At 72.1% G+C, this 55782-nt stretch carries 57 protein-coding genes and 1 tRNA gene (2 of these 58 cut by a window edge); 32 read left to right on the top strand and 26 right to left on the bottom strand.

The features are described 5' to 3' along the window. Both AC5677_RS22965 and AC5677_RS22960 read right to left on the bottom strand, forming a co-directional pair. A protein-coding gene (locus AC5677_RS22965; protein WP_497189797.1) for an aminopeptidase P family protein crosses the window boundary here: on the bottom strand, nt 1-30 show its start. Its footprint begins 1074 nt before the window's first position; the window shows 30 of its 1104 coding nt (coding positions 1-30); it begins with the start codon at nt 28-30; the stop codon falls past the left edge of the window. Between the two features lie 673 nt (nt 31-703). Beyond that, nucleotides 704-2080, bottom strand: coding sequence for an NsdA family TPR-like regulatory protein (locus AC5677_RS22960; RefSeq protein ID WP_497189796.1), 1377 nt, complete (start codon nt 2078-2080; stop codon nt 704-706). Nucleotides 2081-2584: 504 nt separating this feature from the next. On the opposite strand from AC5677_RS22960, the gene AC5677_RS22955 reads away from it, so the two are divergent. The 8 genes from AC5677_RS22955 to AC5677_RS22920 all read left to right on the top strand — a co-directional run bounded on the left by AC5677_RS22955 (nt 2585) and on the right by AC5677_RS22920 (nt 11892). Further along, a complete protein-coding gene (locus tag AC5677_RS22955) occupies nt 2585-3994 on the top strand; it encodes an NsdA family TPR-like regulatory protein (RefSeq protein ID WP_497189795.1) in 1410 nt (469 codons plus the stop codon). 308 nt (nt 3995-4302) lie between these two features. Then, on the top strand, nt 4303-5358 hold the full coding sequence (locus AC5677_RS22950) for an ACP S-malonyltransferase (RefSeq protein ID WP_497189794.1): 1056 nt from the start codon (nt 4303-4305) through the stop codon (nt 5356-5358). Next, a complete protein-coding gene (locus tag AC5677_RS22945) occupies nt 5355-7247 on the top strand; it encodes an acyl-CoA dehydrogenase family protein (protein WP_497189793.1) in 1893 nt (630 codons plus the stop codon). Before AC5677_RS22950 ends, AC5677_RS22945 begins: the two co-directional genes overlap by 4 nt. Further along, on the top strand, nt 7244-8377 hold the full coding sequence (locus AC5677_RS22940; RefSeq protein ID WP_497189792.1) for a 3-oxoacyl-ACP synthase III family protein: 1134 nt from the start codon (nt 7244-7246) through the stop codon (nt 8375-8377). Before AC5677_RS22945 ends, AC5677_RS22940 begins: the two co-directional genes overlap by 4 nt. Further along, nucleotides 8374-9270 (top strand): SDR family NAD(P)-dependent oxidoreductase, encoded by an 897-nt coding sequence (locus AC5677_RS22935; protein WP_497189791.1) that lies wholly within the window; start codon nt 8374-8376, stop codon nt 9268-9270. The genes AC5677_RS22940 and AC5677_RS22935 overlap by 4 nt, the downstream gene beginning before the upstream one ends. 38 nt (nt 9271-9308) lie before the next feature. Beyond that, nucleotides 9309-10409, top strand: a complete 1101-nt coding sequence (locus tag AC5677_RS22930; protein ID WP_497189790.1) for a beta-ketoacyl-ACP synthase III — start codon at nt 9309-9311, stop codon at nt 10407-10409. Beyond that, nucleotides 10382-10651 (top strand): acyl carrier protein, encoded by a 270-nt coding sequence (locus AC5677_RS22925; protein WP_497189789.1) that lies wholly within the window; start codon nt 10382-10384, stop codon nt 10649-10651. The genes AC5677_RS22930 and AC5677_RS22925 overlap by 28 nt, the downstream gene beginning before the upstream one ends. Continuing rightward, complete coding sequence (locus AC5677_RS22920) at nt 10648-11892, top strand: beta-ketoacyl-[acyl-carrier-protein] synthase family protein (RefSeq protein WP_497189788.1); 1245 nt, start codon at nt 10648-10650, stop codon at nt 11890-11892. Before AC5677_RS22925 ends, AC5677_RS22920 begins: the two co-directional genes overlap by 4 nt. Before the next feature lie 94 nt (nt 11893-11986). Here the strand turns inward: AC5677_RS22920 and AC5677_RS22915 are convergent, their stop codons facing one another. Beyond that, complete coding sequence (locus AC5677_RS22915) at nt 11987-12592, bottom strand: hypothetical protein (protein WP_497189787.1); 606 nt, start codon at nt 12590-12592, stop codon at nt 11987-11989. A 3-nt stretch (nt 12593-12595) separates the two neighbouring features. After that, nucleotides 12596-12736, bottom strand: a complete 141-nt coding sequence (locus tag AC5677_RS22910) for a hypothetical protein (protein ID WP_497189786.1) — start codon at nt 12734-12736, stop codon at nt 12596-12598. A gap of 316 nt (nt 12737-13052) precedes the next feature. Between AC5677_RS22910 and AC5677_RS22905 the strand changes: the two genes are divergently transcribed. The 4 genes from AC5677_RS22905 to AC5677_RS22890 all read left to right on the top strand — a co-directional run bounded on the left by AC5677_RS22905 (nt 13053) and on the right by AC5677_RS22890 (nt 17045). After that, nucleotides 13053-13568 (top strand): toxin-antitoxin system HicB family antitoxin, encoded by a 516-nt coding sequence (locus AC5677_RS22905; protein ID WP_497189785.1) that lies wholly within the window; start codon nt 13053-13055, stop codon nt 13566-13568. A gap of 88 nt (nt 13569-13656) precedes the next feature. Further along, the gene (locus AC5677_RS22900; RefSeq protein WP_497189784.1) at nt 13657-14502 is read left to right on the top strand and encodes a DUF4097 family beta strand repeat-containing protein; all 846 of its coding nucleotides are present in this window, start codon (nt 13657-13659) and stop codon (nt 14500-14502) included. A 729-nt stretch (nt 14503-15231) separates the two neighbouring features. Further along, nucleotides 15232-16230 carry an ATP-binding cassette domain-containing protein gene (locus AC5677_RS22895; protein ID WP_497189783.1) on the top strand — a complete coding sequence of 333 codons (999 nt, stop codon included), beginning with the start codon at nt 15232-15234 and terminating at the stop codon, nt 16228-16230. Continuing rightward, complete coding sequence (locus AC5677_RS22890) at nt 16227-17045, top strand: ABC transporter permease (RefSeq protein ID WP_497189782.1); 819 nt, start codon at nt 16227-16229, stop codon at nt 17043-17045. The genes AC5677_RS22895 and AC5677_RS22890 overlap by 4 nt, the downstream gene beginning before the upstream one ends. Nucleotides 17046-17312: 267 nt before the next feature. Here the strand turns inward: AC5677_RS22890 and AC5677_RS22885 are convergent. Next, nucleotides 17313-17386 (bottom strand) — tRNA-Thr (locus AC5677_RS22885). Between the two features lie 205 nt (nt 17387-17591). On the opposite strand from AC5677_RS22885, the gene AC5677_RS22880 reads away from it, so the two are divergent. The 3 genes from AC5677_RS22880 to AC5677_RS22870 all read left to right on the top strand — a co-directional run bounded on the left by AC5677_RS22880 (nt 17592) and on the right by AC5677_RS22870 (nt 20272). Then, nucleotides 17592-18728, top strand: coding sequence for an ABC transporter ATP-binding protein (locus AC5677_RS22880; protein ID WP_497189781.1), 1137 nt, complete (start codon nt 17592-17594; stop codon nt 18726-18728). Nucleotides 18729-19087: 359 nt separating this feature from the next. After that, on the top strand, nt 19088-19513 hold the full coding sequence (locus AC5677_RS22875; protein WP_497189780.1) for a hypothetical protein: 426 nt from the start codon (nt 19088-19090) through the stop codon (nt 19511-19513). 30 nt (nt 19514-19543) lie between these two features. Further along, complete coding sequence (locus AC5677_RS22870; RefSeq protein ID WP_497189779.1) at nt 19544-20272, top strand: nucleotidyltransferase family protein; 729 nt, start codon at nt 19544-19546, stop codon at nt 20270-20272. A gap of 192 nt (nt 20273-20464) precedes the next feature. Here the strand turns inward: AC5677_RS22870 and AC5677_RS22865 are convergent, their stop codons facing one another. The 7 genes from AC5677_RS22865 to AC5677_RS22835 all read right to left on the bottom strand — a co-directional run bounded on the left by AC5677_RS22865 (nt 20465) and on the right by AC5677_RS22835 (nt 27642). Then, nucleotides 20465-22102 carry a DoxX family protein gene (locus AC5677_RS22865; RefSeq protein WP_497189778.1) on the bottom strand — a complete coding sequence of 546 codons (1638 nt, stop codon included), beginning with the start codon at nt 22100-22102 and terminating at the stop codon, nt 20465-20467. A 159-nt stretch (nt 22103-22261) separates the two neighbouring features. Further along, entirely contained in the window at nt 22262-23212 is a 951-nt protein-coding gene (gene rlmB, locus AC5677_RS22860; RefSeq protein ID WP_497189777.1) for a 23S rRNA (guanosine(2251)-2'-O)-methyltransferase RlmB, read from the bottom strand. A gap of 175 nt (nt 23213-23387) precedes the next feature. Continuing rightward, nucleotides 23388-24779, bottom strand: a complete 1392-nt coding sequence (gene cysS / locus AC5677_RS22855; protein WP_497189776.1) for a cysteine--tRNA ligase — start codon at nt 24777-24779, stop codon at nt 23388-23390. A 144-nt stretch (nt 24780-24923) separates the two neighbouring features. Beyond that, nucleotides 24924-25328 carry a PPOX class F420-dependent oxidoreductase gene (locus AC5677_RS22850; protein WP_497189775.1) on the bottom strand — a complete coding sequence of 135 codons (405 nt, stop codon included), beginning with the start codon at nt 25326-25328 and terminating at the stop codon, nt 24924-24926. Between the two features lie 154 nt (nt 25329-25482). Beyond that, on the bottom strand, nt 25483-26004 hold the full coding sequence (gene ispF / locus AC5677_RS22845; RefSeq protein ID WP_497189774.1) for a 2-C-methyl-D-erythritol 2,4-cyclodiphosphate synthase: 522 nt from the start codon (nt 26002-26004) through the stop codon (nt 25483-25485). Continuing rightward, nucleotides 25991-26737: a 2-C-methyl-D-erythritol 4-phosphate cytidylyltransferase gene (gene ispD, locus AC5677_RS22840; RefSeq protein WP_497189773.1), complete on the bottom strand. Its 747-nt coding sequence runs from the start codon at nt 26735-26737 to the stop codon at nt 25991-25993. The genes ispF and ispD overlap by 14 nt, the downstream gene beginning before the upstream one ends. Before the next feature lie 422 nt (nt 26738-27159). Continuing rightward, nucleotides 27160-27642, bottom strand: a complete 483-nt coding sequence (locus AC5677_RS22835) for a CarD family transcriptional regulator (RefSeq protein WP_003953493.1) — start codon at nt 27640-27642, stop codon at nt 27160-27162. Nucleotides 27643-28558: 916 nt separating this feature from the next. On the opposite strand from AC5677_RS22835, the gene AC5677_RS22830 reads away from it, so the two are divergent. Further along, the gene (locus tag AC5677_RS22830; RefSeq protein WP_497189772.1) at nt 28559-29212 is read left to right on the top strand and encodes a DUF461 domain-containing protein; all 654 of its coding nucleotides are present in this window, start codon (nt 28559-28561) and stop codon (nt 29210-29212) included. Nucleotides 29213-29328: 116 nt separating this feature from the next. On the opposite strand, the gene phoP is transcribed toward AC5677_RS22830, so the two are convergent. After that, the gene (gene phoP / locus AC5677_RS22825) at nt 29329-30000 is read right to left on the bottom strand and encodes a two-component system response regulator PhoP (protein WP_465270440.1); all 672 of its coding nucleotides are present in this window, start codon (nt 29998-30000) and stop codon (nt 29329-29331) included. A gap of 5 nt (nt 30001-30005) precedes the next feature. Continuing rightward, nucleotides 30006-31328 carry a two-component system sensor histidine kinase PhoR gene (phoR, locus tag AC5677_RS22820; RefSeq protein WP_497189771.1) on the bottom strand — a complete coding sequence of 441 codons (1323 nt, stop codon included), beginning with the start codon at nt 31326-31328 and terminating at the stop codon, nt 30006-30008. Nucleotides 31329-31803: 475 nt separating this feature from the next. On the opposite strand from phoR, the gene phoU reads away from it, so the two are divergent. Beyond that, nucleotides 31804-32481, top strand: a complete 678-nt coding sequence (gene phoU, locus AC5677_RS22815; protein ID WP_403511131.1) for a phosphate signaling complex protein PhoU — start codon at nt 31804-31806, stop codon at nt 32479-32481. A 120-nt stretch (nt 32482-32601) separates the two neighbouring features. Then, a complete protein-coding gene (locus tag AC5677_RS22810; protein WP_497196947.1) occupies nt 32602-32766 on the top strand; it encodes a hypothetical protein in 165 nt (54 codons plus the stop codon). Here AC5677_RS22810 and AC5677_RS22805 read toward each other — a convergent pair. Further along, nucleotides 32763-32909 carry a hypothetical protein gene (locus AC5677_RS22805; RefSeq protein WP_497189770.1) on the bottom strand — a complete coding sequence of 49 codons (147 nt, stop codon included), beginning with the start codon at nt 32907-32909 and terminating at the stop codon, nt 32763-32765. The genes AC5677_RS22810 and AC5677_RS22805 overlap by 4 nt on opposite strands. A 123-nt stretch (nt 32910-33032) precedes the next feature. Between AC5677_RS22805 and AC5677_RS22800 the strand changes: the two genes are divergently transcribed. Then, entirely contained in the window at nt 33033-33269 is a 237-nt protein-coding gene (locus AC5677_RS22800; RefSeq protein ID WP_497189769.1) for a hypothetical protein, read from the top strand. A gap of 19 nt (nt 33270-33288) precedes the next feature. On the opposite strand, the gene AC5677_RS22795 is transcribed toward AC5677_RS22800, so the two are convergent. Further along, nucleotides 33289-34050 (bottom strand): phosphoglyceromutase, encoded by a 762-nt coding sequence (locus tag AC5677_RS22795; protein ID WP_497189768.1) that lies wholly within the window; start codon nt 34048-34050, stop codon nt 33289-33291. A 246-nt stretch (nt 34051-34296) separates the two neighbouring features. On the opposite strand from AC5677_RS22795, the gene AC5677_RS22790 reads away from it, so the two are divergent. Continuing rightward, nucleotides 34297-35640: an MDR family MFS transporter gene (locus AC5677_RS22790; RefSeq protein WP_497189767.1), complete on the top strand. Its 1344-nt coding sequence runs from the start codon at nt 34297-34299 to the stop codon at nt 35638-35640. A 93-nt stretch (nt 35641-35733) separates the two neighbouring features. Here the strand turns inward: AC5677_RS22790 and AC5677_RS22785 are convergent, their stop codons facing one another. After that, nucleotides 35734-36264: an ester cyclase gene (locus AC5677_RS22785; RefSeq protein WP_497189766.1), complete on the bottom strand. Its 531-nt coding sequence runs from the start codon at nt 36262-36264 to the stop codon at nt 35734-35736. Nucleotides 36265-36362: 98 nt separating this feature from the next. Here AC5677_RS22785 and AC5677_RS22780 point away from each other — a divergent pair, with 98 nt between their 5' ends. Continuing rightward, nucleotides 36363-37109 (top strand): TetR/AcrR family transcriptional regulator C-terminal domain-containing protein, encoded by a 747-nt coding sequence (locus AC5677_RS22780; RefSeq protein WP_497189765.1) that lies wholly within the window; start codon nt 36363-36365, stop codon nt 37107-37109. Here AC5677_RS22780 and AC5677_RS22775 read toward each other — a convergent pair. The 3 genes from AC5677_RS22775 to AC5677_RS22765 form a co-directional block, all read right to left on the bottom strand. Beyond that, on the bottom strand, nt 37082-37309 hold the full coding sequence (locus AC5677_RS22775; RefSeq protein ID WP_497189764.1) for a hypothetical protein: 228 nt from the start codon (nt 37307-37309) through the stop codon (nt 37082-37084). The genes AC5677_RS22780 and AC5677_RS22775 overlap by 28 nt on opposite strands. A 424-nt stretch (nt 37310-37733) precedes the next feature. After that, nucleotides 37734-38222 carry a type III secretion system chaperone family protein gene (locus AC5677_RS22770; RefSeq protein ID WP_497196722.1) on the bottom strand — a complete coding sequence of 163 codons (489 nt, stop codon included), beginning with the start codon at nt 38220-38222 and terminating at the stop codon, nt 37734-37736. A gap of 114 nt (nt 38223-38336) precedes the next feature. After that, entirely contained in the window at nt 38337-39788 is a 1452-nt protein-coding gene (locus tag AC5677_RS22765) for a glycosyltransferase (protein ID WP_497189763.1), read from the bottom strand. A 156-nt stretch (nt 39789-39944) separates the two neighbouring features. Between AC5677_RS22765 and AC5677_RS22760 the strand changes: the two genes are divergently transcribed. Then, on the top strand, nt 39945-40790 hold the full coding sequence (locus AC5677_RS22760) for a class I SAM-dependent methyltransferase (RefSeq protein WP_497189762.1): 846 nt from the start codon (nt 39945-39947) through the stop codon (nt 40788-40790). Between the two features lie 37 nt (nt 40791-40827). Here the strand turns inward: AC5677_RS22760 and AC5677_RS22755 are convergent, their stop codons facing one another. Continuing rightward, the gene (locus tag AC5677_RS22755; RefSeq protein ID WP_497189761.1) at nt 40828-41715 is read right to left on the bottom strand and encodes a helix-turn-helix transcriptional regulator; all 888 of its coding nucleotides are present in this window, start codon (nt 41713-41715) and stop codon (nt 40828-40830) included. Between the two features lie 219 nt (nt 41716-41934). On the opposite strand from AC5677_RS22755, the gene AC5677_RS22750 reads away from it, so the two are divergent. Beyond that, entirely contained in the window at nt 41935-42942 is a 1008-nt protein-coding gene (locus AC5677_RS22750) for an aldo/keto reductase (protein ID WP_497189760.1), read from the top strand. Here AC5677_RS22750 and AC5677_RS22745 read toward each other — a convergent pair. Continuing rightward, nucleotides 42878-43528: an exonuclease gene (locus AC5677_RS22745; RefSeq protein ID WP_497189759.1), complete on the bottom strand. Its 651-nt coding sequence runs from the start codon at nt 43526-43528 to the stop codon at nt 42878-42880. The genes AC5677_RS22750 and AC5677_RS22745 overlap by 65 nt on opposite strands. 382 nt (nt 43529-43910) lie before the next feature. On the opposite strand from AC5677_RS22745, the gene AC5677_RS22740 reads away from it, so the two are divergent. Continuing rightward, nucleotides 43911-44147: a hypothetical protein gene (locus AC5677_RS22740; RefSeq protein WP_497189758.1), complete on the top strand. Its 237-nt coding sequence runs from the start codon at nt 43911-43913 to the stop codon at nt 44145-44147. Nucleotides 44148-44346: 199 nt separating this feature from the next. Here AC5677_RS22740 and AC5677_RS22735 read toward each other — a convergent pair whose 3' ends face one another. Next, a complete protein-coding gene (locus AC5677_RS22735; protein WP_497189757.1) occupies nt 44347-44778 on the bottom strand; it encodes a winged helix-turn-helix transcriptional regulator in 432 nt (143 codons plus the stop codon). A 70-nt stretch (nt 44779-44848) separates the two neighbouring features. Here AC5677_RS22735 and AC5677_RS22730 point away from each other — a divergent pair, with 70 nt between their 5' ends. From AC5677_RS22730 to AC5677_RS22715, 4 genes are all read left to right on the top strand, one after another. Continuing rightward, the gene (locus AC5677_RS22730) at nt 44849-45673 is read left to right on the top strand and encodes an NAD(P)H-binding protein (RefSeq protein WP_497189756.1); all 825 of its coding nucleotides are present in this window, start codon (nt 44849-44851) and stop codon (nt 45671-45673) included. 124 nt (nt 45674-45797) lie between these two features. Beyond that, nucleotides 45798-46856, top strand: coding sequence for a phospholipid scramblase-related protein (locus AC5677_RS22725; RefSeq protein WP_497189755.1), 1059 nt, complete (start codon nt 45798-45800; stop codon nt 46854-46856). 100 nt (nt 46857-46956) lie between these two features. After that, the gene (locus tag AC5677_RS22720; protein WP_497189754.1) at nt 46957-47421 is read left to right on the top strand and encodes a MarR family winged helix-turn-helix transcriptional regulator; all 465 of its coding nucleotides are present in this window, start codon (nt 46957-46959) and stop codon (nt 47419-47421) included. Then, nucleotides 47418-47825 carry an SRPBCC family protein gene (locus tag AC5677_RS22715; protein WP_497189753.1) on the top strand — a complete coding sequence of 136 codons (408 nt, stop codon included), beginning with the start codon at nt 47418-47420 and terminating at the stop codon, nt 47823-47825. The genes AC5677_RS22720 and AC5677_RS22715 overlap by 4 nt, the downstream gene beginning before the upstream one ends. Before the next feature lie 42 nt (nt 47826-47867). Here AC5677_RS22715 and AC5677_RS22710 read toward each other — a convergent pair whose 3' ends face one another. The 3 genes from AC5677_RS22710 to AC5677_RS22700 are packed head-to-tail and all read right to left on the bottom strand — an operon-like array spanning nt 47868 to nt 51751. Further along, nucleotides 47868-48296, bottom strand: coding sequence for an NUDIX hydrolase (locus AC5677_RS22710; protein WP_497189752.1), 429 nt, complete (start codon nt 48294-48296; stop codon nt 47868-47870). Continuing rightward, nucleotides 48286-49491 carry a CHAD domain-containing protein gene (locus AC5677_RS22705; protein ID WP_497189751.1) on the bottom strand — a complete coding sequence of 402 codons (1206 nt, stop codon included), beginning with the start codon at nt 49489-49491 and terminating at the stop codon, nt 48286-48288. Before AC5677_RS22705 ends, AC5677_RS22710 begins: the two co-directional genes overlap by 11 nt. Further along, nucleotides 49454-51751, bottom strand: coding sequence for an RNA degradosome polyphosphate kinase (locus AC5677_RS22700; RefSeq protein ID WP_497189750.1), 2298 nt, complete (start codon nt 51749-51751; stop codon nt 49454-49456). The genes AC5677_RS22705 and AC5677_RS22700 overlap by 38 nt, the downstream gene beginning before the upstream one ends. Before the next feature lie 432 nt (nt 51752-52183). Here AC5677_RS22700 and AC5677_RS22695 point away from each other — a divergent pair, with 432 nt between their 5' ends. From AC5677_RS22695 to AC5677_RS22680, 4 genes are all read left to right on the top strand, one after another. After that, on the top strand, nt 52184-52348 hold the full coding sequence (locus tag AC5677_RS22695) for a hypothetical protein (RefSeq protein ID WP_497189749.1): 165 nt from the start codon (nt 52184-52186) through the stop codon (nt 52346-52348). 132 nt (nt 52349-52480) lie between these two features. Further along, nucleotides 52481-54496, top strand: coding sequence for an ABC transporter ATP-binding protein (locus AC5677_RS22690; RefSeq protein ID WP_497189748.1), 2016 nt, complete (start codon nt 52481-52483; stop codon nt 54494-54496). A 60-nt stretch (nt 54497-54556) separates the two neighbouring features. Continuing rightward, nucleotides 54557-55528: an AraC-like ligand-binding domain-containing protein gene (locus AC5677_RS22685; RefSeq protein WP_497189747.1), complete on the top strand. Its 972-nt coding sequence runs from the start codon at nt 54557-54559 to the stop codon at nt 55526-55528. 195 nt (nt 55529-55723) lie between these two features. Continuing rightward, nucleotides 55724-55782, top strand: partial view of a GNAT family N-acetyltransferase gene (locus AC5677_RS22680; RefSeq protein WP_497189746.1) — the beginning only. 568 nt of this gene lie beyond the right edge of the window; only the first 59 of its 627 coding nucleotides appear in the window; its start codon is at nt 55724-55726; its stop codon lies off the right edge, out of view.

Below are 55782 nucleotides of genomic sequence, written 5' to 3'. Positions count from 1 at the left end.
CATGCGCTCGTCGTGATCATCCCGTGTCATAGAAGTCACCATGCGGGCGAATTTACGCCGGTGAGCCCCCCTCGGCGCGCCCAAATCCCCGTCCGTCCCCGCCCCTTCCTCCGCCATCACCCGAGCGCCGACGATGCGTCCGGTCGCCCGGCCGGCGCCACCCGGAAGGCCGCTTCGGTCATGTCCCGCTCCCCGGCCAGGAAGGGCCCGCCGTCGATCCGGACGGCCGGTACGGACGGCAGCCCGAGCCCGCGGACCCGCGCGACCCCGGAGCGCTGCCGCTCCCCGGCCTGTTCCCGCCCCCGGCGTCCGCCGTCACCGCCACCCCCACCTCATCGGCCGGCCGGCCGCCGCTCGGCCCCCTCACCCTGGATTGCGACGTGCTCACCGCGCCCGGCACGGGCCTCCGCCTCGTCCTCCTCACCGCCGGGTCCGGCACCCCGGCCGCCGAGAAGCCGGCGCGACCGGCGACGACGGGCGAGCGCGGGTTCAGCGGCGGTTCGCGGGGGTGCGGGGGCCAGACAGGTGGACCTGGGGTTGAGCAACGGTCACGGGCATATACATCCGGTTATGACGGATCCTTTCGACGTCGCGATGATCACGTGGGGTCTGATGCGCAGGGGCACTGCGGAGCCGCGGCCGGAGGGCGACGGACGAAGCGCGGACGGGCGGGGCGCGGGCGGGCGGGGTGACGGCGGGCGGCTCAGCGGCGGAGCGGGGGCTCGTCGGGGCCGCGCGCCGGTGCCGGAACGGCGCGCAGACGGGCCAGGAAATCCCGGACGCCCGGGTGGGCGCGGTACGGGCTGAGGGCGCCGACGATCCGGGCGAGCGCTCCGTGCGCGGAGCCGGCCGCCAGCTGCCCTTGGTGGTCGAGGAAGCGGTGGCACTGCACCAGAGCGGCATCGCGCTGTTCCGCGGCCAGCAGGACGAGCGCCATCCGGGCGTGGATCAGGGCACGGGCCTTGCGCTGGCCTGCCGGGCGGTGGTGCAGGGAGGATTCCAGGGCGGCGACGGCTTTCCGGTGGTCCCCCAAGAGGGCGTGGACCTCCGCGCGTTGGTATTGCAGCGCGGCGAATGAATAGCTGGTGAAGGGGCCTTCGGGGGCCGCGGAACGGCCGAGGGCCTGCTCTGCCGCCGCGAGGTCGGCGTATGCCGTCCCGCTCCGCCCGACGGCGGCATGGCCCACCGCGCGTCCGGCGTGGAGGAAGGCCGAGGTGGCGGGCGGCGCCCCGGGTCCCGCGGTGGCCAGCGCGGCCTCCGCGAGGGTGAGGGCCCGCCGGCGGTCGCCGAGGCGGTGCGCCTGGGCGCTCATCCCGCGGAGCGTCACCGCGTAGGTGGCACGGTCGCCGGCGGCGTGGGCCAGCTCCAGCCCGATTCCGTAGTAGTGCCCTGCCAGGCCCGGGTGCCCCACGTCCGCGGTCATGCCGGCCAGCAGATGCACCAGTCGTGCGGCGCCCGTCAGCAGGCCGCGCCGCACCGTGGGGGCGGAGGGCGCGGTGAGCAGTCGCGCCACGTCCTCCGCGAGGTAGTGGGCGAGTGCGGAGCGCGCATGGGCGCCGCCGTGCCGCTCCGCGGCCTGCGCGTAACAGCGGGCCATATCGTCCAGCCGCGCCACGTCCGCGTCGGTGGCGGGGGCGCCGCGGCCCGTCCTCGGCGGGGTCCACGAGGGCCGCTTCTCCCATGCCTGAGGGAGGCCGGCGGGCAGCACCGCGCGGGTGAGCGGCGCCCGGCGCGCGGGATCGCTGTCCGCCCGGCACAAGGAGCTGAGGCGCTGGAGGGGATCGGCCGCCTGCAGCATGTCCGCCACGGGGTTTCCGCGCCGTTCCCGATCGTCCAACCCGGCGTCGCGTGGTGTGAGGGGTCTGCCGATACGACGGCTCAGCGCCTGGGCCACCAGGTCGGCGGCGGCGCCACGGGGGCGGGCCCCGTCGAGCCAGTGGGCGACGGAGGTGCGGTCGTAGCGCAGGCGCAGGCCGTTGGCCGTGCCGAGTGCGTTGACGGCGCGGGCGAGATCGGCGGCGGACCAGCCGGCTTCCGTCAGCAGCGCCCGGAGCGCGGAATTCGGCATTTTGTGCGCCATGATCCTTCTCCCGAAGCCGAGTTCACGACCGCGGGGCCCGGTGCGTGTTCAACGCATTCACGCCTTCGGGGCCGAATCGGGCTTCCGTCGGCTCCCGACCCATGATTCCGTGAGGAGACGCCGCCGGCAACGCCTCACCCTGCGGAGGGGTTGATGTCGGCCAGAAGGCGGTGAATCTCAACTCGGCGGCCCAGCGGAAGAATCGACCGCGGTTGCGTTCAGGTGACCGGCGGACGTCCTTTGTGTGCACCGGTATTGCTCACCGGCGGTCATTGCGCGGGAGCGTACGAACGACAGTTCCCGGCAATGCGAAGTTTCCCGTGTGGACGACCGGTTGAAGACACCGGGGCCGCTCCTTACGCCGTTGCGTCCGTGCGCCGGAATGCCGCGATGCCGCCGTCCGGGAATTTCTCCGCCGGATAGTTGTCTCAAAAACGCCGACGTCGAGGCGCGTCAATCGGCACGTATCGATCAACGCGTATCGATACCACCCCAGGAGATGCAGTGCCGTCGCCCCGCCACCCCAACAAGCCGCTCAGGGCCCTGCTCGCCGAGGCGCGCTGGACGCAGGGCTCGCTCGCCAGGGCCGTGAACATCGTGGCCGCCGAGGTCGGTCTCGTACTCGACTACGACCGGACGGCGGTGGCGCACTGGCTGAGCGGGACGCAGCCGCACCCTCCGGTCCCGGAACTCGTCGCGGAGGCCCTGACCCGGCGGCTGGAACGCCTGGTGACCGCGAGCGCGGCGGGTTTCGCGGGCGCGGCGGGGCCGTCGGCCGCCGAGTTCGCGCCCGGCGCCGCGCCCCGGCCCGGGACATCGCTGGCGGAGCTGTGCCGGACGGAGGGCGACCCGGTCCGCCGGCTACCCGCGCAGGCGCAGCCGTACCGGGTCACGGAGCTGACGCGGGTGTGCCGGGCCGCGCCGGGGAGCGGCCGTCCGGCGCGGCTCGGCTCCCATGAGGCGCCCGGCCCCCACGACGGTGACACCGCAACGGAACTGGCCCTCATGCGCTCCGCCGTGCGCTTCTACGCCGCCGCCTTCAACGCGCACGGCGGACGCAACGCGCGCTCCGCTCTGGCCGCCTACCTCGCCGACGACGTCCTGCCGCGGCTCTGCGCGCCGCAGCCGGCGCCGGTCCACCGCACGCTGCTGGTGGAGGCGTCCCGGCTCTCCTTCCTCCTGGCCCGGATGTACGAGGACTCCGCCGTCCACGGGCTGGCCCAGCGTCACTTCCTCGCCGCCCTGGGCCTCGCCGAGGAGTCGGAGGAGCGCCTGGCGCGGGCCGTGGTGCTGCGCGGGCTGAGCGCGCAGGGCCTCGCTCTGGGGCATCGTCGCGCGTCCTTGCGGGCCGCCGAGGCCGCGGCCGAGGCGGTCACCGGGACAAGCGGCCCGACCGGAACGTTTCTGCTCGCGCAGCTCGCGGTGGCGCAGGCCGCCTGTGGCCTGCGCGCCCAGGCACTGGATTCACTGGGCCGGGCCGAGCGGTCCCTGGCCGCAGGCGGGACCGAGGCCGGTACGGCCGGCCCCGCGGACCGTACGGCCGGCCCCTTCGCCACGTACTCGCGCGCCGCATTCGAATACCAGCGGGCCGAGACCCTGTGGAAGCTGGGCGACCTCGCGGGGGCCCGCGCGGCGATGAACCACTCGCTCGCGCACCGCTCGCCCGAGGACCACCGCGGGCTGGCGCTCAGTTACGCGCAGCGGGCCGAAATGCTGGCGGGCGCCGGTCATATGGAGGAGGCCTGCGCGTCCTGGCACTCCTTTCTCGACCAGTACCCCCATGTGCGCTCGGGCACGGCCGAAGCCGCGGTGGCCCGCGCGCGCAGGATTCTCATTCCGTTCCGCACCCTCCCGGCGGCGGCACTTCTGCTGAGCCGGCTGGCCGCGGTGGCGCCCGCCGGGAAACGGTACTGATCACGGATCCCGGCCTGAGGAGCTGTCCGATGGGTCAGCCCCTGAAAACCCGCCGGTGCTTTCACACCTTTCAACAATGCGCGGGCCACCGGACCGCCCGACAAGCGTGCAAGCCCTGTTGAATCGGTTACGGAGCGGAATCCGGCTCCTTTGCGGGGAACTCCGGACCGCGCCCGCCGCGCTGTGCTTGTGGCCATTTCGAGTGGCCGACGGTGCCGAAGGAATGCGCCGGATCGCCGGATATTCACCGACCATTCGCCGGCCATTCGCCGGAGCCGGCCGTCCGCCCCCAGGGAAGGAATGCATCGATGGCAGAAGTGGATTCGGCCGACCAAGATCCCCGCGGGAATCCGCCCCGCACCATCGTCCATCTTTTCCCCGGGCAAGGGGACTTCTCCGTCGGCCCGCTGGTGCGCACCGCCCGCGCGGTGCCCCGTGTGCGGGCGGCCGTTGCCGAGGTGTTCGGGCAGGCCGAGGGCGTCGCCGCGGAATTCGGGATCCCGCCGCTGGCCGGGCCGCTGCTGGGCGCCACCCCGCCCAGTGGCCGCGATCTGGCCCATGGCCCGGTCGGCACGGCTCAACTCGCCCTGTTCTGCTCCTCGTTGGCCGTACACCGTGCGCTGTGCGGCATCGGGCGGGCGCCCGACCGGGCGGTGGGGGTGAGCTTCGGTGAGATCGGGGCGCTCACCGCGGCCGGGGTGTTCGACATCCCCGGCGGGGCCCGGATCGCCTGCCTGCTGGCGCGCCACCTCCAGCAGTGCGAAGGGGCCATGACGCTGCTGGGCACGGGCGAGGCGAGGGCCAATGCCCTGCTGCATGAGGCCGGTTCGGCCGCCGTGGTGGTGGCGTGTGTGAACGATCCCGGCGAGACAGTGATCAGCGGGCCGCTGCATGAATTGCGGACCGCCGAAGCGTGCGCGCAGCGGCAGGGCCTGTCCGTGACCCGGCTGCGGCTGCCGTTCTCGTCCCACCATCCGTCCCTGAAAGGGCCGTCCGACGCGTTCGCGGCGGCGATCCGCCGCGTCCCCGCGCGCCGCGGCCGCTTTCCGGTCCACTCCGCCGTCCGGGGCGGTCCGTACCGGCCGACGGACGACGTCCACCGGGCGCTGGCCGACTGTCTGGTCCGTCCCGCCCGGCTGCCCGAGGTCCTGTACCAGGTGACGACGGCGCCGCCGGCCCTGCTGCTGGAGGCGGGCACCGGCCGGGCGCTCACCCGCAACGTCCGGCGCACCGTGCCGCCCTCGGCCGCCCGCGCCGTCGCGCCGCTCGGCGAACCCGGCTTCTCCTGGGCGCACCGCGACGGCACGCACCGCGGCGCTCCCCCCGCAGCCCCCGCCCTCTCTCCCACGGAGCCGTCCCGGTGACCGCGCAGACGCCACCCGCCGCCGCACTGCGCCGGCTCATCGACGGACCCGGCCCCGACACGCTCCGCCCCCGCCTGCTGGCGCTGCTGACCGAGGCCGTCCCCGACGCCGCGTCCACGGGATCCCCGGGCGCCACGCCGCGGGCCCGCCGGCACGGTCACCGTCTGCGCCGCCTCGCGCAGGCCCTGCCGCCGGCCGCCGAGCTGTGCCGCGATCCCCATGCGCTCGCCGCGCTGAGCGAATGCGCCGCCGTCACGGATCCGCCGTTCTACATGGCCGTGCTGTCGCACTATGCGCTCTGCCTGAGTTCGGTCGTCTCCCTGTGCCCCGATCCGGCGCGGCTCGGGTCGCGCTGGGACGCGCTGTCGACGGGCCGCTCCAAGGGCGTCTTCCTCGTCACGGAGATCGGGGACGGCAGCAGCCATCTGGGCATCCGGACCACGGCCGCATTCGACCCGCGCACCGGGGAGTTCGTGCTCAGCACGCCGGACGCGGGGGCCGCGAAGTTCTCGGGCGTCGGTGCCACGGGAGTGGCGCAGACCGCCGTGGTGTGCGCACGGCTACGGGTCGCCGGCCGCGACCGAGGGGTGTTCTCGTTCGTCGTGGACCTCAGCGACGAGCGGGGCCCGGCACCGGGCGTGGAGATCTCCAGCCCTCTCGCGGTGGCGGACCTGCCCCTGGATTACGCGCTGGTGCGCTTCCGCGAGGTGCGCCTCGCGCCGGGCCAGTGGCTGAACGACGGTGCGTCCCTCGACGCGCGGGGAGGGTTCCACGATCCCCTCGGGTCGCCGGACGCGCGGCTGTCCCGGACGCTGTGCGTGGGCCAGGCCCTGTGGGCGACGCTGCCGTCGGCGATGGCCGCCATGGCCCGGGAGAGCGCGGTACGGGCGCTGCGCCATTCCGCGCACCGCCGGGCGCACGGCCGGCTCGCGCCGGGGGCGGCGGTGCTGTCCTACCGTTCCCAGCAGCATGCGCTCCTGGGCGGCCTGGCCGAGGCGTTCGCCCTGACCTGCGCCGGAATCACCGCGCGGGAGATCTGGGCCGACGCGTTGGCGACCCGCGGCCGTTGCGGTCCGCGGCCCCTTCCGGACGAGCGGGCCCTCCCCGGCGAGGGGATGACCTTCTCCCCCTGGGCCGCGGTCGACCGTCCGCTCGCGGTGCTCAAGGCCTTCGCGGTGCGCGCCGCCGCCCGGGTGGCCGCCCAGTGCCAGCACCGTTGCGGCCTCGCCGGCTTCCTGGAACCCAACCGGCTGAGCGGCTATCACGGCTTCGCCCACGCCTTCGACAGCGCGGGCGGCGACAGCCAGCTGATCCTGCTCGACGCCGGGCGGGCCCTCGCCGAGGAGGCCGGCCGCCGCGGCGACCGCGCCGTGCCCCGCGAGGCCTGTGTGGACGCTCCGCACTGGTGGCCGGCGATCACCCGGGCGCATGAGCACCTGCTGGCGACCGGCCTGCACCGGACCCTGAACGAGCGCTCCCGCAAGGGACTTGCGGGGCTGGAGCTGTGGAACCCGCTGCTGGACGCGGCCCGGGAGCTCGGCGAGGCGTATGCGAGCCGCCTGGCGGCCGAGAGCCTGGCCAGGACCCTGGCCACGGTGTCCGACCCCGCGCTGGGTGCGGCGCTCCGCCCCCTGGCGGCCCTCTACGGGGCGGCCGAGGCCCGGCGGCTGGCCGGCCGGCTGCTGACCACGGGCGTGATCGACGCGGCCACCGTGCGCGCGCTGCCCGCCGCGCTGGACGCGCTCTGCGACCGGCTGCTGCCGCATCTGCCGCTGCTGGAAGACGCCATGGGGGTGCCGGGCGGCGCGCTGCCCGCCCCGCTCGGCGCGGGCGACTACGCGGCGGCACTGACCGCATCCGTCAACTGGCCCACCGAAAGGCTGTCATGAGCCCCACAACGATGACCGCGCCCCGGATCGGCGTACTGGGGATGGGTACGTACCTCCCCCGGTCCCGGCGCACCAACGAAGAGGTCGCCGCGAACGTGGGGGTGACCCCGGAATGGATCACCGAGCGCACCGGCGTGCACACCCGGCATGTGGCCGCCCCCGGCGAAGCGGCCTCCGACCTGGCCGCGGCCGCCGTCCGCGCCGCGGTCGCCGCGGCCGGCCTCGACATCGACCAGCTGGACGTCTTGATCCTCGCCACGTCGACCCCCGATGAGCTGGGGCCCTCCACGGCCTGCCGGGTCCAGGCCCTGACCGGAGCGCGCCATGCCGTCGCCCTGGACGTCAGCGCCGCCTGCTCGGGCTGGCTGTTCGCCACCCGCGTCGCCCACAACTGGCTCGCGGGCGACCCGTGCACCCGCTATGCGGCGGTGGTCGGCGTCGAGGCGTACTCCAAATTCCTCGACCCGGCCGACCGCGGTACGGCCGTGCTGTTCGCCGACGGGGCGGCCGCCTGCGTCCTCGGACCCGTACGGGACGACGGCGGCTGCGGGGGCTGTGGCGGCTGTGGGGGCTGCGGGGGTTTTCATGACTTCGCCCTCGGATCAGACGGCACCGGCGCGCACCACGTCCTCATCCCGGCCGGCGGCAGCCGGGCCCCGGCGAGCCCGAGCACGCTCGACCGCCACCAGCACGCCATCCACATGGACGGCCGGGCGGTACGCGACTTCATCACCGAGATCTTTCCCCGGGTCGTCGACGAGAGCCTGGCCCGCAACCGGCTCCGGCTCCAGGACATCGACGTGTTCATCACGCATCAGCCCAACCCCGTCCTGCTGCGCAGCCTCGGCGACCGCATCGGCATCCCCCGCGAACGCCTGGTCATCGTGGGCGGCGAGGTCGGCAACATCGGCGCGGCCAGCACCCCGTACGCGCTGGCCGGCGCCGCCGCGAGCGGTCTGCTGGAGCCCGGCAGCCGGGTCCTGATCGCCTCCTTCGGCGCGGGCGTGACCTGGGGCAGCGCGCTGCTGACCTGGACCGGCGCCTCCGTCATCCGGCTGGGCCCGACGCGGCTCACCCGCACCGTCCCGTCCCCCCACCCCACCCCCGCAGGGAAAAGGAGCACCTCATGAACGACGGCACCTGGAACCACACGAACGCCCCCGGCACCACAGAGGAACCCGGCACCGCGGCGGCGGCGTTCCGGCTCGACGGGGCGCGGGCGCTGGTGACCGGCGCCTCCCGCGGCATCGGCCGGGCCGTGGCGGTGGCGCTGGCCCAGGCCGGCGCCGACCTCGCGCTGTCCGCCCGCTCCGCCGCCGCCCTCGCCGAGACCGCGGAGCGGGTGATGAAGGAAGGCCGCACGGCCGTCCTCACCCCCGGCGACCTCTCCGTTCCGGGGGCGGCGGATGCCGTGGTGGAAGAGGCCGCCACCGCGCTCGGCGGCCTCGACGTCGTCGTCCACAACGCGGGCATCCTGCCCTCCCACCCGGACGGCAGCCCCGCCATGGTCCCCCTCCAGGACTCCGCCCAGCGGGACTGGGACGCCGTGGTGTCGGTCAACCTCAATGCCACCGCTGCCCTGTGCCGGCGCGCGCACCGCCATCTCGCCGCCTCGGACCGGGCCGCCCTGGTGCTGATGTCCTCGCTCGCCGGAGTGGCCGGCACGCCCAGGATGGAGGCGTACGCCGCGACCAAGGCGGCACAGATCTCCCTGGCCCGCAGCCTCGCGGCGGGCTGGGCGCGGGACGGGATCCGGGTCAACGCCCTGTGCCCCGGCTGGACCCGCACCGACATGACGAGCTTCGCCTACACCACGGGCCCGCTGTCCGACTGGCTGATGGCGCACGTCCCGATGGGCCGCTGGGCGGAGCCCCACGAAGTCGCCACCGCCGCCCTCTTCCTCGCCGCCCCCGCCTCGTCCTTCGTCACCGGGCAGGCCCTGCTGCTCGACGGCGGCGCGTCCGTTCCCGACGGAGGGCTCGCCGGGATCCCGAAACCGCCCTCCCCCTTCGCCGGGGCCTGACCTCATCCCGAGAATCCCGAGAGCCGAGGACCCACGCGATGACCGAGCCTCCTCCCACCGCCGTGATCTGCGGCATCGGTTCCTGCCTGCCGCCCCACGTCCTGTCGAACGACGAGGTGGCGCGCCGGGGCGTCCTGGAGACCACCGACGCCTGGATCCGGTCCCGTACCGGCATCGCCCGCCGGCGTCAGGCCGACCCCGGTACGAGCACCGGCGACCTCGCGGTGGCCGCGGGCCGCGCCGCCATGAAGTCCGCCCGCGCGCCGGCGGACCTGGTCCTGCTGGCGACCACCACACCCGACCGGCGCTGCCCCGGCACCGCCCCGGACGTCGCGCACCGGCTGGGCCTGGGGCCGGTACCGGCCTTCGACCTCGCCGCCGTGTGCTCCGGCTTCGTCTACGGCCTGACGGTCGCCACCGCCCTGGTACGGAGCGGGGTGTGCGCCCGGCCGCTGGTGATCGGCGCCGAGACGTACTCCACCATCATCGACCCGCTGGACCGGGACACCGCGGTGATCTTCGGCGACGGTGCCGGTGCCGTGCTGCTGCGCCCCGGCGGACGCCTCGAACCCGGGGCGGTGGTGGCCGTCGACCTGGGAGCGGACGGTGCGGGCAGCGATCTGATCGCCATCAGCGCGGGCGGCTCCCGGCAGCCCGACACCTCGGCGCGGCTGAACCGCGAATCCCGGTACTTCCGCATGCGCGGACGGGAGGTGTACGGCCGGGCCGTCCGCCATATGACCGCATCCTCGCGGGCCGTGCTGGAACGGGCGGCCTGGCAGCCCGACAGCGTCGCGGCGTTCATCGGCCACCAGGCCAATCAGCGCATCCTCGACTCGGTGGCCGACCGGATCGGCATCGCCCCCCGGCACCGCTTCGGCAATATCCACGAGGTCGGCAACACCGCCGCGGCGTCCATCCCCCTGGCACTGGCCGCCACCGCCGCCCGCAAGGCCGTCCGCCCCGGCGGGCGCACCCTGCTCACCGCCTTCGGTGGCGGCCTGACCTGGGGATCGGCCGCCCTGCGGTGGCCGGACGCCCGGCCGCACACCCTTCCCCCCGAAACCCGCGCCCCCGGCCGCGAAACTCCGCCCTCTCCCAGGAGCACCCCATGGAAACTGTCTACGACCACCTCGTGACCGTCCTCACCGCCACCTTCGACGTCACCGAGGACCGGATCGGCCCCGACGTCCCGCTCGGCGACCTGGAGCTCGACTCGCTCGCGATCGTCGAGCTGTACGTGACGCTCCAGGAGCACTGGAGCGTCCGGCTGGAAGAGGACGAGTCCGCCACCGATATGACGCTGCGGCAGTTCGCTCAGACCGTGGCGGCGCAGCTTCCGGCCGGGCCGGGCGCGACGGAACCGGAAGCCGCCCGGTGACCGGCCTTCCCCGGCGGGACGACATCGCCGTCACCGGCATCGGCCTGGTCACCCCGGCGGGGATCGGCACCAAGGAAACCTGGGCACGCGTCTGCACCGGCGAGGCCACCGCGGCCGACGACCCCGCCCTCGCCGGGCTCCCGGTCTCCCTCTCCTGCCGGGTACCCGGCTTCGCCCCCCGCCTGCATGTGCGGGGCGCCCGGCCGTGGCAGCACGACCGGTTCACACAGTTCGCGCTGGCCGCGGCCCAGGAGGCGGTGGACGACGCGGGCCTGGACCCCACTGTCTGGAGCGGCGGCCGGGTCGCGGTGATCCTCGGTTCGGCGGCCGGCGGGGTCGGCACGTACGAGGAGCAGCACCGCAAGTTCCTGGACAGCGGCGCCCGTACGGTCTCGCCGCTGACCCTGCCCGCCTTCCTGCCGAACATGGCCGCGGGGCAGCTGGCGATCGCCCTGCGCGCCAAAGGCCCGGTGCTGCACACGGCCACGGCCTGCGCGTCCGGCGCCACCGCGCTGATCACGGCGGCGCTGCTCCTGCGCAGCGGCGCCTGCGACATCGCGATCGCGGGCGGGGCCGACGCCATGATCACCCCGCTGTGTGCCACCGCGTTCGCCAGAATGGGCGCGCTCTCGCGGCGCCATGACGACCCGCGCACCGCCTCCCGCCCCTTCGACGCCGACCGCGACGGCTTCGTCCTGGCCGAGGGCGCCGGCGTCCTCGTCCTGGAACGGCACACCGACGCCGTGAGCCGGGGCGCTCCTCGCCACGCCCAGCTCGCCGGTTACGGCGCCGCCGCCGACGCACACCGGCCCGTGGCACCCGACCCCGGGGGCCACGGGCTACGGCTGGCCCTCTACGAGGCGCTGCGCACGGCCGACGCCACCCCCCTCGACGTCGACCACGTCAACGCCCACGGAACGAGCACCCCGCTCAACGACCGCACCGAAGCCGGCGTGCTCCACCAGGTGTTCGGCGCCGCGGGCCCCTCCGTCACCGCCACCAAGGGCGTCACGGGGCACACCATGGGAGCGGCCGGCGCCATCGAGGCGGCGCTCACCGTCCTGACCGTGGCGCACCAACTCGTCCCGCCCACCGCCAATTTCCGGCACCACGAGCCGGAACTGAGCGAGCTGGACCTGGTGACCGGCGCCCCGCGCCGACAGCCGATCCGCCTCGCCCTGAGCAATTCCGCGGGATTCGGCGGGCACAACACCGTGCTTGCCTTCCGGCCCGCCGCCTGAGCCGAGCCGCATCGCAGGGCGCGTGGGCGCCTGCGCAAGGCGCGTGGGCGGCCTGACAGCGCCGCGGGCCGGTCGGGCGCGCCGCCGCCATCGGTCAGGAGTGGCTGTTCAGGAAGCCGATCACGGTGGCGCCCCACCAGCCCAGTTGGCTGACGGTGGTCGCGGCACCCGCCTGAAGGCGCAGGCGGCGCGGCATCTCGATGCCCCGGTACCGGTCGAGGCGCTGCCCGATCCAGTGGGCGTAGAGGCCGTTGAGGGTGATGGCCAGGACGAGCCCGATCTTGAACAGCGTCAGCGGCGCCGCCAGGTTCGGGCGGAGGAACGAGCCGGTGACGACCAGCCCGGCCAACCCGAGCCAGATGGGGACCTGGAGGGTGCGGGCGGTCTGCAGAACGTCGGTCAGCCGACGCCGTCCGAGCATCCACAGGACGCCGAACCAGTCGACGGCGAGGACGGAGCCGAGCCCGACGACGAGCGCGACAAGATGCAGGAAGCGGGCCGCGGTCCGCAGCGACGGATCGGCGTGCATATGGCCGGCCGTCCAGCAGGTGCCCACCAGGACGGCCGAGCTCAGGACTCCGAGGACGGCGAGCGCCCAGGCCGGAGTGGCCGGGTGGGAGCCGCTGCCGCCGCCGACGGGCGTAGCCCAGCTCGGCACCCGGACGGTTACGGGCAGCGGTCTGTCGGACGTGCGCAACACCGGTCAGGTCCCCGGCTTGAGCGTCACGTTGCGGAAGGCGGCGGTGGCCTTCCCGGCTTTGTCGGCGCCCGCGCCGCTGCATGCCACCCGCGCGAAGGCGAGCGGCATGGCCGGAGAGAGGGTACGCGGCGAGCGCTTAGGCATGACGGAAAACCTTCGGTTGAAAGTAAGGTAAGGCGAACCTAAGACTCCGCTACGCGCCCGTCAACCCGTCCCGCAATGCGGACGTTCATTGCAAGTCGGGCGCAGGTACGGGACTTCCCCTTGCGCCACAGAGATGAAATCCGGCCAACTGACGCCGAGGTCACGCCCAAAGCCGGATACGCCACGCATGGCATCACGATGACTCAGGCCACCTCTTTCGCGTTTCCCCAGCTCAGGACGGCCACCCCTAACCCCATCCCACACAAGACGCCATCCAAGCTTGCGCATGACGCCATCATGGTGCCATCATGACGTCATGGACCTCACGCCGTATGTCGACACTCTCCGCCGCGAACTCGCCGTGGCCGCCGAAGCCGGCGGGGAAGACACCCGCGAGCTGGCCGAGCGGCTCACCACTCCCCTGGAGTCGGCGACCCGCCTGACCTTGCTCAACGTGCTCTCCGCCGCGATGGACGAGATCACCCGCGAGCTCGCCCCCGGCTCGGTCGACGTGCGGCTGCGCGGACTGGACCCCGACTTCGTGGTGACGCTGCCGCCCACCGGCGGCCATGCGGAAGCGGCCGTCGCGCCCGTCGAACCGCTCGTGGCACAGGCGCCCGCCGAAGGCGACGAGGGCGGCACCGCCCGCGTCAATCTGCGGCTGCCGGCCCATCTCAAGGCGCGCGCCGAGGAGGCCGCGAGCCGCGAGGGCCTGTCGGTCAACGCATGGCTGGTGCGGGCCGTGTCGGCCGCGGTCGCCGGCGGCACGCAGCCGCGCACGGCAGGGACGACCCAAACGATCGGACAGAGCATCACGGGCTGGGTGCGCTAGCCGCGCCCCCGCCCGCACCCGCCTCACTTCACCGACACCACGTCCCACCAGCAGGGACGCCACCCAGACCCAAGAGGACGGTACAGCCATGCCTTCTTTCGACACTCCCGAGCCGATCGCCGTCACGTCCCACGTGGAGGCCGGCTCCATCCGCTTCACCGCGAGCGACCGCCTCGACACGGTCGTCGAGGTGGGCCCCCGCGACCCGAAGCAGGACCGGGACGTGCGGGCGGCCGAGCAGACCGAGGTCACGTACGCAAGCGGCACCCTGACCGTCCGTACCCCCAAGCAGCGCAATTCGCTGCGCCGCCCCGGCACCGTCGATGTGACGGTCGAACTGCCCACGGGTTCCCGCATCGACATGACCGGCTCCTGGGCCCAGGTGCTCGGCGAGGGCCGGCTCGGCGAGGTCCGCGTGAAGACCTCGGCCGGCGACGTCCGCCTCGACACGACCGGACCGCTGTACCTGAAGGCGTCGCACGGCTCGATCACCGTGGACCGGGTCGAGGGCGCGGCCGAGATCACCACCAGCACGGGCAGCGTGCGCGTCGGCCTCATCGACGGCACCGGCGTCCTCAAGAACTCGCACGGCACCACGACCGTCGGCACCGCGACCGGCGAGCTGCGGGTGAGCAACGCCAACGGTGACATCGACATCGCGCGCGCCGAGAGCTCGGTCGCCGCGACCACCGCCCACGGCAGGGTGCGCGCGGCCGATGTGGCCCGCGGAACCGTCCAGTTGGAGACCTCCTACGGTGCCATCGAGGTCGGCATCCGCGAGGGCACGGCCGCCTGGCTCGACGTCACTTCCGGCTCCGGGCAGGTGCGCAACACGCTCACCGCGTCCGAGGCCCCGGAGAAGACCGAGGACACCGTCGAGGTCCGCGCCCGGACCCGGTACGGCAACATCGACATCCTGCGCGCCCGCGGCTGAGCGCCGGCCCCGCCGACCCGCCCGCCCCTCGGCCCCTTCCAGCGGCCTCCGGCACGTCCTGTCATGCCCACACCAAGACGCGTCATCCGGCAGCCGCCCGCCGCCACCTCCACCATCGGCCTGCCCACGCCATACGGCGACACGGCCACACTCGCCACTCGCGTGCAGCACCCAGCCGCTTGAACCGCGGCACCCCGGCCCCTGACAGCCCCCACCCGGGGCCGTCAGGGGCCAATCGCTTTCCGCCGGCAGCCCGGCCGGCCCCCCACACCCCTCGCCCTGCTCGGCAGGTCCGCCTGGCGGCTGCCGAAGTGGCTGGACCGGATCCTGCCCCGGATGGACGTCGAGGGCGAGAAGCTCGACCAGCACGCCGCCCCCGCGCCGCACTCACCGCGGGAACGCGCCCTGGTCGACTGACGCACTCGCCGAGCACATGGCACCACTGTGGCACCCCCGCGCCGGCCTCAGGTCGACGCGGGGGTGCTTTCCTGTGCGTCCCGTGCGAACACATCTCCGCAGGTCAGAAAGGCCGGCGCGATACGGATCCAAAAATGGCACCAACATGGCTCGCCATGGCGCCACTCATGTGCCATCATGATGACGCAGGCACGGCACACAAAAGCCCGCGACTAGCGCCAAACATGCACCGCCAATGCGCCATACGTACGCCACGGCCCATTCGGCCGCTCTCCACCGTCCCCGGCTTCCCTGAAGAAAGGCCCGCCCACCATGAACACCGCGACCCGGGTGTCCACCACCACGCGAGCGGCCGCGATCTCCGCGACCGGCCTGCGTAAGTCGTACGGCGACAAGGTGGTGCTCGACGGCATCGATCTGCGGATCCCCGAGGGCACGATCTTCGCCCTGCTCGGCCCCAACGGTGCCGGCAAGACCACCACCGTGGAGATCCTCTCCACGCTGATCACCGCCGACTCGGGCCAGGCACGGATCGCGGGCCTCGACGTGACCTCCGACGCCGACCCGGTACGCCGCCAGATCGGCGTCACCGGTCAATTCGCCGCCGTCGACGGGCTGTTGACCGCCGAGGAGAATCTGCTCCTCATGGCCGACCTGCACCACCTGAGCAAGCGCGAAGGCCGCCGCCGTGCCGCCGAGCTCCTGGAGCGGTTCGAACTGACCGAGGCCGCCCGCAAGAACGTCGCCACCTTCTCCGGCGGTATGCGCCGCAAGCTCGACCTGGCGATGACCCTGGTCGGCCGGCCGCGGATCATCTTCCTCGACGAGCCGACCACCGGCCTCGACCCGCGCAGCCGCCGCGTCATGTGGGAGCTCATCCGGGACCTGGTGGCGGATCAGGGCGTGACCATCTTCCTCACCACGCAGTACCTGGAAGAGGCCGACCAACTCGCCGACCGCATCGCCGTACTGGACCACGGCAAGCTGGTCGCCGAAGGCACCGCCGACGAGCTGAAGCGCAAGATCCCCGGTGGCCATGTCCGCCTCCAGTTCGCCGACGAGGGCCACCTCGCCGCGGCGGCCGGCCTCTTCGGCACCGCCGCCCACGACGACGAGTCGCTCGCCCTGCGGATCCCCGGCGACGGCACCCTCACCCATCTCCGTGGCGTCCTCGACGCCCTCGACAGCACCGGCATACAGGCCGAGTCGCTCACCGTGCACACCCCCGACCTCGACGACGTCTTCCTCACCCTCACCGGCCAGCAGAACGCCCCCACCGTCCCCACCTCGCAGAAGGAGTCGGCCCGATGAGCGCCGCGACCGCCACCGCACCGGCCACACCCACCCGCTCGTACGCCCTGCGCGACTCCATGACGATGCTGCGCCGCAACCTCAAGCACATGCGGCGCTACCCGTCGATGACGATCTCGATCGTCGCCATGCCGATCCTGATGCTGCTGCTGTTCGTGTACGTCTTCGGCGGGGCGCTCGGCACCGGAATCGGAGCGGGCGCCGACCGCGGCGACTACATCAACTACGTGGTCCCCGGCATCATCCTGATGTCCGCGACCTCCGGGGCCGTCGCGACCGCCGTGTCCGTCTGCACCGACATGACGGAAGGCATCATCAACCGCTTCCGTACGATGTCGATCTCCCGCGGCTCCGTGCTCACCGGCCATGTCCTCGGCAGCGTCATCCAGATCACGGCGGTCCTCGTCCTGGTCACCGGTGTCTCCCTCGCGATCGGCTTCCGGCCCGACGCCTCCCCCGTCGAGTGGATCGCCGCCTTCGGTCTGCTGGCCTTCCTTGCCTTCGGTCTGGCCTGGGTGTCCGCCGCGATGGGCATGGGCGCCAAGACCCCCGAGGCCGCGTCCAACGCCCCGCTGCCGCTGACCTTCCTGCCCTTCCTCGGCAGCGCGGTCGTCACCCCGGACTCCATGCCGACCGCCCTGCGCTGGTTCGCCGAGTACCAGCCCTTCACGCCGATCAACGAGACCCTGCGCGGCCTGCTGCTCGGCACCCCGATCGGCAACGACGGCTGGATAGCCCTGGCCTGGTGCACGGCCCTCAGCCTGGCCGGCTACCTGTGGTCACGCACCGTGTTCAACCGCGAGGTCACGCGCTGACCCCGCCGCACGCGACGCAAAGGGCGGCTCCCGGAATCCCCGGGAGCCGCCCCCTCACCCGTGAGTCCGGGAACGGTTCCAGCTCCTCCATGCGGCGCAGGCCGCGACGGCCAGACACGGCCCCACACGGCCCCACACGGCCACACGGCCACACGGCCACACACCAGGGCTAGAAGATCATCGCGTCCCCGTCCCGCCCGGCCCGGCCCGGCCCGGCCCTCACATAAAAAAGTCCAGATCAGCGACTAGCCGACCTGGACTTCTCAGAGCCCCCTGTCGGATTCGAACCGACGACCTTCGCTTTACAAGAGCGGTGCTCTGGCCAGCTGAGCTAAGGAGGCGTGCCGGATGAAGTGTACCCAGGCCCGCCGGATGCCCGTCGCCGTATTTCCGTGATCGCGGGGGCGGGGGGATTTCGTGACCTCCGGGCTACTGACACCGGGGAGCGCCGAGGGTAGCGTCACGGCAAGTCCACCGTGGTGGACTACACCACTCCTTTTACTCGGATCGTCCGGCACGTTCCTGCCGGTGAAGGGATTCATCATCATGGCTACGGTCACCTATGACCAGGCAACCCGTATCTACCCGGGTTCCGACAAGCCCGCCGTCGACAAGCTCGACATCGCCATCGAGGACGGCGAATTCCTCGTCCTCGTCGGCCCCTCCGGATGCGGCAAGTCCACCTCGCTGCGGATGCTCGCGGGGCTGGAGGACGTCGACGGAGGCGCCATCCGCATCGGGGACCGCGATGTCACCCACCTGCCGCCCAAGGACCGGGACATCGCGATGGTGTTCCAGAACTACGCGCTCTACCCGCATATGACGGTCGCCGACAACATGGGCTTCGCGCTCAAGATCGCCGGTGTGCCGAAGGCGGAGATCCGGCAGAAGGTCGAGGACGCGGCGAAGATCCTGGACCTGACCGAGTACCTCGGGCGTAAGCCCAAGGCGCTCTCCGGCGGCCAGCGGCAGCGCGTCGCGATGGGCCGGGCGATCGTCCGGGAGCCCCAGGTGTTCCTGATGGACGAGCCGCTGTCCAACCTGGACGCCAAGCTCCGCGTCCAGACCCGTACGCAGATCGCGGGGCTGCAGCGGCGCCTGGGGATCACCACGGTGTACGTCACCCACGACCAGGTCGAGGCCATGACGATGGGCGACCGGGTGGCCGTCCTCAAGGACGGGCTGCTGCAGCAGATCGATTCGCCGCGCAACATGTACGACCGTCCGGCCAATCTCTTCGTGGCGGGGTTCATCGGGTCGCCCGCGATGAACCTGGTCGAGGTGCCGATCACCGACGGCGGCGTGAAGTTCGGCAACAGCGTCGTGCCGGTCAACCGGGAGGCGCTGACCGCGGCGGGCGAGAAGGGCGACCGTACGGTGACCGTAGGCGTGCGGCCCGAGCACTTCGAGATCGTCGAGCAGAACAGCGCCGCGGCGAAGTCGCTTTCGAAGGACACCGCGGACGCGCCGGCGGGCCTGGCCGTCACGGTCAATGTCGTCGAGGAGCTGGGCGCCGACGGCTACGTCTACGGCACCGCTGAGGTCGGCGGCGAGGTCAAGGACCTGGTCGTACGGGTCAACGGCCGCCAGGTCCCGCAGAAGGGCACCCAGCTGCATGTGGTGCCGATGCCGGGTGAGACGCATGTCTTCTCGACGTCTTCGGGTGAGCGGCTCAGCGACTAGCGGCGCGGCGGCTCAGCGACCGACGGCCGACGGCCGGCGCGGAGCGGAGCGGAGCGCAGTGGCGGCGGCGGTACCGGGGTCCGTACCCGGTACCGCCGCCGTCTGTCGTCCGTCGCCGGTCGCCCCTCGCTCCCCCATCCCCCGTCCGCCCTCCATGGCGGAGAGTGATGGATCGCGCGCCCCTGCCCCGTCGCCGGGCCCCGTACACCCGCCACGCCCGCACTCGTCGACAAATACCCCGGCAGAACCGGCTTTTCGCACCGATGCGTCAACTTCATAACCGCACCGACGAGCCATTTCGTCCCTCGATAAGGTGACCAAATGTCGCCAAATCATCACTCCTCGCTACCATCACCACCGTGAACTCCGCAGCCCGCCGCATCGGCCGAACCCTCGCCCTTGTCCTGCCCGTCGTCCTCGTACTCTCCGGGACTCTCGCGGTCACCCGCGTCCCGTGGGCGTCGCAGGCCACCGACTCGCAGATGCTGACCGCGTCCTCCGGGACGGTCGCCACGAAGGCCCACTCGCAGGCCCCCCGCGCGCCTCAGGACATCCTCCGCGACCGTCTTCTGCTGGATCTCCAGGAGAAGGACCCCGGCGTCGCCCTCACCCACCTCCAGAAGGAGATGAACGCCCGGCCCTCGCTGGCCAAGCACTGTGCCTCCATCGCCCGCTCCCTCGGCCGCGCCGCGGTCGCCAAGTACGGTGCCGCACACCGCGCCCAGGCCTTCTCCCGCCCGGTCTGCGACACCTCCTTCGCCACCGGCGTCGCCGCCGCCCAGTGACCCCGGCCCGCACCGCATAGGGTGCGAACCATGGCAGACGCCCCCCATCCCTATCCCACGCAGGCCGTGGTCCTGGCCGGCGGCCAGGGCTCACGACTTCGCCCGTACACCGACGACCGGCCCAAGCCGATGGTCGAGATCCCCGGGACCGGGACCCCGATCATCGGCCACCAGCTGAACTGGCTGGCCGAAGAAGGCGTCACCGACGCAGTGATCTCCTGCGGCCACCTCGCCGAGGTGCTCCAGGACTGGCTGGACCGGTCCCAACTACCCTTGCGTGTCACGACCGTTGTCGAGACGGAACCGCTGGGCCGCGGCGGCGGACTCAAGTACGCCGCCGCCTACCTCCCTCGCCCGGAAGAGCCCTGGTACGCCACCAACGGCGACATCTGGACCCGCTTCCCGCTCCGTGAGATGGCCGCCTTCCACCACGAGCGCGACGCCGAGGCCACTCTCGCGCTGGCCCGCCCGCGGATCCCCTGGGGCGTCGTCGAGACCGACGCCTTCGGCCATGTCCTGGACTTCATCGAGGCCCCGCCCTCCCCGTATCTCATCAACGCGGGTGTCTACGCCTTCTCCGCGGCCTTCAAGGACCTGCTGCCGGCCCGCGGCGACCACGAGCGCACCACCTTCCCCCGCCTGGCCCGCGAACGCCGCCTGGCCGGCTATCCGCTCCCGCACGGCGCCTACTGGCGTGCCATCGACACCGCCAAGGACCTCACCGAGGCCGCCAAGGAGCTGGGGACGCAGGGGCGTTGAGCCCTCAGGGTTGAGCCCCGGGGACACCTCCAGAAGTTGCGGCCCGATCTTGCCCCGGGCCGACCGAGCCGGAGAATCGCCCCCCTCCCCTCTCATCACGGCCCCCGCACACGCCTGTCCCCGACCACCCTCGCGGTGATCGGGGACAGTCGCACGTCCGGGGTGCGGTCGGTCCGGTCCGGTCCGGGTGGATCAGCCCAGGAGGCCGCCCAGCGTGCCGCGGCCGGAGTCGCTCGCCCCGGAGCCCGAGGGGCTGCTGCTCGTACCGCCACCGGTCGTGCCGCCACCGGTGCCGCCGGAGCTCGGCGTCGCGCGGCTGGGGGTCGAGGTGCGGGACGGGACCGAACGCTGCGGCGGGCCGCTGGTGGTCGCGCCACCGGGCCGGACGATGCCGCTGGTGGTGCCGGCCGTGGGCGCGGTCGAGGCGGACGGCAGGCCCCGCTTGCCCGCGCGGTGCGAGGCGTCGGCGGAGGGCGTGCCGCGGTGCCGCGGGATGCCGTTGCCGGTGCGGTGCTGACCGGGCCGGGTGGCCTTCTTGCCGGGGCGGGGCAGCGGCGTTCCGGGCAGGTTGTTGATCGCGGGCTCGCCGGGACGCGGTACCGGCGCGACGGACGCGGACCGTACGGCGCCACCGAGCAGCGACCCGATGAGCAGGGTCAGCCCGGCCACCACCGCGGTCATCGCCGCGCCGCGCCGCAGCACCCGGCGCCGCAGCTCGCCGACCTCGACCCGGGGGCCGAGCCGCCGCCAGGCCTCGCCGGCCAGCCGCCCGTCCATGGAGTAGACCGGGGCGCCCGCGATGATCAGCGGGCTCCAGGCGGCGAGGTAGATGATGTCCGGGGCGTCGTACGCCGGGACCGTGCGCCAGCTGACGGTCATCAGCAGCGCCGCGGAGAGCAGCGCGCCGATGGATGCGGCGACCCGCTGCCACAGTCCGCAGATGGTCAGTACGCCGACGACGACCTGGAGGAAGGCGACGGTCAGACCGGCGCCGACGGGATGCGAGACGGCGAAGTCGCGCAGCGGCACGGCCAGCGCCCAGGGGTCCAGCGACAGCAGCCACTTGACCATCGAGCCCCGCTCGCCGCCGTCGAAGTAGACGGGGTCGCAGAGCTTGCCCATACCGGCGTAGACCGAGATCAGACCGAGGAAGATCCGCAGCGGCAGCAGGACGACGCCGAGGTTCATCCGGCGGCCGGGGTAGTAGGCGTGGCGGACGGAGTCGGCGCCGCGCCGCTTGCCGTCGTAGCGGTCCCGGGCCTCGATGTGGTCGTCGTCGTAGCCGTCGTAGCCGTCGTCGTCGTAACCGTCGTCGGCACGGCCGCCGGTGTAGGCGGGTTCGTTGTACGCGCTGCCCACGGGGCGTACGCCGCGCAGCAGGGTGTCGTTGGATTCGAGCGGGCTGCGCTGGCCGACCACGGTCGAGGCGCGGGCGTCGTCGACGCGGACCCGGGGCAGGACCTGGGTCGCTCCGACGTCCTCGCCCTGGCCGTTGTCCAGGCCGATGCCCGCGTTGCGTACGGCGTGCAGGAGTTGGGTGGTGGCGCCGGCGGTGCCGCCCGGTGTCGTACGGCCGCTCCACACCACGGGCGCCCGCCGTCTGGCAGGAACGGACGACCCCCGGATCACGGGGATGCGCGCGGTGTCGGCCATGGTGCTGCCCACCGCGCCCGCTACGGGTTCGGCGAGCTGCACACGGAAACTGGCGTGGTTGACAATGACCTGCGCGGGATCGCACGGCACCTTGACCGAGCTCAGGATGGGCTCGTCATCGAAGCCCGGCGAGCGTCCCCCCGTAGGCGTGCGGGGTGTTCTGGTGTCCACGCTCATCTAACCGAGTGACTCGCGGTTAAGACACTGCCTTGACCGGTTATCTCTGTCCGAGACCCGTCAAAGATGCGGGGGATTCGCGAAACTCGGGCGTAATTCGCACGGAGGGTCAGGCTTTGCCCCGGGCTGTGACGCCTTCCCGGCCCGGGGCACCCTCGCTCAGGCGCGGCGGCGCGCCGCCTCCCACAGGACGACGCCGGCCGCGACACCGGCGTTCAGCGACTCCGCGCCGCCCGGCATCGGGATCCGCACCCGTACGTCACAGGTCTCCCCGACCAGCCGCGACAGGCCCTTGCCCTCGCTGCCGACGACGATGACGACCGGGCCGTCCAGCGCCTCGACGTCCTGCAGCTCCAGCTCGCCGTCCGCGGCCAGGCCGACGACCGTCAGGCCCGCCTTCTGGTACGACTCCAGGGTCCGGGTCAGGTTGGTGGCGCGGGCGACCGGCGTACGGGCCGCCGTGCCCGCCGAGGTCTTCCAGGCGCCGGCCGTCATCCCGGCCGCCCGGCGCTCCGGCACGACGACGCCGTGGCCGCCGAAGGCGGAGACCGAGCGGACGACCGCACCCAGGTTGCGCGGGTCGGTGACGCCGTCCAGCGCGACGATCAGCGGGTCCTCGCCGTCGTCGAAGGCGGCCGCCGCGAGGTCCTCCGGGTGCGCGTACTCGTACGGCGGGATCTGCGCGACCAGGCCCTGGTGGTTGAGGCCGTTGGTCATGCGGTCCAGCTCGGGCCGCGGCGCCTCCATGAGGTTCATCCCGCGGTCGGCGGCGAGCTGCAGCGCCTCGCGCACCCGCTCGTCGCTGTCGATGAACTGCTGGACGTACAGCGTCGTCGCGGGCACGCCCTCGCGCAGCGCCTCGACGACCGGGTTACGGCCGACCACCAGCTCGGCGGTGCCCTTGGGGCCGCCGCGGCGCGGGGCCGGGCGCTTGGCGGAGTGCTTGGCCTTGGCATTGGCGACGCGGTTCTTGACGTGCCCCTTGCGCGCGGAGGCGGGCGGGGTCGGGCCCTTGCCCTCCAGGCCCCGGCGCCGCTTGCCGCCGCTGCCGACCTGCGCGCCCTTCTTGTTGGACGTGCGGCGGTTCCTGCGCTGGCTGTTGCCGGCCATGGGTCACCCGTTTCTTCACTGCTCTCGACGTCTCGCGACGTGGAGTGGGTACGTACGTATGGATTGAGTGTCGCCCGCGGCCACCGGATTGGGCGAATCCGGCTGGTGGCCGGGGGTCGCGACGGGCTTCGGGACGCGGTTGAGGACGCGGATCGGGACGCGGTTCAGGACATGGTCAGGAAAGCGACCAGCGCGGGCCCGACGGGGTGTCCTCGATGGCGAGTCCGGACTGCTGGAGCTGGTCGCGGATGGCGTCGGCGGTGGCGTAGTCCTTGCGGGCACGGGCCGACTGCCGCTGGTCGAGGACGAGCCGTACGAGGGAGTCCACCACGCCGTGCAGGTCCTCGCCGCGCTCCGCGCCGCCGGACCAGCGCTCGTCGAGCGGGTCCAGACCGAGCACCCCGAGCATCGCCCGCAGCTCCGCCAGCCGGGCCACCGCCGCTTCCTTGTCGTCGGCGGTCAGCGCCGAATTGCCCTGCCGGACGGTGGTGTGCACGATCGCCATCGCCTGCGGGACGCCCAGGTCGTCGTCCATCGCCTCGGCGAACGCCGGCGGCACCTCGGCCGCGGGCTCGACCATGCCGGCCTTCTCGACGACCCGCTGGACGAAGCCCTCGATCCGGGCGAACGCCGACTCCGCCTCGCGCAGCGCGTCCTCGCTGTACTCGATCATGGAGCGGTAGTGCGGCGTACCGAGGTAGTAGCGCAGCACGATGGGGCGCCACTGCTTGACCATCTCGCTCACGAGCAGGGAGTTGCCCAGCGACTTGGACATCTTCTCGCCGCTCATGGTCACCCAGGCGTTGTGGGTCCAGTACGCGGCGAAGTCGTCGCCGAAGGCCTTGGCCTGCGCGATCTCGTTCTCGTGGTGCGGGAAGATGAGGTCGATGCCGCCGCCGTGGATGTCGAAGCGCGAGCCCAGGTATTTGTGGGCCATCGCCGAGCACTCCAGGTGCCAGCCGGGCCGGCCGCGGCCCCAGGGGGTCTCCCAGCTGGGCTCGCCCTCCTTGGCCATCTTCCACATGGCGAAGTCGCGCGGGTCCCGCTTGCCGGTCTCGCCCGCGCCGGACGGCTGCTTGAGGTGGTCCAGCTCCTGGTTGGACAGTCCCAGATAGCCGGGGAAGGACTTCACATCGAAGTAGACGTTGCCGTCGGCCGCGTATGCATGACCGCGCTCGATCAGACCGCGCATCATCTCGATCATCTCGGGGACGTGGCCGGTGGCGCGCGGCTCGTACGTCGGACGCAGGCAGCCGAGGACGTCGTACGCCGCGTTGAAGGCGACCTCGTTCTCGTAACCGATCGCCCACCAGGGGCGGCCCTGCTCGGCCGACTTCTGGATGATCTTGTCGTCGATGTCGGTCACATTGCGCACGAAGGTGACGTCGTAGCCGCGGTGGGCGAACCAGCGACGCATGATGTCGAAGTTCAGTCCCGACCTGATGTGCCCGATGTGCGGGGCGGCCTGCACGGTGGCACCACACAGGTAGATCGAGACACAGCCCGGCGTAAGCGGGTTGAAATCGCGAATCTGCCGGGCGCTGGTGTCGTACAGGCGAATCGTCACGGAACCAGGGTAGTCGGAACGAAGGAGTGCCCCGTGACCCGTCGCCCGCGGGGACACAGAACCGTGACACTGGCCCGGCGGGCCGGAAGTACCGGACGTATCGGTCGCGCGCCGGCCCGACTCCGGCCCCGCGCCGGCCGCCGCTCAGATCCGGCCGATCACCTTGCGCGGGGTGATCCGTACGACGACCCGCTGACTGTCCTCGGCGGCCGCCGGATTGAACTCGGCGTACGACTTGCCGGTGTACTTCCGCGACAGCTCGTCGATCAGCTCCTGCCCGCCCTCGGTGGTGAGCGAGGCCGTGCCGCGGACCTCGGCATACGTATACGGAGCGTCGAAGGGCTGGAGGACGACCGAGACGCGCGGGTCGCGCCGGAGGTTGGCCTCCTTGCGGCGCCCGACGGTCGTCGAGATCAGCAGATCGTCGCCGTCCCGCTTCACCCAGACCGGGGAGAGCTGGGGGCTGCCGTCCGGCTGGACGGTCGCCACGATCACGAAAACGGGCGTGTCGAGGAGCGTCTTGAGGTCGTCGGAGAGGGTGTCAGTCACGAGCACGTCCTTCCCTGCGGGCCGATCCGATACACGCCGTCGCCCGCTCAACACCCCGTACGGGGCGCGGCATTCCCGCCGCGGCCGGCGGATTTCGGTACCGGCCGCGCCCCGTACCGGGGATCCGGCACGGGGCGCGCGGCACGGAGGCTCGTTAGCCCGTACGGACCACCAGCGCCGTGGCGACCGCCGCCAGCCCCTCGGCGCGGCCGGTCAGGCCCAGCCCGTCGGACGTCGTCCCGGACACCGAAACCGGCGCCCCGACCGCCGCCGACAACGCCTTCTGCGCCTCGTCCCGCCGCTTGCCGACCTTCGGCCGTACGCCGATGACCTGCACCGCGACGTTGCCGATCGCGAAGCCCTCGGCCCGTACGATGCGCGCGGCCTCGGCCAGCAGCGTCACCCCGGAGGCGCCGGACCACTCGGGGCGGCCGGTACCGAAGTGCGCGCCGAGGTCGCCGACGCCGGCCGCCGAGAACAGCGCGTCGCAGGCGGCATGCGCGGCCACATCCCCGTCGCTGTGCCCCGCCAGGCCGTACCCGTCACTCTCGACGGCGTCCCAGAGCAGCCCGGCGCACCACAGCTCGCGACCGTGCTCGAAGGCGTGCACATCCGTGCCGATGCCGACGAGGGGGATGCCCGCGGCGGGTGCGGGGGTCGGCTCAGACGTAGCCATCGTTGGCCCTCCTACGGGCGAGTACGGCCTCGGCCAGGACCAGGTCCAGCGGCCGGGTCACCTTGAATGCTTCCTCATGGCCGGGCACGACCACGACCGGCTGCCCGAGCCGTTCGACGAGCCCGGCGTCGTCGGTGGCGCCCTCGCCCTCGACGACGGTGTCATGCGCCTTGAGCAGGGTCTCGCGGTCGAAGCCCTGCGGGGTCTGTACGGCGCGCAGCAGGGCCCGCTCCGGGGTGCCGACGACCGGCTCCGGGGTGCCCTGCGGCTGCGGCTCGACCTGCTTGACGGTGTCGGCGAGCGGCAGCGCGGGGACGACGGCGGGCGCGCCGGCGCGGACGGCGGCGATCACCGCGTCGACCGTCTCGACGGGGACCAGCGGGCGGGCGGCGTCGTGCACCAGCACCACATCGATGGCGTCCGGAAGAGCCGCGAGCCCGAGCCGTACGGACTCCTGGCGGGTCTCGCCGCCGGGGACCACCACCAGGTCGGTGCGGTCGCTGAGCGGATGCTCGTCGAGGAGGTGACGGACCGCGGGGGCGCCGTCGGGCGGGGCGACCACGACGACCAGGGAGACGGCGCGCGAAGCGGCCATCGCGCGGACGGCGTGCACCAGCATGGGGGTGCCGCCCAGTGCGCGCAGCGCCTTGGGGGCGCCGGGGCCGAGCCGGACGCCGCGGCCGGCGGCGGGGATCACGGCGGCGGTGCGGATCGGGCGGGAGGGATCTGGCATCGATGGCTCCGGAGTCCGGGGCGAGCCCGGAATTGGCGCAGACAGGTTTGTTTCCTCGGCCGGGGTGGGTATGGCCTGGGAGGTGCCCCTGCTCGTAGAGCTTGGGGGAGTGCCGGGCGCGACGCCTTGACCGGACCCTTCCGTGACAGCGGTCGAGGCGGCTGCCCGAGCCCGGCACGCTACAGGTGCATATGACGGGCTTCCGTCACTTCTGAGCCGTTCCATGCGTCGCAGAGTTTTTGTGCGTCGCGAAATTCCGTGGATATGCCGCTGCAGATATGCCGCAGCGCCCGGCAACAGACCTCTCCATGAGGAGACGGTCGTCACTCGGGCACCGCGGCATTGCTACGTCGCATCACGTCATATCAAGATCGATAGGGCACTGCTCTTGATTGACGTTACGTGTTTGACCTCGTGCGGCGTCAGGACGCGAGAACCTCGTCGAGCAGGGCCTCGGCCTTGTCTTCGTTGGTGTTCTCCGCGAGGGCGAGCTCGCTGACCAGAATCTGGCGCGCCTTGGCGAGCATCCGCTTCTCACCGGCGGAGAGTCCGCGCTCACGCTCACGACGCCACAGGTCGCGAACCACCTCGGCGACCTTGATGACATCGCCCGAGGCGAGCTTCTCAAGATTTGCCTTGTAGCGACGGGACCAGTTCGTCGGCTCTTCGGCATACGGTGCACGCAGCACCTCGAAGACCCGGTCCAGCCCGTCTTGACCAACCACGTCGCGTACGCCGACGAACTCCGCATTGTCCGCTGGCACACGAACAGTCAAGTCGCCCTGGGCGACCTTCAGCACCAAGTAGGTCTTGTCCACGCCTTTGATCTGGCGAGTTTCGATGGCCTCGATCAGCGCGGCCCCGTGATGGGGATAGACCACGGTGTCGCCAACCTTGAACGTCATGTGACAGGTACCCCTTCCGTGGCTATCCATGCTAACACGGGAACGGGCCGTTCTGAATGGCGTTTTCGCAGGTCAGGGCATATCTCGGGGCTTGACAACAGCGGTCGGAACGTGCTTCGAAGGGGCCCGTTGTGCGGGTATTCGCAGGTGGGAGGGGCTTCACAGGTGAGCGGAAACGTGCCCGTCACGCACCCGGAGCGCCGTGATCAACAGGGCGAAAGTCCCGTTTTGCGGCGATCCGTATGAGCGACTTCAGCTACTCCGTTCGGTTGCTCGCGGAGGGTCGCGACGCGATTCTTTGAATTGATCACCGGAGGGCGGCGGGGCGTGGTGATCAATTTCCGGGGGCGTCCGCATTCCCCGCGAATACTGCTTTTCACCGGCGGAAACCGGGGGAAACTGAGCCGCCGTCGCCCGATCCGGCTCTTGGTGGTCTCTTGATGATCTCTTGGTGCCGGCGCCCCCTTGAGGATTATTCAAAGCAAGTTCTCGGACACGCCGGGAACGGATCCGGATCTGCGCCGGGATCCTTTGCTTGATCCTTACCGGGGGCATCACCGGGGCTTCACCGGAGACGTCACCGTGGACTTCCCCGGCGCATCGCAGGCGCTTCTCCGCGGGCCCCCGGAAGCCGCGGAACCGGGTGCGGGGCGGATGCCGCCGAGGCGGCAGGCACACGCCTCCGGGACGGCGGCCGGGCCCGTCCGCGGAACCCCTCGCGGGGTGCGTGATCGCGCTGGGGGCGGGTCGGGTGCGGCGGCGCGAGGACGGCTCGGTAACCTAGCGGCGCTGACACACCCTTAGGGGGGCTTTACGTGCCCGTCGCCATGACGCGTACGCAATGCCGCCCCAGCCGCCCATCCGCGACCGGGCACGAAGTTCGGCCGCCGTAGCTCGTCAAGGAGATGCCGCCGCCGTGAGCCGCAGCCTTCGACGCGGCGTCCTCGCCGCCACCGTCCTGTCGCTGTCCGTCGTCTCGCTGTCCGCCTGCGGGGCCGGAAGCGACGCGCAGACGCTGCAGGTCAAGCCGGACAATGCCGAGACCTCCGTCGGCGACATCAAGATCCAGAACGCGAATGTGATCACGCAGCCCGACGTGAACTCCAAGGGCCCGGCCGTGATCAGCGCGACGGTGTTCAACAGCGGCATCCACGACCAGAAGCTGACCGCGATCACCGTCAACGGCACCGGGACGGCCGCCAAGCTGGCGCCCGCCACCGGCGCCGGTCCGATCACCGTGCCGGCCGGCGGCTCCGTCGTGATCGGCGGTGCGAAGAACCCGTCGGCCGTCCTGGCGAGCGGCCGGGAGTCCGTCCAGGACGGGAACGTCCAGCAGCTGACGTTCGCCTTCAGCTCCACGGGCAAGGTGCAGATCGGCGCCTTCGTCGTCCCGGCGAAGAACTACTTCGAGGGCTTCGGTCCCAGCCAGGCGCCCCAGCCCTCCACCTCGGCGTCCCCCTCGGAGTCCGGTAAGCCGACCGGCTCCGCGAGCCCGTCCGAGTCGGGCAAGCCCTCGGAGTCCGGCAAGCCGACCGGTGGGGCCTCGCAGACGGCGCACGCCGGTCACTGAGCCGCATCTCCGCAGCCGAGCCGCTGCGCGCAGTGCCGTAACACGTCAGGGCGCCCTTCCGGTCCGGAGGGGCGCCCTGACGCGTTATCTGCTCTTCGGCCGTCGCCGGGTACGGCCTACGGCTCGAACTTGTACCCCAGGCCGCGGACCGTGACCAGATACCGCGGCGCGCCCGGGTCGGGCTCGATCTTGGCGCGCAGCCGCTTGACGTGCACGTCCAGGGTCTTGGTGTCGCCCACGTAGTCGGCGCCCCACACCCGGTCGATGAGCTGCATACGGGTCAGCACCCGGCCGGCGTTGCGCAGCAGCATCTCCAGGAGGTCGAACTCCTTCAGGGGGAGGTCCACCTTGCCGCCGGAGACGGTGACGACGTGGCGGTCGACGTCCATGCGGACCGGGCCGGCCTCCAGGGCCTGCGGGGTGACCTCCTCCGGCTCGCCGCGGCGGCGCAGCACCGCGCGGATGCGGGCGACCAGTTCGCGGGAGGAGAAGGGCTTGGTGACGTAGTCGTCGGCTCCTATTTCCAGGCCGACGACCTTGTCGATCTCGCTGTCCTTGGCGGTCACCATGATGACCGGGACATTGGAGCGGCCGCGCAGCTGGCGGCAGACCTCGGTGCCGGGCAGACCCGGCAGCATCAGGTCCAGCAGGACCAGGTCGGCGCCGTTGCGCTCGAACTCGTCCAGACCGTCGGGGCCCGTAGCCGCGATGGCGACCTCGAATCCCTCCTTGCGGAGCATGTACGACAGTGCATCGCTGAACGATTCCTCGTCCTCGACGACAAGCACTCGGGTCACGGAAGGACCTCCGGGGCAGGGTGAGCTGGAAGCGGATCGTTGAAGGTCTCGTACGGGCGGTCCTCTTCGTCGAGGCCCTCCGCAGTGAGGTCGGCGGGACGTTCGCGGTCGCGTACGGCACCGGCTTCCGGGAGACGCAGGGTGAAGGTGGAGCCCTGTCCTTCAGCGCTCCACACCGTGACCTCTCCGCCGTGGGAGGCGGCCACGTGCTTGACGATGGCGAGGCCGAGGCCGGTCCCGCCGGTGGCGCGCGAGCGCGCCGGGTCCACTCGGTAGAACCGCTCGAAGACGCGGTCCCGGTCCTTCTCGGAGATCCCGATGCCCTGGTCGGTCACCGCGATCTCGATCAGGTCGCCCCCGGGCGCCGTCACCCGGCGGCCGGCGATACCGACCCGGGTGTGCGCCGGGGAGTAGTTGACGGCGTTCTCGACGAGATTGCCGAGGGCCGCGGCGAGCTGGCCGCGATTACCCCATACATGCAGTTCGGCGGTGCCGCCCTCCCGTCGCCCGCCACCGCCCCGAGTGGAGAACCCTTCGGGTCCGCCGATGGAACTGGCCATGGTGATCTGCTTCGTACCGGCCTGCTGGCGGCAGCGGTCCATCGCCTCGGCGACCAGCTCGTTGACCGGGACCGGCTCGGCGTCCTCCAGCGGGTCGTCGTTCTGGACCCGGGAGAGGTCGATGAGCTCCTGGACGAGGTTGGTCAGGCGGGTGGCTTCGTTCTGCATCCGGCCGGCGAAGCGCTCGACGGCCTCGGGATCATCGCTGGCGTCCATCACGGCCTCGGAGAGGAGCGAGAGGGCGCCGACGGGGGTCTTGAGCTCATGGCTGACGTTGGCCACGAAGTCGCGCCGGACCGCTTCTATGCGGCGGGCCTCCGTGAGGTCCTCGACCAGGAGGAGGACCAGCCGGGAGCCGAGCGGGGCGACTCTGGCGGAGACCGCCAGGGCGTCCCCGCGGCCCGTGCCGCGGCGCGGGAGGTCCAGCTCGACCTGGCGTATTTCGCCGTCCCGGCGGGTGTCGCGGGCCATCTGCATCATCGGCTCGACGGCGAGCTTGCCGCCCCGGACCAGCCCGAGGGCGTACGCGGCGGAGCTGGCCTTGACGACGGCGTCGGCCTCGTCCAGGACGACGGCGGAGGAGCGGAGTACGGAAAGGACGGTATCGACACCGGGCGGGAGCACGGCGTCGGTGTGCAGGGATGTGCGCGTGGGCTTGGCCTGGTCCCGCTCACTCCAGCGGAACGCCAGCATGGCGAAGACACCGGTGCACAACCCGGCGATCGCTGCCACTGCGGCAACGGCCGCGTCCACGTTCATGACTCCAGCGTATGCGGCAGGTCGGACACTTCCCCAGCGGTGCGAGCCTCTGCTCGGGCACCCGTCGCCCAGAGTTCACTGTGACGTCGGTGGTGGTTCACTCCGGAGGGCCGAAAGGGGCGCGTACGGACATGCCGGAAGTCGCCGGTGGGCCCGGTGCGACCGCGCGGTGGGACCCTGCTGCCGCCCGTCCGGTTGTGAGGCCGGGCCGGTGGCGGCGGTCATGTCGCCCAGAGTTCACCTTCATGTCGGCGGCGGTTCACTCCGGGTGGGAGCACAGGTCGCGATCTGGCCGCACGGTGAGAGTGCGGGTGCGGAATCGATCCCGCACCGGCGCGCGGCGGCCGGGCTCGGTGGAGTACGGGCCGTGCGGGCACGGAGCGTGGGAGCGTGGGAACCGAACGTCACAGGCCGTTCGTTCCCCTCACAGCCCACCCCACCACCCGATACCACTCGATGTGAGAGAAGGTCACTGATGCGGGACGCGTACCACGAGGAGCTTGATTCGATCGGCGAGGGCCTGGTCGAGATGGCCCGGCTCGTCGGCTCCGCGATCGGGCGCGCCACCACGGCGATACTCGACGCGGACCTCAAGCTGGCCGAGAGCGTGATCGCCGCCGACGAGAAGGTCGACGACCTCCAGCGCGACCTGGAGGCGCGGGCGATCGCCCTCCTGGCGCGGCAGCAGCCGGTCGCCACCGACCTGCGGATCGTCGTCACCTCGCTGCGGATGAGCGCCGATCTGGAGCGCTCCGGCGACCTGGCCCAGCATGTGGCCAAGCTGGCCCGGCTGCGCTTCCCGGAGACGGCCGTACCGCGCGATCTGCACGCCACCATCCTGGAGATGGGGCAGCTGGCGCAGCGCCTGATGGCCAAGGCGGGCGAGGTCATCATCACCAAGGACGTCGACCTGGCGCTCCAGCTGGAGCAGGACGACGACGCGATGGACCTGCTGCACCGCGCCCTCTTCCAGCACCTGATGGACGACCGCTGGAAGCACGGCATCGAGACGGCCGTGGATGTGACGCTGCTGGGCCGCTACTACGAGCGTTTCGCGGACCATGCGGTCTCCGTGGCCAAGCGGGTCGTCTATCTGGTCACCGGCGAGCACGCCGACGAGATCGCGCCGCCGACCGCGGTCGAGGGCGCATAACGGCCCCGCCGGGCCACCGTTCGCCACCCCGCGCCGTTGACGTGCGCCTCCACGCGCCGTTGACGCGCCTCGGCACCCTGGCTTGCAATGGGCACCAAGGTGACCCCGAGGAGGCAATACATGGCACTCATGGCGGACTCCCTCAACCCGACCCCGCCGCACGACACCCCAGCCGCCGCCACGCGTCCGCAGCTTCCGCTGCTCAGCGGCTGCAGCTGCGGTCCCGGCTGCAGCTGCGGCTGCCAGTCCGGCGGCCCGTGCCAGTGCGGCGGCGGCTGCGGTTAGCCACCGCGCAGCGCACCGCGGCCCCGATCGGCGTACTTGCCGGCCGGGGCCGCTGCGTTGTCGGGGGCGCGTGGGTCGTGGGCGAGGTGGGCCGGGTCGCCGACGAGGTCGCGTGGGGCGTCGGCGTTCGTGCGGGGCGTCACGATCGCGAGGTTCGCACGCCCGTTCCCCGCTCGAAACGCCGCCATCGGTCCGTTTTGTCACAAATGCATCGCGAAGCCGCCGCCCCCCATAGCGCGCGGCGACCCCAAAGCGTTGGCCCAAGCATGAAGCCCTCGAAACCCTCGAAGTCCTCGAAGCCCGCACACCACTCCCCCGCGGAACCGCCCGCACGCGACGAATACCGCGCCGGCGTCAATCCCGAACTCCTCGGCGCCTACTGGCTCGACACCCCCGGCCGGGACCATGTCGCGGCCGACTGCCCCTGGTGCCGCGAACTGGCCGCCTCCGAAGCCGACCGGAACACGCCACAAGCCCCCCACCCGCGAAGAAACCGCAGGTAGGGGGCTTGATGATGGCGTCTTACTTCTTCTTGCCCTGGTTCTTCACTGCCTCGATGGCGGCCTTGGCGGCCTCCGGGTCGAGGTAGGTGCCACCGGGCGTGACCGGGCGGAAGTCGGCGTCCAGCTCGTAGGCGAGCGGGATGCCGGTGGGGATGTTCAGGCCGGCGATGTCCGCGTCGGAGATCCCGTCGAGGTGCTTGACCAGGGCGCGCAGGCTGTTGCCGTGGGCGGCGACCAGGACCGTGCGGCCGGCGACGAGGTCCGGGACGATGCCGTCGTACCAGTACGGCAGCATGCGGACGACGACGTCCTTGAGGCATTCGGTCCTCGGGCGCAGCTCCGACGGGATGGCGGCGTAACGCGGGTCGTCGCTCTGCGAGAACTCGGAACCGTCCTCAAGGGCGGGCGGCGGCGTGTCGTACGAGCGGCGCCACAACATGAACTGCTCCTCGCCGAACTCGGCGAGCGTCTGCGCCTTGTCCTTGCCCTGGAGCGCGCCGTAGTGCCGCTCGTTCAGGCGCCAGCTGCGGTGGACCGGGATCCAGTGGCGGTCGGCGGCCTCGAGGGCCAGCTGCGCCGTGCGGATCGCGCGCTTCTGGAGGGAGGTGTGCAGCACATCGGGGAGCAGACCGGCGTCCTTGAGCAGCTCTCCGCCGCGGACCGCCTCCTTCTCGCCCTTCTCGTTGAGGTTGACGTCCACCCAGCCGGTGAACAGGTTCTTCGCATTCCACTCGCTCTCGCCATGGCGGAGGAGGATCAGCTTGTATGTCGCGTCGGCCATGGCGTCGAGCGTAATCGAATTCCGGACAGGGCCCGGCCCGGGTCCAGGACCTGGGCTTCTCCGTGACGATTGACGCATCCCGTCAATTCGGTAGCGGCCGGCCCGCCCCGCTCTGTAGGTTGCGCACATAGCTTGCGCCTCTTACATCTGTCGACGCCATCGCCACCGGCGACGCCATCGGCCACGCCACCGCCATCCGCCGCCCGTCCTACAGGCCGGGGGCACACCACCGGGGGAAGAACTGTCATGCCCACGACCGCATCCGTACCTCCCCTCGCCCGTCTGAGACGAGCCGCCGCGGAGAGCGTCTCCGGGCTCCCCCGCCAGTTCTGGTGGCTGTGGACCAGCACCCTGATCAACCGGCTGGGTGCGTTCGTCGCCACATTTCTGGCGCTCTATCTGACCCTCGAACGCGGCTACTCCGCCTCGTACGCCGGCCTGGTCGGCGCGCTCTACGGCCTCGGCGGCGTGGTCTCGTCGATCGGCGCCGGGGTGCTGACGGACCGGCTGGGCCGTCGGCCCACCATGCTGATCGCGCAGCTGTCGACGGCGGCGTCCGTGGCGCTGCTCGGCTTCATGGAGAACCCGGTCGCCATCGCCGTGGTGGCGGGTGTGGTCGGCATGGCGACCAACGCCTCCCGCCCCGCCGTGCAGGCGATGATGGCCGACATCGTCGCCCCCGAGGACCGCGTACGGGCCTTCTCGCTCAACTACTGGGCCATCAACCTCGGCTTCGCCGTCTCCTCCACCGCCGCCGGGCTCATCGCCGAACACGGCTATCTGGCCCTCTTCCTGGGCGAGGCCGCCCTCGTCCTGACCTGCGCCCTGGTGGTCTTCTTCAAGCTCCCCGAGTCCCGGCCGGAAGCGGCCCCGCGATCTCCCGACGCCTCCCCCAACGCCTCCCCGGACTCCGAGCCCGCCCGGATCTCCATGCTGACCGTGCTGCGCGACGGCCGCTTCATGACCGTCGTCGCCCTCAACCTCCTCCTCGCCCTCCTCTTCCAGCAGGCGTACGTCTCGATGCCGGTGTCGATGGGTCAGGACGGCTTCTCCAGCGCGGACTTCGGGATGGTGATCGCGGTCAACGGCGTGCTCATCGTCCTGCTCCAGATCCCGGTCACCCGTTTCATCGAACACCGCAGCCCCGCGATGCTGCTGATCGGCTCGTCCCTGCTGGCCGGTTACGGATTCGGGCTGACCGCGCTGGCCGGTTCGGTGGCCATGTACGCGGTCGCGGTCGCCGTCTGGACCCTCGGCGAGATCATCAACTCCCCCACCCAGATGGGCCTGGTGGTCCGCCTGTCCCCGCTTCACGGCCGCGGCCGCTACCAGGGCATGTACGCCCTCTCCTGGTCCATCGCCTCCCTGACGGCCCCGCTGCTCGGCGGCGTCGTGATCGACCGCTTCGGGGCCGATGCGCTGTGGGGCGCCTGCGCGGTCGTCGGCACGGTGGCGGCGGTGGGGTACGGGGTGCTGCTGCGGCGGCTGCCGGACCAGGCCCGCACGGGGGCGGTTGCGGGGCGGCTGCCCGCGGGGGAGGACGAGGCGGAGGCGGGGAGCTCTTCGGCGCCTTCGGGGATGGCGGCTTGATCGCACCGGGCGGGCGCGGGCCCCGCGGCCCCGGCGCGCCGCGGGCGCAGGGGCCGTCGTTCGGTCGGTCGTCGGCCAGTCGGTCGTTGTCGTTCAGTCGGCCGTCGGCCAGTCCCAGCCGAGCTGGAGGAACATGCCGAGCCGGTCGCTCACCGCGCGGATCTCGGCGATCCTGCCCGCGCGCAGGGTGAAGACCCAGATCTGTTCGACCGAGAACGCCCGGTGGGTGGGCTCCGGCATACGGGGGTGGGCGCCGGTGTGCGTGCCGCTGACGGTCAGCCGCGCGACCACGGTGTCGCCCTCGGCGATCAGCTCGTCGACGGCCACCACGAACTCGGCGAAGGCCGCCAGCTGTTGCCGGAAGCCCTCGAAGGCGGCGCCGGGCCGGTCCTCCTCGCCGTGGATGATCTTGTTGTGGTCGATGACGTCCGGCGCCAGGTAGGCGGGGAAGTCGTCGGTACGGCGCTCGTTGACGGCGGCAACGAACGCCTCGATGAGTCGCTTGTTCGCGGCGGTTGCGGCGGTCGCGACGGTTCCGGCGGTTGCGGCAGACCCTTCGGCGGTTGCGGTTCCTCCGCCCCCCGCGCTTCCCGGCCGTGCGGTCATCTGCGCCTGCGTCGACATGCGCCCCACCCCTTTCTTACGTCGTAAGAATATCTTGGGCGCTAGGCTGGCCTTACGCCGTAAGAAAGTCAAGGACGACGGCAGAGGGAGCGAGCGGCATGACGGGCGGGGCGGGCAAGCGGACGCGTGGGGAACGGGCCGGGCTGTCACGGGCATTGGTGCTGGACACCGCGCTGGACCTGGTGGACCGCGAAGGGCTGCGGGGCCTGTCGATGCGCCGACTCGGGGGCGCGCTGGGGGTGGAGGCCATGACGCTCTACCACTACGTGCCGAACAAGGACGCGCTGCTCGACGGACTGGTGGAGCGGGTCTTCGCCGAGGCGCTGCCGCCGGCGGCCGACGGCGCGGCCTGGCACGAGCAACTGACCGGCTATGCGGCCGCGTTGCGGGCGGCGCTGCTCCGGCATCCCGGCGTACTGCCGCTGGTGGTGACCCGCCCCATGGTGACCCCCACGGGCCTGGACGCGGTGGAACGCGGCCTGGAGGCGCTGACCGGCGCGGGCTTTCCGCTCGGCCGGGCGGTCGATGCGCTCAACGCGCTGTCGCTGTTCGTCGTCGGGCACGCGGCCGGCGAGGTCGGCGTCGGGAGCGACGCCGACCCGCAGGGGCAGACCCCCGGTTCGCCCGGCTGGCTGGCCCGGCTGGACGCCTCGCGCTATCCGCTCCTCTCCGAGGCGGCACGGACCGGGGCCGGGGTGGACGACGAGGAGCGGTTCCGCTTTGCGGTCGAGGCGCTGGTCGCCGGGTTCGCCCAGGTGGAAAGCGGGTTGGGCCAGGTGACAGGCGACGGGGCCGGAGGGCGGGTGCCCGGCCGCGGTCAGCGGTCCGTACCGCCCGAGCGGTAGCCGTAGCGATGGATCACCGAGGAGATGCACACGGGGCGGCCGTGCGGCAGCCGGGGGCCGGAGACGTCCAGTCGGGGCGCGGTCTCCCGTAGCCAGTCGAGGACGTCCGTCCCGTCGGGCTGCTCGTACGTCGCCACGCACCGCCCCGCCCGGTACACCTCCAGGCGCACGGGCTCGATGTCGAAATCGTTGGCCACCATGGTCGTGGCGGGGGCGGCCCAGAGCAGATCGACCGGGTCGGCGGCGATGATCTGCTCGGTGACCTCGCCGTATCCGGGTCGCTCTCCGCCGACCGGGCCAGGCGCTCCTCCGCCTCCGCCAAGGGGACCCCCGCTTGGGGCAGGCGGTACAGGGCGCGGAGCGACAGCAGGCGGCCGAGCTCCCGGTCGGCGCACGCATCGCCCTCGTCGTCGGCGGCCTGCCGCAGGACGCGCTCGGCCGCGCCGTTGTGCCCCGCCCTGATCAGGGCGTGCGCCCGTGTCACTGCGTGCGATATCGGCATGATCGGTCCCCCCGTTCACCGCATGTCCCCGCGCCGCGTTCCTGCGTCGCCTCGTTCCCGCGTCGCGCGTCCCGGCGTACGGCCCTGCGTACGTATCGGCCTACGTCAGCGGGCAGTTGACATTACGCCGACGACCGGCCCGTCAGATGCGCGAACGCGTCCAGATTCCGGGTCGACTCCCCGCGCGCCACCCGCCATGCGTATTCCTTGCGGATCGCCGTCGCGAAGCCCATCTCCAGCAGGGTGTTGAAGCTGCCGTCGGCGTTCTCCAGGACCGTGCCGAGGATGCGGTCGAGTTCGTCGGGGGTGACGGCGGCGAGGGGGAGTTTGCCGACGAGGTAGATGTCGCCGAGCTTGTCGATGGCGTAACTGACGCCGTAGAGGCGGGTGTTGCGTTCGAGGAGCCAGCGGTGGACGGCCTCGTGGTTCTCGTCCGGGTGGCGGACGACGAAGGCGTTGATGGAGAGGGAGTGCTTGCCGACGATCAGCGAGCAGGTCGTCGAGAGCTTGCGGGTGCCGGGGAGCTTGATGACGTAGCTGCCGGGGGACGGGGACTCCCAGTCCAGTTCGGCGTCCTGGAGGGTGGTCTCGATGACCTCGGCGGGCGTCATCGGCCCACCGGCGGCCCCACCGGCCACTCCACGGTCTTTCGCACCATCGCCCGCACCGCCCGCACCGCCCGCATCACCGGTCATCTCACCCATGCAGGGATCGTAGGTGACGGCTCACCCGTGCAGGGAGCGCAGGTGACGGCGGCGTTCCTGCATGGCGGCGGTGTAGACGTCGCCGGTCGCCGAGGCGGCGGTGTCCCAGCCGAAGGACTGGGCGTGCCGGGCGGCGGCGACGCCCATCCGGGTCGACAGCGCCGGGTCCGCCGTGAAGCGCGCGAGCGCGCGGGCGTAGTCGGACGGGTCGTGGCCCGAGACGAGGAAGCCGCTGACGCCGTCGCGTACGGCCACCGGGAGCCCGCCGACCGCGGCCGCGACGACGGGCGTGCCGCAGGCCTGGGCCTCTATCGCGACCAGCCCGAATGACTCGCTGTACGAGGGCATGACCAGCACCGATGCCGCGCGGTACCAGTCGGCGAGCTGCTCCTGGCCGACCGGCGGGCGGAACTGCACGATGTCCGCGATGCCGAGCCGGGCGGCCAGCTTCTGCAGCCCCTCCGGCTTGGCCAGACCGCTGCCGCTGGGCCCGCCGACCACCGGGACGACCAGCCGGGAGCGCAGGGAAGGGTCCTCGTCCAGGAGGGCGGCCGTCGCGCGCAGCAGGATGTCCGGGGCCTTCAGCGGCTGTATGCGGCCGGCGAAGAGCGGGATGACCGCGTCCTGCGGCAGGCCGAGGCGGGCGCGGGCGGCGGATCGGCTCGCGGCGACGTCGGAGGCGTCGGAGGCGGCGGAGCCGGCGGAGGCGTTGGCGGACCCGGTGCCTGCGGTTCGTGGCCGGAAGCGTTCCAGGTTGACCCCCGGATGCACCACCGCCACCTGGCCCGGCTCCGCGTCGTAATGCCGTACGAGCTCATCCGCCTCCTCGGCGGTGTTCGCTATCAGGCGGTCCGCGGCGCGCACCACCTGCGTCTCGCCGATCACCCGGGCGGCGGGCTCGGGGGTGTCGCCGACGGCGAGGGCGGCGTTCTTGACCTTGGCCATGGTGTGCATGGCGTGCACCAGCGGGACGCCCCAGCGCTCGGCGGCCAGCCAGCCGACGTGGCCGGAGAGCCAGTAGTGGGAGTGGACCAGGTCGTAGTGGCCGGGCCGATGGCCGGCCCAGGCCTGCATCACGCCGTGGGTGAAGGCGCAGAGCTGGGCGGGCAGCTCCTCCTTGGCGAGGCCTTCGTAGGGGCCCGCGTCCACATGCCGCACGAGCACGCCCGGCGCCAGCTCGACGGTGGGCGGGAGCGTGCCCGTCGTGGCGCGCGTGAAGATCTCGACCTCGATGTTGATCGCGGCGAGCTGCTTGGCCAGCTCGACGATGTAGACGTTCATACCACCGGCGTCGCCGGTGCCGGGCTGATGCAGCGGGGAGGTGTGCACACTGAGCATCGCCACGCGGCGCGGGCGGCGCGGGGCGCCCGGCAGCCGGAGCCGCGCCTGCGCGGCGAGCTGGCCGCCGCCACGCCGGGACGGCGCGGCGGAACCGCCGTGGCGGCTGCGGAGCCGGGATACGTATGGGCTCACTGCGAGCTACCTCCTAGGCCGGGCGGTCTGTACGCCTCCGCCCCCGTCCAACAACGGAGCTCGCCCATCCATTTCCGTCCGGCACACTCTCCGGCCACTTTGCCAAAGCGTAACCTTCGGCCGGGCGGCGCGCCCACGGCCCGTACTCTCGATGCCATGGCCCGCCGCACCTCCGCCCCCACCACCCCGCTCCGCGGCTTTCCCGCCACCCCTCCCGGCCCCGTCGGCACGGTCACCCGCGGCACCACCAACCCCAACCGCCTGCGCCGCATGGACCGCTGGATAGCCGCCGAACACGGCGCCGAGCTGCGCCGCGCCGCCGACCCCGTCGCCGTCGACCTCGGCTACGGGGCCGCGCCCTGGACCGCGGTGGAGCTGCTGGGCAGGCTCCGCACGGTCCGGCCGGACGCCCGGGTGGTCGGCATCGAGATCGAGCCGGCGCGGGTGGCGGCCGCGCAGCCGTACGAGCGGCCGGGGCTGGACTTCGTCCACGGCGGCTTCGAGGTGCCGCTGCCCGGCGGGCAGGGCCGCGCGCCCGTCCTGATCCGGGCCGCGAACGTCCTGCGCCAGTACGACGAGGATGCGGTGGCCGCCGTGTGGCAGCGGCTGTGCGCGCGGCTGGCGCCCGGCGGGCTGCTGGTCGAGGGCACCTGCGACGAGATCGGGCGCCGGCACGTATGGGTGGCGCTGGGTCCCGAGGGGCCCCGTACGGTCACCTTCGCCACCCGGCTCGGCTCCCTCCACACCCCTTCCGACCTGGCCGAACGTCTGCCGAAGGCGCTGATCCACCGCAATGTGCCGGGCGAGCCCGTGCACGCCTTCCTGCGCGACTTCGACCGCGCCTGGGCGGCCGCCGCCCCGCTGACCGCACTCGGCGCCCGGCAGCGCTGGCTCGCCGCCGTACGCGCCCTGGCGACGGACTGGCCGCTGGCCGGGGATCCCCGGCGGCGGCGCCAGGGGGAGGTCACCGTCCGGTGGGAGGCGCTGGCGCCGCGCGGCTGAGCCCCGCGGCCGGGCCGATGCGCCGTAACCGGGCCCGCTACGCAGCCCCCACCGGCTGCGCGCCCTGCGCCACCGCCCCCGCCAGCTCCCGCAGCCGCTCCTCGGTCACCGACCCGCGCGGGGCGCTGTACGTCACCAGCGCCTGGTCCGCGTCCGTGCTCAGCCGGAAGCTCTCGAACGTCACCACCAGCTCTCCGACCAGCGGGTTCACGATGCGCTTCGTCCCCCGCAGGCACTCGCTCACCGCCTGCGCCTCCCATACCCGCCGGAAGTCCGCGCTGCGGTCGAGGAGTTCCGTGACGACCTCACAGACCCGCGGGTCGTCGGGATGGCGCCCGCTCTCGGCCCGGAGATTGCCGACGACCTCGTCGGCGATCCGCTGCCAGTCCGGGTGCAGCCCGCGCGCCTCGGGGGCGAGGAAGACCTGCAGCGCCGAATTGCACCGGTCGGGCGCCAGCGCCTCGAGGTCGAAGGCGACCCGGCTGCCCAGGGCGTTCCAGGCGAGGATGTCCATGCCACGCCCGATGATCATGGCCGGGACCGTGTCCCCCATCGCGTCCAGCAGCTGCCGGATCTCGGGCCGTACGGTCTGACGGGGCGCCGACGCCCCAGGAACGCATGCCCCGGCACCGTCGCCCCGCGGCCTCGGCACGGCCACGTTCCGCAGATAGGTGATCTCGCCGTCCGTCAGCCGCAGCGCCCGCGCGATCGCGTCCAGCACGGAATCCGAGATCGCGGGCGCCCGCCCCTGCTCGATCCGGGTGTAGTAGTCGACGCTGATGCCGGCGAGCTGGGCGACCTCCTCGCGCCGCAGCCCGCGCACCCGGCGGCGGTTGATCCCACCGGGCAGGCCGAGCCCGGCCGGATCGAGCGCCGCGCGGCGCGCCTTGAGGAACGAGCCGATCTCGACTTCCGCGTACAGCATTCCTCCAGTATGCGATGCACCGCCGGATGGGTGGTTCCGCCGGACCCAGGCTGTGACGGGCCTGGTCCGCTCCGTGCCCGGCCAGCAAGGTGGTGCACACACCTCAGTGGCCGCCCCGCACGTCCCACGGGCCCGGCGCCGGCCCTGAGAACTCCTACGTCTCCGCCACCTCTCACCACTCCACTTGACGTGACACTTGACTCGCACAAGGAGCTCCGAATGAAGCGCAGGATCCTCGGCGGCACCGGCATCTCGGTCAGCGAGTACGCGCTGGGCGCGATGATGCTCGGCGCCTGGGGCAACACCGACCACGACGAGTGCGTACGGCTCGTGCACCACGCGCTGGACGCCGGCATCAACTTCATCGACACCGCGGACGTCTACGCGGCCGGCGAGTCCGAGGAGATCGTCGGCAAGGCGCTCAAGGGGCGCCGCGAGGACGTCGTCCTGGCCACGAAGGCCGTCAGCCCGATGGGCGACGACCCCAACCACAGCGGCAGCTCCCGGCGTTGGATCATGCGCGCGGTGGAGGACAGTCTGCGCCGGCTGGGCACGGACCACATCGACCTCTACCAGATGCACCGCCCCGACCCCACCACCGACATCGACGAGACCCTCGGCGCGCTCTCCGACCTCGTACGGTCCGGCAAGGTACGGGCGGTCGGCTGCTCGACCTTCCCCGCCGAGCAGATCGTCGAGGCCCACTGGACCGCCGAGCGCCGCGGTCACGTCCGCTTCCGCAGCGAGCAGCCGCCGTACTCGATGCTGGCGCGCGGTGCGGAGAACGCGGTGCTGCCGACCGCGCAGCGCTATGACATGGGGGTGCTGACCTGGGGCCCGCTCAGCGCGGGCTGGCTCTCCGGCCGGGATCTCTCGGTCAGTTCCCGGGCCGGTATGGAGTCACGGAAGTTCGACCTCTCCGTCCCGGAGAACGCCCGCAAGGCCGAGGCGGTCGCCGCCCTGTCGAAGGTCGCGGCCGAGGCCGGCCTCTCCCTCCCCCACCTCGCGACCGCCTTCGTCCGATCGCACCCCGCGGTCACCTCCGTCATCATCGGCCCGCGCACCCTCGACCAGCTCACCGGCATGCTGGACGGCGCCGAGGTCACCCTCACCGAGGACGTACTCGACCGCATCGACGAGATCGTCCCGCCGGGCACGGACCTCAACCGGGCCGACAGCTACTACCTGCCGCCGGCCGTGGCGGACGCCTCGCTGCGGCGTCGCTGACGGCCGCGCCCTGACCGGCCCGCCCCGGCCGGTCAGCGGCCCGGCTCTCCCGCACGGCTTCGAAGACCTGCGCCAGCTCCCGCGCGTCCTCGCCCGCATGATGCGTATGCGGCAACCCGGTGAGCCCCAGCGCGTGCTTGATGTTCCCCTTGCGGCTCGCCACCCACTCACCACCCGTCAGCCCCATCCAGTAGCTGCGCAGGTCGACTCCGGAACCGGTGGCCCCGAACGGGCTCTTCCCGGTGAACCGCAGGAAGTACCAGTGCACGAACATCCCGTCCCACACCGCGGGCGCGGCAAGAAAGACCGGGCGGCCGATCTTGCGCAGAGCGTTCACCCAGCGCGCCGCGGCCGCCATCGCCTCCTCGGGCGCCGGTGCCTCGCGCACCAGGCGGTCGCGGTCCAGCCCGGACACCGCCAGCGCCTGCGGCACGAACTCCTCGGAAATCGGCCGCAGTTCGGCGTAGAAGGACAGGTCGGGCCGCCCCACGACGGCCATGCCCAGGGAAATCATGCTGTACGGGCCGGGAATGGGGCCGTCCGCCTCGACGTCGACGGCGACATAGAGCTCGGGAAGCTTCGTCACGGTCGGCACAGTAAGGACGGCCGTGGGCGACCGCCAAGGGAATTTCGCCCCGTCCGGCTCCGCAGCGGAATCGGACATATGCGGAGAGCATATGTTTGACCTTGCTGGGACCCGTGCCTAGGCTCGAAAGGGACATCTGTTTGAGACTGCAACCGTGAGATTGCAACGGTGTCAGCGACGCAGGTCCCATTCCTGCGAAGTCGCCCCGCCCGGTGCGCAGGGGCTTCGCGCGTTCCTGGTGCGCAGCGGTGAGGCCCGGGAGAACTCCCGAGGAGAACTCCACATGTGATACGCCGAGGAATCGGCAAGTTGTCAGCCCCGAGAGGGGACCATCATGCGCGCGAAGACCAGGACCCATCGCATAGCTGCCGCACTTTGTGCCGTGCCGTTCCTTGTGCTGGCCGGGGCCGGTGCCGCAAGCGCGGCAGCTCCCACCACCGCACCGGCAGTCGCACCCACACACGCCTCCTCCCACTACTGGAACTGCGACGACTGGAACTGGGGCCCGGACTGCTATGCCGGCGGCTCCGTCGTCATCATCTACGGCGCCGGATACGGAGGCTACGGATACGGCGGATATGACGGATACGGCGGATACGGCGGCTATTACGGCTACTGATACGGCGACGGCGGATTCGGTGGCGGAGGCCACGGCGGCCGCTGTTCATCAGGCCCGCGAGAACCCCGACATCTTCTTACCGCATTGCCGAAATCCTCTTACCGAAAGCTCCCGACCCAGGGGACCTGCTCGCACGGGCCGGCCCCCTTCGGCTGCGGCGCCCACCCGGCCCCCACGGGCCCCCACCGGACCCGAGGAATCAGCGAATACCCGAGTCCGGATGCGCCGCGTCCCAGGCCTCGCGCGCGGCGGCGACGGCCGGGCGGTGGGCGATCGACCAGTCGGCGAGAGTCTTGACGAGGTGGGTGAGGCTGTGGCCCATCTCGGTCAGCTCGTACTCCACTTGAGGCGGGACGGTGGGGTACACGGTGCGCTTCACCAGCCCGTCGCGCTCCAGGCGGCGGACGGTGAGCGTGAGCATGCGCTGTGAGATGCCACCGGGGATGGCGCGCTGGAGTTCCTTGAAACGGCGTACACCGGCGGCGAGTTCGACGACGACATAGACGGACCATTTGTCGCCGAGCCGGTCCAGCACGTCCCGGACCCCGCACTCGTCCTGCGGGGTCTCGCAGGAGATCACCGGCTGCCCGGCGGCGACCGGGGCGGTTACCGCGGTGTGCCCTGCTGACATCGAAGTGCCTCCTTATGCGATCGGGTTCCTCCGCCGAGGATGGAACCACACCGCTCAGGAGGACCTCCCCATGATGCTGATCACCGGCGCCGCGGGCGCGCTCGGACAGCTCGTCGCCGCGAAACTGGCGACGCGCGACGATGTACTGCTCGGCACCCGGGCACCTCGCTCCCCGGCCGAACGCCGCGTGGACTTCGACGATCCCGCTTCGCTCGACTTCACCGGCGTGGACACCGTGCTGCTGATCTCCGCCGGGTACGGGGAGGACGACGTCGTCATCGCCCGCCACGAGGCGGCCATATCCGCCGCCGAGAAAGCGGGCGTACGGCACCTCGTCTACACCAGCCTCAGCGGCGACGGCGACCACCTGGCCTACGCACTCGCCCACCGCTGGACCGAACGCAGGATCCAGCGCAGCTCCCTGGAATGGACCATCCTGCGCAACGGCCTGTACGCCGAGTTCCTCGCCGCCATCGCCCCTCCGGGCCCGGACGGCACGATCGCCGCGCCGCTGGGCGAGGGGCGTCTGGCCGCGGTGACCCGGGAGGACCTCGCGGAGGTGGCGGCCCGCGTGATGACCGCCCCTCAGCAGCACGCGGGCCGCTGCTACGAACTCGTCGGCGAGGAGCCCCTGGGTGGCGCGGAGCTGGCGGATGCGGTCGGCGGCTCGTACCGGCCCGGCTCGCTCGCCCTTACCCGGGAAGCCCTCATCGCGGCCGGGCAGGCCCTGCCCTTCCAGGTGCCGATGCTGGTGGGGACGTACTCCGCCATCGCCGCCGGCTTCCTGGACGGCACCCGTATCGGGCACAACGCGCTGCGCGAGCTGCTCGGGCGCGCGCCGCGGCCCGCCCTGGAGGCGTACGCCACCGCGGTCGCCGCGGCGCACCCGGCGTAGCCGGCCGCCACGGCCCCGCCGCACCGGGCGCTCTCGGCCCGGCCCGGCCCGGTGCGGCCGCCGTCCCGGTCGGCGCTCCCCCTCGCCTCGACGTTCGAATCCGCGGGTGGCTAGGGTTGCCGCCGTGACGCAGAACGCGGTTCCCCAAGGCTGGTACCAGGACCCTTACGGCACACCGGTTTTGCGCTGGTGGGACGGATATCGCTGGACCGAGCACACCCAGCCGGACCCGGCCCGGACAGCTCCCGCACCCGCCCCGACTCCCGCTCCCGCTCCGGCGCAAGCGGCGGTGCCGCCGCAACAGGCCTACCCGCAGGCACCGGTTCAGCAGGCTCCGATTCAGCAGGCTCCCGCACAGCAGGGGTATCCGCAGGCTCCGGCACAGCACGCTCCGGTCCAGCAGCCGTACCCGCAGGCCCCGGTCCAGCAGCAGGGCTATCCGCCGGCCCAGGCACAGCAGCCGTACGCACCGGCTCCGGCGCAGCAGCAGCCCTACCCGCCGCAGGCCCAGGTCCCACCGCAGCAGTACCCACCGCAGCAGTTCCCGCAGCAGCACCCGCAGATGGGCGGCGGGCCCGGCCCCGAGGCGCTGCTCTCGGCCGATCTGCTGCTGGTGGAGCAGGACTTCAAATGGGTCGACATCACCACCAGTTACGGGATCCGGGACCGCAACGGCAACGAGGTCGGCTCGGTCGCCGAGACCGGCCAGAACGCCGCGCGCAAGGCACTGCGGTTCGTCAGCACGATGGACCGCTATCTCTCGCGGAAGTTCGAGATCCGAGATGCCGCAGGCATGCCGTTCCTGGTGCTGAGCCGGGGCGTCAAGGTGGTCAAATCCCGGGTGTCCGTCGAGCGTCCGGACGGGACGCCGGTCGGCGAGATCGTCCAGGACACGGTGATCGGGCATGTCAGCTTCGACCTGATCGCGGGCGGCCAGACCCTCGGACAGATCAAGGCGGAGGGCTGGTACGCCTTCACCTTCACCATCACCGACCACACCGGCGCCGAGGTCGCCCGGATCGGCCGGGGCGTGCTCGACATCGTCCTGGACATCATCGGCGGGTCGGACTTCTACCACCTCCAGATCCTGCGTCCGTTGCCGGAGCCCCTGCGCACCCTGGTCGTGGCGGCCGCCCTGACGGTGAACACCATGCTCCGGCCGGACAAGGACGGGAACGCCTGACCGGACCGAGGGCGGGCCGCGGGACGCCACCCGCGCGCCCGCCCCCTTCAGGACAGACTGTTGCCTTGACAAGAGTTGTCACGACAGCGATGGTGGAGGTATGAGCGGGACAAGCGGACTCCACGACCATCTCGGCTACTGGCTTCGCCGGCTGTCCGACGAGGTCCACAGCAGCTTCGAAGCGGAACTGGGCCGGCACGGCGTCACCGTCTCCCAGTGGGGAGTGATGGTCAGCGTCTTCCACGGCCAGGACACCACCAAGGCGGTGGCCTCCCATATGGACATCGACCCCGGAGCGGTCTCCCGGCTGGTCGACCGCCTCATGGCCAAGCAACTGATCCGGCGCGAGCCCGACCCCGCCTCCCGGCGCACGGTCCGGCTCGTACTGACCGACGAGGGCCGCGCCCTCGTGCCGGTCCTGGCCGAGCTGGCCGACCGCAACGACGCCCACTACTTCGGCTCGCTCGGCGCGGAGCGGCGCGGGCAGCTGGAGACGTGGATCCGGAGCCTGGTCGGCGAGGCCCACCCCGCGCCGCGGCACCGCAACCCCGAGGAAACGCCATGAACATCACGTCCTCCGTCACCAAGACCGTCAGCATCGACCGCCCCCTCGCCGAGGTGTACGCCTTCCTCGCCGACCCCGCGAACTGGCCCCGGTGGGCGGTGGTCAACATCCAGTCCATCGCGCCGACCGATGACCCCGACTGGTGGCAGATGTCGACCCCGATGGGCCCCGGCAAGCTGCGCCTGCGGGCCAACGCCGAGCTCGGCATCCTCGACCACGACTACCTCGACGACACCGCGTCCTGGACGGTGCCCGCCCGTGTGGTCCCCAACGGCGACGGCGCCGAATTCATGATCACGTTCTTCCGGCCGCCGGCCTTCACCGAGGAGTTCTTCCGGAAGCAGGTCGCCCTGGTCGACACCGAGCTGGAGACCCTCAAGGAGCTCCTCGAAAACCGGCCGTGACCGCCCGGCCCCGGCCGCCCGGCCCGGCACCCCGCGCCGTCGTCAGCGCGTCTCCCCGGTCATATGGAGGGCGCTGAGGAGCGCGTCCACCAGCTCCTTGTCCCTGGTCTGGGTGAGGCAGCGGCGGGCGGCGCCGGGGGCGGCCCACCGCATGCGGTCCACTTCGCTGTTCGGTACGAAGGTGCCGCCGGTGGCCTCGGCCGCCCAGTAGCGGACCTCCTTGGGGCGGGAGCCGACCAGGTAGCGGGCGGTGGGGAGTTCGGGGCCGGTGGTGCAGGTCATGCCGGTCTCCTCGGCCACCTCGCGGACCGCGCCGGACAGGGCGTCCTCGGTGCGCTTCAGCTTGCCTTTGGGGTGCGACCAGTCGTCGTACTTGGGGCGGTGCACGAGGGCGATCTCCAGCCCGTCGCCGTACGCCGCGCGCCGCCACAGCACGCACCCCGCCGCCCGGATCACCGGTTCACCGGTCATGGCGCCCGCCTCCCCTGGCGTGCGACAGCCACACCCGGCCGAAGGTGAAGCGGGCCGCCTCCACCTCGTGGCGCTGGTCGGCGTGCAGGACGCCCAGTGCGTAGGCGGTGGCCGGGGCGATGCGGGGGGTGCGGGCGGCGGCGGACGCGGCGGCGGCGGCCTCCGCGGCGTCGCGGTGGCGCTCCAGGGCGCGGCCGGCGTCGGCCAGCCGGGGGTCGTCGTATCCCGGCGCGATCACTTCCTGCGCGTAGCGGCTCAGCCGTACCAGCATCCGTGCCTGGTGCCAGGGCGCGTCCTGGCGGTGGTCGGCGGCCAGCGCATCGGCGTTGTACGGATGGCCGGCGCGGGAGAGCGGGAGGGCGGTGACGGCCTCGGTCAGGCGCCGGTGGGCCTGTTCGGCGAACTGGGGCAGCGCCTCGGCGGCCGGTACGTCGGCGGTCCCGTGGGTCAGCGGCGCCTCGGAGGCGAGCACCGCGACGGAGTCGGCGACGGCGTGGAAGCGGGAGGAGCCCAGCGCCTGGAGCGCGGCGGAGTGCGCGCGGGTGCGGGCGAGGGTGAGCTGCCGGTCGAGCAGCGCCCCGGCCCGCGCGGCCCCGGCCGACAGGGCGCTCTCGGCGTCCGCATCGGGGGCGGGGGCGTTCGCCGCGGGCGTCGTCAGGCGTTGCAGGGCGGCCATCAGGCGGTCGCGGCGGGCGGCGCAGGCGTGTTCGCGGGCCAGGGCGCCGGCCAACCAGCCCAGCTCGGCGCGGAGTTGACCGGCCCAGGCCTCGTCGGTCAGCGGCTGGAAGGTGTAGAGCGTGGCGCTGATCCGGCGGGCAGAGCTGCGCAGCAGCGCGGCGGCCTCGCCCGCGCCCTGGGCGTCCGAGCCGCTCTCGCGGTGCAGGCGCAGGCTGCGCAGGAAGTCCGCGGACTGGCGGTGGAGATAGCCGGCCAGTACTTCGCCGGCCGTTCGGGCGTCGGGCCCCGGCCCCCCGGACTGCTCCGGCTCCCCCGAACCGGCCGTGCCCCCCATGTCCCCCAACTCCCCAAAATCCCCCGCCCGGTACGGGTCGTACGGCTCCCCCGCCGGTCCGTCCACCACCGCGGCACGGGCTCCGGGTGCCCCGCCGGGCTCGTATCCGATACCGATAAGACCCGCCGGCCCTCCGGTCGGCTGGTCATGTCGCTGGGCCACGCCGGCGCCTCCGGGCGTCAATGAGCATTTCCTGTACGTTGCGCAGCGGCGCGCCGTCCGCGTCCACCGCATGCCGGGTCCAGTCGCCGTCCGGGCCCAGGTGCCAGGAGGACGTGGTGTCCGAAACCCCGGTCTCCAGAAGGCGGTTGAGGGAGGCGCGGTGTGCCGGGTCGGTGACCCGCACCAGCGCCTCGATCCGCCGGTCCAGATTCCGGTGCATCATGTCCGCGCTGCCCAGCCAGACCTCGGGCTCGCCGCCGTTGCCGAAGACGAACACCCGTGAGTGCTCCAGGAAGCGGCCGAGGATGCTGCGGACGCGGATGTTCTCGCTCAGTCCGGCGACTCCCGGGCGCAGCGCGCAGATGCCGCGTACCCAGATGTCGACCTGTACGCCTGCCTGGGAGGCGCGGTAGAGGGCGTCGATGACGGCCTCGTCGACCATGGAGTTGACCTTCATGCGGACATAGGCGGGGCGGCCGGCCCGCTGGTGCGCGACTTCCTTGGTGATGCGCTGGATCAGACCGTCCCTGAGCGACTTGGGGGCGACCAGCAGCCGGCGGTAGGTCTCGCGGCGCGAGTAGCCCGAGAGCCGGTTGAAGAGGTCGGAGAGATCGGCTCCGACCTGCGGGTCCGCGGTCAGCAGCCCCAGGTCCTCGTACAGCCGGGCCGTCTTCGGGTGGTAATTGCCGGTCCCCACATGGGAGTAGCGGCGCAGCATCTCGCCCTCCTGGCGGACGACGAGCGACAGCTTGGAGTGCGTCTTGAGGCCCACCAGGCCGTAGACGACATGACAGCCGGACTCCTCCAGCTTGCGCGCCCACTTGATGTTGGCCTGTTCGTCGAAGCGGGCCTTGATCTCGACGAGGACGAGGACCTGCTTGCCCGATTCCGCGGCGTCTATCAGGGCGTCGACGATCGGGGAGTCCTCGCCGGAGGTGCGGTAGAGGGTCTGCTTGATGGCGAGGACGTCGGGATCGGCGGCGGCCTGCTCCAGGAAGGCCTGTACGGAGGTGGAGAAGGAGTCGTAGGGGTGGTGGAGCAGGACGTCGCGGGCCCGGAGCGCGGCGAAAATGTCGGGGGCGGTCGCCGACTCCACCTCCGCGAGGTCACGGTGGGTGCCGGCCACGAACTTCGGGTACTTGAGCTCGGGGCGGTCCAGGGCCCCGATGCCGAAGAGACCGGTCAGGTCGAGCGGGCCGGGCAGCGGGTAGACCTCGGCCTCCGAGACCTTCAGCTCCTGGACGAGCAGATCGAGCACGCCGGGATCGATGGATTCCTCGACCTCGAGGCGGACCGGCGGCCCGAAGCGGCGCCGCATCAGCTCCTTCTCCAGGGCCTGGAGGAGGTTCTCCGCGTCGTCCTCCTCGACCTCCAGGTCTTCGTTGCGGGTGACACGGAACATGTGGTGCGCCCGCACCTCCATGCCCGGGAACAGCTCCTCCAGGTGCGCGGCGATGACGTCCTCGATGGGGACGTAGCGCTGCGGGGAGGCCTCCAGGAAGCGGGAGAGCAGCGGCGGCACCTTGACCCGCGCGAAGTGGTCGTGGCCGCTGACCGGGTTGCGTACGACGACGGCGAGGTTCAGCGACAGCCCCGAGATGTACGGGAAGGGGTGCGCCGGGTCCACCGCCAGCGGGGTGAGCACCGGGAAGATCTGCTGGCGGAAGAGGGTGAACAGGCGGGCCTGCTCCTTCTCGGTCAGCTCGGGCCAGCGGATGAGGTGAATGCCGTGGTCGGCGAGCTCGGGGGCGATGTCCTGCTGGAAGCAGGCGGCATGCCGGGCCATGAGCTCGCGCGAGCGCGTCCAGATCAGGTCCAGCACCTCGCGGGGCTGGAGGCCGGATGCCGAGCGGGTGGCCACTCCGGTGGCTATCCGCCGCTTGAGGCCGGCCACCCGGACCATGAAGAACTCGTCCAGGTTGCTGGCGAAGATCGCCAGGAAGTTCGCCCGTTCGAGGAGCGGGGTCGCCGGGTCCTCGGCCAGCTCCAGGACCCGCTCGTTGAACGCCAGCCAGCTGCGCTCGCGGTCCAGGAAGCGGCCGCTGGGCAGCTCCTCGCCGTCCGCGCCGGGCACACCCGTCTCCTCGTACGAGTCGAGGTCGGCGTCCATCTCGGGCTCCAGCTCGGGGAGCGTGCCCCGCACCGCGTTCGGGCGGTGCGCGGCGATGGAGCCCACAGACGGCTGGACCGACGGCCCCGCGGCCTCGGGCGGGGTCGATGACGGCTTCGGCGACTGCGTGTCGGGCGGGACCTGGGCCTGAGCGCGCGACTGCTGGTTCATGCCTTCATTCTTCCGCGCTCCGGGGATTCCAGGCGCGTCGGACAGCGACGGCGCTACTCGGAGCCTCGGTTTCGGTGCGTTGGGCACAGCGGGCTGCATTCAGCGATGCTCGCAAGCGACATTGAATCGCCGGTAACGCGGATATGGCGGACAGGCAAGCGGGGGGCTACTCCCGGGGGTTGGGGCCGGGCGGGCCGGGCGGCCCCGGCCCGGTCGGCGGCGATCCCGGCCGCCGTCGAGCGGCCAGTATAAGACGCACGTAAAATCACCCGCCACATATGAGAAATGCCCTCATCCTTAATTAAGCAACACCTCATGAGAAATGGCACCGGCGGCTCGGTTTTCTGCCGTAACGTTTTCCTCGTCGCCGCCGGAGAGCAACAACACGGCGGCAGGAAAACCTCAACCATTTGACGAGCAACGGAGAAATCCATGACCTTCCGCAAGATCATTGCCGCCATTCCGGCCCGTCGCGCCGAGCCCGCCCACCGGGGTGTTCCCGCCCACCACTGCGGCGGCACGGTGACCACCACCCCGGCCCGCGCCCGCCGGGTCGTCACCGTCGAGCGCGCCCGCCGCCGGGTGATCGGCGGCTGACGCCGACGCCTCCGGAGGCCGGCCCCGGTGTGGGGCCGGGACCGGCCTCCGGGCCTCCCGTACGGACACAGGACACACGGATCCACCGGAGCCACGGGACCCACCGGACCCACGAAACAGGAGCGGCGGCGGATGTCTCCGTACGATGACCAGGCGACGGTACGACTGCGGGCCCGCGCGCCCGTACAGAAATTCCCCGTATCGGAATTCACCGGGGGCGAAGAAAAGGAAAATGCCGGGCCCGGGGCCACCGCGGAAACAACGAAGAGCGCGTCCGTCCGGCAGGCATTTCGTAGTTTCTGGCCGCTGGTGAAAGGCGACCGGCGCCGGCTGGTCCTGATCTGCCTTTGCGTCGTGATCGCCGCGCTCGCGGAAACCGCCGCGATTCTCCTCTTCGGCGAATTGACCGACCATGCCCTGCAGAAGGGGTCGCTCGCGGCGTTCTGGGCGCCGGCGGCGAAGTGGCTGGGCGTGGCGGCCTTCGGGGCCGTCATCGGATACCTGGGCAACTCTACGGCCGTATGGGTGGCGGAACGGTTCGTCATGCGGCTGCGGGCCCGGGTCTTCGGGCACGTCCAGGACCTGCCCCCGCACTTCTTCCAGCGGCACCGGCAGGGCGATCTCGTCGAACGGCTCACCGGGGACGTCGAGGCCATCGAGCAGCTGGTCGTCTCCGGGGTGGTCAGAACCGTCTCCTCGCTGTTCAGCACGGTTTTCTTCTTCACCGCCGCGCTCATCCTGCGCTGGGACCTGGCGCTGGCGACCTTTGTGCTGGCACCGCTGTTCTGGCTGACCGCCCGGCAGTTCGCCGCCCGTATCAGGACCGCGGCCCGGCAGGAACGCGTCGCCGACGGGGCGATCACGTCCGTCGTCGAGGAGTCGCTGGGCAACATCGTGCTGACCCAGGCGTACAACCGGCGGCGGGCCGAGGAGCAGCGGCTGCACACCGAGGCGCGCGCCTGGATGCGCGCCTCCGTGCGCGGGGCCCGGCTCAGCGAGATGTACGCCCAGCTCGTCGAGGTGATCGAGACGGTGTGCGTACTGGCCGTCATCGGGCTCGGCGCGTGGGAGATCTCCCAGGACCGGATGACCCTCGGGCAGCTGCTGGCCTTCGCCGCCTTCCTCGGCTACCTCTACCCGCCGATCCGGGCGCTCGGCCAGCTCGGGCTGACCGTCACCGCCGCCACCGCCGGCGCCGAGCGGCTGCTGGAGATCCTCGCCGCCCGGCCCGCCGTCGCCGACCCTCCGCCCGGCCTCACGGGGACGGGCGGATCCGCGTCGCCCCGCCCGCCGCGGGGGATCCGCGGCGTCGTCGACGTCGACCACGTCTGGTTCCGCTACCCCGGGCCGGACAACGCTGACACCGCGGACACCGCGCAGGCGGCCCCGGCCCCCGCCCCGTACGCCCTCCGCGACCTCTCCTTCACCGCACGCCCCGGAGAACTGGTCCTGATCACCGGCCCCAGCGGAGCCGGCAAGTCCACCGTCGCCGGGCTCCTGCCCCGCTTCTACGACCCGGCCGCCGGCCACATCCGGCTCGACGGCACCCGCCTCGACGCCCTCCCGCTGGAATTCCTGCGCGAGCACGTCACCCTGCTCCCGCAGAAGACGCTCGTCCTGCACGGCACCATCCGGGAGAACATCGCCTGCGGGCGCCCCGGCGCCACCGGCGACGAGGTCGTACGGGCCGCGCGGGACGCCGACGCCCACGATTTCATCAGCGCGCTCCCCGACGGCTACGCGACCCATATCGCCCCGGGCACCGCCCAGTTGTCCGGCGGCCAGCTCCAGCGCATCGCCATCGCCCGCGCCCTCTTGCGCGACGCCCCGGTGCTCGTCCTGGACGAGCCGACCACCGGCCTCGACGCGCTCTCCGCCCGCCGGGTGACCGCACCGCTGCGCCGCCTGATGTCCGGCCGCACGACGCTCCTGATCACCCACGATCTGCGGCTGGCCCCGGACGCCGACCGCATCCTCGTCCTCGACCACGGCCGGCTGGTGGAATCCGGCCGCCACGACGAACTGCTGGGCCTCGCCGGCACCTACGCCCGTCTGCACGGCCACGCGGCCGCCGGCCGGCCGGCGACCGGATCACGAGCGCGGCCGGGGGTGCCGGCGGCGGACGAGGAGCCGTTTCCCGTGCGGTGACGCCGCACCGGAGAATGGCACGCGTACTCATCCGGGCGCGAGCAGAGGGAGGCAGAGCGGTTGTTGGAGGAGAGGGCGTTCCGGACCGAGGACGTGCCGGCGGCGGACCGGTTCGACTACTGGAGCGAGCTCTTGGGCCGCACCCACGCCCCCCTGGAAGTGCGCAGCGACCACGCCGACGGCTTCCGCGCCTCCCAGCGCGTGCTGGAGCTCGGTGCCGTGAACGTGTGGCCTGCCACGTACCAGCCGATGGTCCTCCGGCGCACACCGAAGCTGATCCGGCAGTCCGACCCCGAGACCTACCACCTTGCCTTCGCCGTGCGCGGGACCGGGGCGGGCATATGGAGCCACCAGGAAGCCGAGTACAAGCCGTACGACCTCTTCCTCGCCTCTTCCTCGCTGCCGTACGAGCTCCACAGCAGCGGGGCCCCGGAGACGGTGGGGGTGGAGATTCCCGAAGTGCTGCTGCCGCTACCCCGCGGCACGGCCGGCCGGATGGTCGGGTCTCCGGTGTCGGCCCGAGAAGGGATAGGCGCCCTGCTGGCACAGTTCCTCACCCAACTGACCGCGGACACGACGCCGTACCAGCCCTCCGACGGGCCCCGGCTGGGCACGGTCCTGACCGATCTGGTCGCCGCGCTCTTCGCCCACATACTCGAAGCCGGCGATTCCCTCCCCCCTGAGAGCCGCCAACGCACCCTCACCCTGCGCATCAAGGCATTCATCAGGGAGCACCTGCACGACCCGCAGCTCACTCCGGCCACGATCGCCGCCGCGCACCACATCTCCACCAGCTATCTGCACCGCCTCTTCCGCGACGAAGACGTCACGATTGCCGCGTGGATCCGCCGCCTGCGCCTGAAGGCCGCCCACCGCGACCTCACCGACCCGGCACTCCGCGCCACCCCCCTCCACGCCATCGCCTCCCGCTGGGGCTTCCCCCGCGCCACCGACTTCAGCCGCGCCTACCGCTCCGCCTACGGCACCACACCCACCGACCACCGGCACCAGGCCCTCCGCCGCCACCAGTGAACGCATTGCCAACACAGTTGTGCACTCAGCGCTCACGACTTCACCGCCACATTCCGGCAGCCTGAAGGAAGCCTGGCCGGTGCGGAACGGGAGACCGCACCGGCCGGCCCTGGAACGTGACCACGTGCAAGACGTCCAGTGGGCACACGAAAAAGTCGGCTGCGCCCCTCAACTCCGCCTGCGTACGCTGACCGCGTGACCACACCTCACACGCCCGCCGCCCCTCCCCCGCCGCTCCCCTACACCCCCGACTA

Source organism: Streptomyces sp. JLSY215, from assembly GCF_059682825.1.
This window is presented reverse-complemented; position numbering and strand designations above follow the sequence as displayed.

Bases quoted from the DNA above. Each gene is read 5' to 3' on its own strand.
- AC5677_RS22700 (WP_497189750.1), bottom strand. From the start codon at position 51,751: ATGAACCAGCAGTCGCGCGCTCAGGCCCAGGTCCCGCCCGACACGCAG.
- AC5677_RS22780 (WP_497189765.1), top strand. From the start codon at position 36,363: ATGACGGGCGGGGCGGGCAAGCGGACGCGTGGGGAACGGGCCGGGCTG.
- ispF (WP_497189774.1), bottom strand. From the start codon at position 26,004: ATGGCTACGTCTGAGCCGACCCCCGCACCCGCCGCGGGCATCCCCCTC.
- AC5677_RS22750 (WP_497189760.1), top strand. From the start codon at position 41,935: ATGAAGCGCAGGATCCTCGGCGGCACCGGCATCTCGGTCAGCGAGTAC.
- AC5677_RS22715 (WP_497189753.1), top strand. From the start codon at position 47,418: ATGAACATCACGTCCTCCGTCACCAAGACCGTCAGCATCGACCGCCCC.
- AC5677_RS22895 (WP_497189783.1), top strand. From the start codon at position 15,232: ATGAACACCGCGACCCGGGTGTCCACCACCACGCGAGCGGCCGCGATC.
- AC5677_RS22755 (WP_497189761.1), bottom strand. From the start codon at position 41,715: ATGCTGTACGCGGAAGTCGAGATCGGCTCGTTCCTCAAGGCGCGCCGC.
- ispD (WP_497189773.1), bottom strand. From the start codon at position 26,737: ATGCCAGATCCCTCCCGCCCGATCCGCACCGCCGCCGTGATCCCCGCC.
- AC5677_RS22925 (WP_497189789.1), top strand. From the start codon at position 10,382: ATGGAAACTGTCTACGACCACCTCGTGACCGTCCTCACCGCCACCTTC.
- AC5677_RS22880 (WP_497189781.1), top strand. From the start codon at position 17,592: ATGGCTACGGTCACCTATGACCAGGCAACCCGTATCTACCCGGGTTCC.
- AC5677_RS22935 (WP_497189791.1), top strand. From the start codon at position 8,374: ATGAACGACGGCACCTGGAACCACACGAACGCCCCCGGCACCACAGAG.
- phoU (WP_403511131.1), top strand. From the start codon at position 31,804: ATGCGGGACGCGTACCACGAGGAGCTTGATTCGATCGGCGAGGGCCTG.
- AC5677_RS22890 (WP_497189782.1), top strand. From the start codon at position 16,227: ATGAGCGCCGCGACCGCCACCGCACCGGCCACACCCACCCGCTCGTAC.
- AC5677_RS22940 (WP_497189792.1), top strand. From the start codon at position 7,244: ATGAGCCCCACAACGATGACCGCGCCCCGGATCGGCGTACTGGGGATG.
- AC5677_RS22870 (WP_497189779.1), top strand. From the start codon at position 19,544: ATGGCAGACGCCCCCCATCCCTATCCCACGCAGGCCGTGGTCCTGGCC.
- AC5677_RS22865 (WP_497189778.1), bottom strand. From the start codon at position 22,102: ATGAGCGTGGACACCAGAACACCCCGCACGCCTACGGGGGGACGCTCG.
- AC5677_RS22770 (WP_497196722.1), bottom strand. From the start codon at position 38,222: ATGACGCCCGCCGAGGTCATCGAGACCACCCTCCAGGACGCCGAACTG.
- AC5677_RS22690 (WP_497189748.1), top strand. From the start codon at position 52,481: ATGTCTCCGTACGATGACCAGGCGACGGTACGACTGCGGGCCCGCGCG.
- AC5677_RS22800 (WP_497189769.1), top strand. From the start codon at position 33,033: ATGAAGCCCTCGAAACCCTCGAAGTCCTCGAAGCCCGCACACCACTCC.
- AC5677_RS22930 (WP_497189790.1), top strand. From the start codon at position 9,309: ATGACCGAGCCTCCTCCCACCGCCGTGATCTGCGGCATCGGTTCCTGC.
- AC5677_RS22905 (WP_497189785.1), top strand. From the start codon at position 13,053: ATGGACCTCACGCCGTATGTCGACACTCTCCGCCGCGAACTCGCCGTG.
- AC5677_RS22710 (WP_497189752.1), bottom strand. From the start codon at position 48,296: ATGACCGGTGAACCGGTGATCCGGGCGGCGGGGTGCGTGCTGTGGCGG.
- AC5677_RS22735 (WP_497189757.1), bottom strand. From the start codon at position 44,778: ATGTCAGCAGGGCACACCGCGGTAACCGCCCCGGTCGCCGCCGGGCAG.
- AC5677_RS22695 (WP_497189749.1), top strand. From the start codon at position 52,184: ATGACCTTCCGCAAGATCATTGCCGCCATTCCGGCCCGTCGCGCCGAG.
- AC5677_RS22720 (WP_497189754.1), top strand. From the start codon at position 46,957: ATGAGCGGGACAAGCGGACTCCACGACCATCTCGGCTACTGGCTTCGC.
- AC5677_RS22950 (WP_497189794.1), top strand. From the start codon at position 4,303: ATGGCAGAAGTGGATTCGGCCGACCAAGATCCCCGCGGGAATCCGCCC.
- rlmB (WP_497189777.1), bottom strand. From the start codon at position 23,212: ATGGCCGGCAACAGCCAGCGCAGGAACCGCCGCACGTCCAACAAGAAG.
- AC5677_RS22910 (WP_497189786.1), bottom strand. From the start codon at position 12,736: ATGCCTAAGCGCTCGCCGCGTACCCTCTCTCCGGCCATGCCGCTCGCC.
- AC5677_RS22730 (WP_497189756.1), top strand. From the start codon at position 44,849: ATGATGCTGATCACCGGCGCCGCGGGCGCGCTCGGACAGCTCGTCGCC.
- AC5677_RS22790 (WP_497189767.1), top strand. From the start codon at position 34,297: ATGCCCACGACCGCATCCGTACCTCCCCTCGCCCGTCTGAGACGAGCC.
- AC5677_RS22900 (WP_497189784.1), top strand. From the start codon at position 13,657: ATGCCTTCTTTCGACACTCCCGAGCCGATCGCCGTCACGTCCCACGTG.
- phoR (WP_497189771.1), bottom strand. From the start codon at position 31,328: ATGAACGTGGACGCGGCCGTTGCCGCAGTGGCAGCGATCGCCGGGTTG.
- AC5677_RS22795 (WP_497189768.1), bottom strand. From the start codon at position 34,050: ATGGCCGACGCGACATACAAGCTGATCCTCCTCCGCCATGGCGAGAGC.
- AC5677_RS22785 (WP_497189766.1), bottom strand. From the start codon at position 36,264: ATGTCGACGCAGGCGCAGATGACCGCACGGCCGGGAAGCGCGGGGGGC.
- AC5677_RS22810 (WP_497196947.1), top strand. From the start codon at position 32,602: ATGGCACTCATGGCGGACTCCCTCAACCCGACCCCGCCGCACGACACC.
- AC5677_RS22835 (WP_003953493.1), bottom strand. From the start codon at position 27,642: ATGACGTTCAAGGTTGGCGACACCGTGGTCTATCCCCATCACGGGGCC.
- AC5677_RS22775 (WP_497189764.1), bottom strand. From the start codon at position 37,309: ATGGTGGCCAACGATTTCGACATCGAGCCCGTGCGCCTGGAGGTGTAC.
- AC5677_RS22960 (WP_497189796.1), bottom strand. From the start codon at position 2,080: ATGGCGCACAAAATGCCGAATTCCGCGCTCCGGGCGCTGCTGACGGAA.
- AC5677_RS22760 (WP_497189762.1), top strand. From the start codon at position 39,945: ATGGCCCGCCGCACCTCCGCCCCCACCACCCCGCTCCGCGGCTTTCCC.